At 66.5% G+C, this 57671-nt stretch carries 51 protein-coding genes (2 of these 51 only partly in view); 28 read left to right on the top strand and 23 right to left on the bottom strand.

The window, feature by feature from the left end:
- The 3 genes from J0J01_RS13210 to J0J01_RS13200 all read right to left on the bottom strand — a co-directional run.
- A protein-coding gene (locus tag J0J01_RS13210) for an alpha/beta hydrolase (protein WP_296381250.1) crosses the window boundary here: on the bottom strand, positions 1–636 show its 5' portion. 417 nt of this gene lie to the left of the window's left edge; the window shows 636 of its 1053 coding nt (coding positions 1–636); the start codon lies at positions 634–636; the stop codon falls past the left edge of the window.
- On the bottom strand, positions 633–3305 hold the full coding sequence (locus tag J0J01_RS13205) for a hypothetical protein (protein ID WP_296381249.1): 2673 nt from the start codon (positions 3303–3305) through the stop codon (positions 633–635). Before J0J01_RS13205 ends, J0J01_RS13210 begins: the two co-directional genes overlap by 4 nt.
- Positions 3306–3395: 90 nt before the next feature.
- The gene (locus J0J01_RS13200) at positions 3396–4265 is read right to left on the bottom strand and encodes a protein-L-isoaspartate O-methyltransferase (RefSeq protein ID WP_296381247.1); all 870 of its coding nucleotides are present in this window, start codon (positions 4263–4265) and stop codon (positions 3396–3398) included.
- A 145-nt stretch (positions 4266–4410) separates the two neighbouring features.
- On the opposite strand from J0J01_RS13200, the gene J0J01_RS13195 reads away from it, so the two are divergent.
- The 3 genes from J0J01_RS13195 to J0J01_RS13185 all read left to right on the top strand — a co-directional run bounded on the left by J0J01_RS13195 (position 4411) and on the right by J0J01_RS13185 (position 6673).
- Entirely contained in the window at positions 4411–5409 is a 999-nt protein-coding gene (locus J0J01_RS13195) for a tripartite tricarboxylate transporter substrate binding protein (RefSeq protein ID WP_296381246.1), read from the top strand.
- Between the two features lie 185 nt (positions 5410–5594).
- On the top strand, positions 5595–6161 hold the full coding sequence (locus J0J01_RS13190) for a hypothetical protein (protein ID WP_296381245.1): 567 nt from the start codon (positions 5595–5597) through the stop codon (positions 6159–6161).
- A 47-nt stretch (positions 6162–6208) separates the two neighbouring features.
- Positions 6209–6673, top strand: coding sequence for a hypothetical protein (locus J0J01_RS13185; RefSeq protein ID WP_296381243.1), 465 nt, complete (start codon positions 6209–6211; stop codon positions 6671–6673).
- On the opposite strand, the gene J0J01_RS13180 is transcribed toward J0J01_RS13185, so the two are convergent.
- Positions 6639–7064 (bottom strand): GNAT family N-acetyltransferase, encoded by a 426-nt coding sequence (locus J0J01_RS13180; RefSeq protein WP_296381241.1) that lies wholly within the window; start codon positions 7062–7064, stop codon positions 6639–6641. The two genes, J0J01_RS13185 and J0J01_RS13180, sit on opposite strands and share 35 nt — an antisense overlap.
- The gene (locus J0J01_RS13175) at positions 7061–8299 is read right to left on the bottom strand and encodes an AMP-binding protein (protein WP_296381240.1); all 1239 of its coding nucleotides are present in this window, start codon (positions 8297–8299) and stop codon (positions 7061–7063) included. The genes J0J01_RS13180 and J0J01_RS13175 overlap by 4 nt, the downstream gene beginning before the upstream one ends.
- 110 nt (positions 8300–8409) lie before the next feature.
- Between J0J01_RS13175 and J0J01_RS13170 the strand changes: the two genes are divergently transcribed.
- Positions 8410–8655, top strand: coding sequence for a hypothetical protein (locus tag J0J01_RS13170; RefSeq protein WP_296381237.1), 246 nt, complete (start codon positions 8410–8412; stop codon positions 8653–8655).
- 63 nt (positions 8656–8718) lie between these two features.
- Positions 8719–8877: a hypothetical protein gene (locus tag J0J01_RS32710; RefSeq protein ID WP_365736914.1), complete on the top strand. Its 159-nt coding sequence runs from the start codon at positions 8719–8721 to the stop codon at positions 8875–8877.
- Here the strand turns inward: J0J01_RS32710 and J0J01_RS13165 are convergent.
- From J0J01_RS13165 to J0J01_RS13125, 9 genes are all read right to left on the bottom strand, one after another.
- Complete coding sequence (locus J0J01_RS13165; protein ID WP_296381235.1) at positions 8806–9042, bottom strand: hypothetical protein; 237 nt, start codon at positions 9040–9042, stop codon at positions 8806–8808. The genes J0J01_RS32710 and J0J01_RS13165 overlap by 72 nt on opposite strands.
- 46 nt (positions 9043–9088) lie before the next feature.
- Entirely contained in the window at positions 9089–9916 is an 828-nt protein-coding gene (locus J0J01_RS13160; protein WP_296381233.1) for an ABC transporter ATP-binding protein, read from the bottom strand.
- Between the two features lie 130 nt (positions 9917–10046).
- Entirely contained in the window at positions 10047–11372 is a 1326-nt protein-coding gene (locus J0J01_RS13155; RefSeq protein ID WP_296381232.1) for an ABC transporter substrate-binding protein, read from the bottom strand.
- A 50-nt stretch (positions 11373–11422) separates the two neighbouring features.
- The gene (locus J0J01_RS13150; protein WP_296381230.1) at positions 11423–12499 is read right to left on the bottom strand and encodes a branched-chain amino acid ABC transporter permease; all 1077 of its coding nucleotides are present in this window, start codon (positions 12497–12499) and stop codon (positions 11423–11425) included.
- 10 nt (positions 12500–12509) lie between these two features.
- Positions 12510–13433, bottom strand: coding sequence for a branched-chain amino acid ABC transporter permease (locus tag J0J01_RS13145; protein ID WP_296381228.1), 924 nt, complete (start codon positions 13431–13433; stop codon positions 12510–12512).
- A 130-nt stretch (positions 13434–13563) separates the two neighbouring features.
- Complete coding sequence (locus J0J01_RS13140; protein WP_296381226.1) at positions 13564–14355, bottom strand: ABC transporter ATP-binding protein; 792 nt, start codon at positions 14353–14355, stop codon at positions 13564–13566.
- Between the two features lie 5 nt (positions 14356–14360).
- Positions 14361–16316: an AMP-binding protein gene (locus tag J0J01_RS13135; RefSeq protein ID WP_296381224.1), complete on the bottom strand. Its 1956-nt coding sequence runs from the start codon at positions 16314–16316 to the stop codon at positions 14361–14363.
- 85 nt (positions 16317–16401) lie between these two features.
- Positions 16402–17757: a HAMP domain-containing sensor histidine kinase gene (locus J0J01_RS13130; protein WP_296381222.1), complete on the bottom strand. Its 1356-nt coding sequence runs from the start codon at positions 17755–17757 to the stop codon at positions 16402–16404.
- Positions 17754–18434, bottom strand: a complete 681-nt coding sequence (locus J0J01_RS13125; RefSeq protein WP_296381220.1) for a response regulator transcription factor — start codon at positions 18432–18434, stop codon at positions 17754–17756. The genes J0J01_RS13130 and J0J01_RS13125 overlap by 4 nt, the downstream gene beginning before the upstream one ends.
- Before the next feature lie 147 nt (positions 18435–18581).
- Here J0J01_RS13125 and J0J01_RS13120 point away from each other — a divergent pair, with 147 nt between their 5' ends.
- The 4 genes from J0J01_RS13120 to J0J01_RS13105 all read left to right on the top strand — a co-directional run bounded on the left by J0J01_RS13120 (position 18582) and on the right by J0J01_RS13105 (position 25689).
- Positions 18582–19832, top strand: a complete 1251-nt coding sequence (locus J0J01_RS13120) for an efflux RND transporter periplasmic adaptor subunit (RefSeq protein WP_296381218.1) — start codon at positions 18582–18584, stop codon at positions 19830–19832.
- 43 nt (positions 19833–19875) lie between these two features.
- Complete coding sequence (locus J0J01_RS13115; RefSeq protein WP_296381216.1) at positions 19876–22992, top strand: CusA/CzcA family heavy metal efflux RND transporter; 3117 nt, start codon at positions 19876–19878, stop codon at positions 22990–22992.
- Positions 22989–24536 (top strand): efflux transporter outer membrane subunit, encoded by a 1548-nt coding sequence (locus J0J01_RS13110; RefSeq protein ID WP_296381214.1) that lies wholly within the window; start codon positions 22989–22991, stop codon positions 24534–24536. The genes J0J01_RS13115 and J0J01_RS13110 overlap by 4 nt, the downstream gene beginning before the upstream one ends.
- Positions 24537–24897: 361 nt before the next feature.
- Positions 24898–25689 carry an alpha/beta hydrolase gene (locus J0J01_RS13105; RefSeq protein WP_296381213.1) on the top strand — a complete coding sequence of 264 codons (792 nt, stop codon included), beginning with the start codon at positions 24898–24900 and terminating at the stop codon, positions 25687–25689.
- A gap of 41 nt (positions 25690–25730) precedes the next feature.
- Here the strand turns inward: J0J01_RS13105 and J0J01_RS13100 are convergent, their stop codons facing one another.
- Positions 25731–26807 (bottom strand): hypothetical protein, encoded by a 1077-nt coding sequence (locus J0J01_RS13100; protein ID WP_296381211.1) that lies wholly within the window; start codon positions 26805–26807, stop codon positions 25731–25733.
- Positions 26808–26970: 163 nt separating this feature from the next.
- Here J0J01_RS13100 and J0J01_RS13095 point away from each other — a divergent pair, with 163 nt between their 5' ends.
- From J0J01_RS13095 to J0J01_RS13085, 3 genes are all read left to right on the top strand, one after another.
- The gene (locus tag J0J01_RS13095) at positions 26971–27258 is read left to right on the top strand and encodes an RHS repeat domain-containing protein (RefSeq protein WP_296381208.1); all 288 of its coding nucleotides are present in this window, start codon (positions 26971–26973) and stop codon (positions 27256–27258) included.
- A 225-nt stretch (positions 27259–27483) separates the two neighbouring features.
- Positions 27484–33327, top strand: coding sequence for an RHS repeat-associated core domain-containing protein (locus tag J0J01_RS13090; RefSeq protein ID WP_296381206.1), 5844 nt, complete (start codon positions 27484–27486; stop codon positions 33325–33327).
- A gap of 24 nt (positions 33328–33351) precedes the next feature.
- Entirely contained in the window at positions 33352–33576 is a 225-nt protein-coding gene (locus tag J0J01_RS13085) for a hypothetical protein (protein WP_296381204.1), read from the top strand.
- A gap of 473 nt (positions 33577–34049) precedes the next feature.
- Here the strand turns inward: J0J01_RS13085 and J0J01_RS13080 are convergent, their stop codons facing one another.
- On the bottom strand, positions 34050–35072 hold the full coding sequence (locus J0J01_RS13080) for a hypothetical protein (RefSeq protein WP_296381202.1): 1023 nt from the start codon (positions 35070–35072) through the stop codon (positions 34050–34052).
- Between the two features lie 133 nt (positions 35073–35205).
- On the opposite strand from J0J01_RS13080, the gene acnA reads away from it, so the two are divergent.
- The 9 genes from acnA (at position 35206) to J0J01_RS13035 (ending at position 47546) form a co-directional block, all read left to right on the top strand.
- Complete coding sequence (gene acnA / locus J0J01_RS13075) at positions 35206–37893, top strand: aconitate hydratase AcnA (RefSeq protein ID WP_296381201.1); 2688 nt, start codon at positions 35206–35208, stop codon at positions 37891–37893.
- 58 nt (positions 37894–37951) lie between these two features.
- Positions 37952–38470: a DinB family protein gene (locus tag J0J01_RS13070; protein WP_365736903.1), complete on the top strand. Its 519-nt coding sequence runs from the start codon at positions 37952–37954 to the stop codon at positions 38468–38470.
- A gap of 166 nt (positions 38471–38636) precedes the next feature.
- Positions 38637–39758, top strand: coding sequence for an alpha/beta fold hydrolase (locus tag J0J01_RS13065; RefSeq protein WP_296381197.1), 1122 nt, complete (start codon positions 38637–38639; stop codon positions 39756–39758).
- Positions 39759–39764: 6 nt separating this feature from the next.
- The gene (locus J0J01_RS13060) at positions 39765–40436 is read left to right on the top strand and encodes a nitroreductase (protein ID WP_296381196.1); all 672 of its coding nucleotides are present in this window, start codon (positions 39765–39767) and stop codon (positions 40434–40436) included.
- On the top strand, positions 40433–41632 hold the full coding sequence (locus tag J0J01_RS13055; RefSeq protein WP_296381195.1) for a glycosyltransferase family 87 protein: 1200 nt from the start codon (positions 40433–40435) through the stop codon (positions 41630–41632). Before J0J01_RS13060 ends, J0J01_RS13055 begins: the two co-directional genes overlap by 4 nt.
- A gap of 26 nt (positions 41633–41658) precedes the next feature.
- Positions 41659–43596 carry an acetate--CoA ligase gene (gene acs, locus J0J01_RS13050; RefSeq protein ID WP_296381193.1) on the top strand — a complete coding sequence of 646 codons (1938 nt, stop codon included), beginning with the start codon at positions 41659–41661 and terminating at the stop codon, positions 43594–43596.
- Positions 43597–43604: 8 nt separating this feature from the next.
- Positions 43605–44957, top strand: a complete 1353-nt coding sequence (locus tag J0J01_RS13045) for an amidase (RefSeq protein WP_296381191.1) — start codon at positions 43605–43607, stop codon at positions 44955–44957.
- A 352-nt stretch (positions 44958–45309) separates the two neighbouring features.
- Positions 45310–46773, top strand: a complete 1464-nt coding sequence (locus J0J01_RS13040; protein ID WP_296381189.1) for an amidohydrolase family protein — start codon at positions 45310–45312, stop codon at positions 46771–46773.
- A gap of 128 nt (positions 46774–46901) precedes the next feature.
- Positions 46902–47546: a 2OG-Fe(II) oxygenase family protein gene (locus tag J0J01_RS13035; protein ID WP_296381187.1), complete on the top strand. Its 645-nt coding sequence runs from the start codon at positions 46902–46904 to the stop codon at positions 47544–47546.
- A 198-nt stretch (positions 47547–47744) separates the two neighbouring features.
- Here J0J01_RS13035 and J0J01_RS13030 read toward each other — a convergent pair whose 3' ends face one another.
- From J0J01_RS13030 to J0J01_RS13020, 3 genes are all read right to left on the bottom strand, one after another.
- Positions 47745–48308 carry a hypothetical protein gene (locus tag J0J01_RS13030; protein WP_296381185.1) on the bottom strand — a complete coding sequence of 188 codons (564 nt, stop codon included), beginning with the start codon at positions 48306–48308 and terminating at the stop codon, positions 47745–47747.
- A gap of 172 nt (positions 48309–48480) precedes the next feature.
- Positions 48481–49833 carry a porin gene (locus tag J0J01_RS13025; protein ID WP_296381183.1) on the bottom strand — a complete coding sequence of 451 codons (1353 nt, stop codon included), beginning with the start codon at positions 49831–49833 and terminating at the stop codon, positions 48481–48483.
- Between the two features lie 121 nt (positions 49834–49954).
- A complete protein-coding gene (locus tag J0J01_RS13020) occupies positions 49955–50296 on the bottom strand; it encodes a hypothetical protein (RefSeq protein WP_296381181.1) in 342 nt (113 codons plus the stop codon).
- 189 nt (positions 50297–50485) lie between these two features.
- On the opposite strand from J0J01_RS13020, the gene J0J01_RS13015 reads away from it, so the two are divergent.
- Both J0J01_RS13015 and J0J01_RS13010 read left to right on the top strand, forming a co-directional pair.
- Positions 50486–50740 carry a hypothetical protein gene (locus tag J0J01_RS13015; protein ID WP_296381179.1) on the top strand — a complete coding sequence of 85 codons (255 nt, stop codon included), beginning with the start codon at positions 50486–50488 and terminating at the stop codon, positions 50738–50740.
- Between the two features lie 207 nt (positions 50741–50947).
- On the top strand, positions 50948–51589 hold the full coding sequence (locus J0J01_RS13010) for a TIGR02466 family protein (protein ID WP_296381178.1): 642 nt from the start codon (positions 50948–50950) through the stop codon (positions 51587–51589).
- Here the strand turns inward: J0J01_RS13010 and J0J01_RS13005 are convergent, their stop codons facing one another.
- The gene (locus J0J01_RS13005) at positions 51590–52309 is read right to left on the bottom strand and encodes a SprT family zinc-dependent metalloprotease (RefSeq protein WP_296381176.1); all 720 of its coding nucleotides are present in this window, start codon (positions 52307–52309) and stop codon (positions 51590–51592) included.
- A gap of 189 nt (positions 52310–52498) precedes the next feature.
- Positions 52499–52924 (bottom strand): globin domain-containing protein, encoded by a 426-nt coding sequence (locus J0J01_RS13000; protein ID WP_296381174.1) that lies wholly within the window; start codon positions 52922–52924, stop codon positions 52499–52501.
- 116 nt (positions 52925–53040) lie between these two features.
- Between J0J01_RS13000 and J0J01_RS12995 the strand changes: the two genes are divergently transcribed.
- Together J0J01_RS12995 and J0J01_RS12990 are read left to right on the top strand one after the other, a co-directional pair.
- Complete coding sequence (locus J0J01_RS12995) at positions 53041–53352, top strand: hypothetical protein (protein ID WP_296381172.1); 312 nt, start codon at positions 53041–53043, stop codon at positions 53350–53352.
- Complete coding sequence (locus J0J01_RS12990; RefSeq protein ID WP_296381170.1) at positions 53349–53588, top strand: hypothetical protein; 240 nt, start codon at positions 53349–53351, stop codon at positions 53586–53588. The genes J0J01_RS12995 and J0J01_RS12990 overlap by 4 nt, the downstream gene beginning before the upstream one ends.
- 10 nt (positions 53589–53598) lie before the next feature.
- On the opposite strand, the gene msrA is transcribed toward J0J01_RS12990, so the two are convergent.
- Entirely contained in the window at positions 53599–54264 is a 666-nt protein-coding gene (gene msrA / locus J0J01_RS12985; RefSeq protein ID WP_296381168.1) for a peptide-methionine (S)-S-oxide reductase MsrA, read from the bottom strand.
- Between the two features lie 73 nt (positions 54265–54337).
- Between msrA and J0J01_RS12980 the strand changes: the two genes are divergently transcribed.
- From J0J01_RS12980 to J0J01_RS12970, 3 genes are read left to right on the top strand one after another with little or no spacing between them, the layout of a single operon-like run.
- Positions 54338–54718 carry an MAPEG family protein gene (locus J0J01_RS12980; protein WP_296381166.1) on the top strand — a complete coding sequence of 127 codons (381 nt, stop codon included), beginning with the start codon at positions 54338–54340 and terminating at the stop codon, positions 54716–54718.
- Positions 54719–54726: 8 nt separating this feature from the next.
- Complete coding sequence (locus tag J0J01_RS12975; protein ID WP_296381164.1) at positions 54727–56136, top strand: 1-acyl-sn-glycerol-3-phosphate acyltransferase; 1410 nt, start codon at positions 54727–54729, stop codon at positions 56134–56136.
- Complete coding sequence (locus tag J0J01_RS12970) at positions 56133–57002, top strand: YihY/virulence factor BrkB family protein (protein WP_296381162.1); 870 nt, start codon at positions 56133–56135, stop codon at positions 57000–57002. Before J0J01_RS12975 ends, J0J01_RS12970 begins: the two co-directional genes overlap by 4 nt.
- Before the next feature lie 118 nt (positions 57003–57120).
- Here J0J01_RS12970 and J0J01_RS12965 read toward each other — a convergent pair whose 3' ends face one another.
- Positions 57121–57671, bottom strand: the 3' portion of a protein-coding gene (locus tag J0J01_RS12965; RefSeq protein ID WP_296381161.1) for a D-glycerate dehydrogenase. 445 nt of this gene lie beyond the right edge of the window; only the last 551 of its 996 coding nucleotides appear in the window; the start codon falls outside the window, past its right edge; its stop codon occupies positions 57121–57123.

Here is a 57671-nt window from a genome sequence, read left to right as displayed (position 1 = left end):
CACGATCACCACGCCCGCGGCGTTGAAGTGCGGGCCGACGCGGCGGTCGCCGTAGAGCCGCATCAGCCGCTCGGCCGCCTCGTCGATGTAGGCGGCGAAGTGGCCGGGTTTCCAGAAATTGCCGGCGCTTGAATCGGGCGCGTCGAAGGCGAGCTGCGGCGCGACCAGCGCGACGTTCTGGCCCGACTCGGCGATCTGGCGCGGGATCGCCTGACGCGCTGCGACGTCGCGCTCGAGCGTGGCGCCCTGGCCGTGCAGATAGAGCACGATCAGGCTGGGCAGTTGCGGATTGTAGCCGGCCGGCAGATAGAGCAGCGAGCGACGGTCGCTGTAGGTCGTGTCTTCCCAGCAGACGTCGCCGCGCGAGGTCGTGTGGCCGCGCCGCGTGCCGTTGCGGACATCGAGGAACGGCTTCCGGGTGTCGGGCACCGTGCCGCGATAGGGAAAAGCCGAGGCGTTGAAGGCGATGAGCTGGGTCTTCGCCTCCTTCAGGGGCTGCGGACCGACCGGCGCCGCCGGAGCGGGCTTGGCCGCGGGCTTCGGCGCCGGCTTCTGCGCTTTCTGCTTCGGTTTCGTTCGCGCATGCGCCGTCATCGGAAGCAGCAGCGCCCCCAGCAACAGCGCGCGGCGGATCACGCCGCCGCGGGCCGCCCAGGGACCGATACGTCGCCGAGCGGCATCAGCACGGAGAAGAAGGCCGGCAGCGCAATGAGATAGGCAATCGCGCCGACCAGCACGACGGCGGGCAAGCCGAAGCTCGTCGCCACGATCGGCACCAGCGCGGCGCCGATCACCGAGAAGCAGCCGTTGATGCCCCAGGCCCACAGGAACATGTGGTCCTTGCCGAGGCGTCCGAGCGTGGTCATCGCCGTCGGCATCGGGAAGCCCATCAGGAAGGCGGGCGGCATCAGCAACAGCAGGCAGAGCAGGATGCGCAGCGCGTAGGGCAGCGTGCCGATCCAGTCGAGCGCGAAGTCGATGGTGAAGGCGTAGAGCGTCAGGATCGCGAAGATCGCCAGGAAGATCTTCGGCATCGTGCTGCGCGCGCGATCGAGGAAGCGCTCCGACACGAAGCTGCCGATGCCCGAGAAGACCAGCATGCCGGTGATCAGCACCGACGCCGACACCGTCGGGTTGGAGAGCGCCAGCACGAAGTGGGCGATCATGCCGACCTCGACGATGATGTAGCCCAGGCCCAGGCAGAGGAAATAGAGCATCGTCCCAGCCTTGCCGGGATAGCGGCTGAAGATGGTGCGCCAACCGAAGATCAGCGGGAACAGCACCAGGGTGAGCGCGAAGATCGTCGCGATGCCCAGCGTCGCCCACAGCAGCAGATAGCCCCATTCGTCCTGCACCAGCTCGAGCCGGTCGGTGAACTTCAAGAGGTCCTTCACCTTGATGTAGGCGGCGAAGTAAGGCTGGTGGTTGGTCAGGAGGCGGGTGTCGAAGACATAGTCGTCGGCCACCTGCTGCCAGCCGCCGTGCACCAGCTTCTGCCAGGCAATCCGGCCGAGCACCGTCGACGGCACCCTCGGCGCGGCGGGTGCATCGTCTTTGGCTTCCTCGGCGCTCGTCGCGGCCCCTGACATACCGGGCGGCGGCTTGTCGTTCGGCTCCGCGTCGGCCTTCTCCGACGGCGCGGTCGGATCGGGCGGCGGGCCCTCGTAGAAGAACTGGTCGCGATAGTCGGACAGGATCTGCTTGAGCTCGGAGGTGTCGACCTGGAGGCCCGGGGAATAGATCTCGTCGAACGACATCGCCTTGGTGTGGGCGTTGAGCTTGGCGATCTCCTCGGCGGTGAAGCCGTCGCGCTTGTAGAGCACCGTCGCGGTCGAGAGATAGGCCGAGGCGACGTAGAAGTTCTTCGCGATGTCGTTGCCGCCGACATCGCGCGCCGCGGCGGCCATGGTGGCGTAGAGCTTCAGCACCGACTTGGGCGGCTCTTCCTTGTTCCACAGCGTGACCGACAGGATGCCGTCGGGCTTGAGCGCGCTCATGTAGGCGGCCATCGCCTCGCGCGAATAGGCGTACTTCTCGACGATGGCGAACCCGCCGGGGCTCGACAGGCCGGCGGAATCGGCGAGCGACAGGTCGACCACGTCGTAGCGGTGCGGCGTGTGCCGCACATAGAGGCGGCCGTCATAGTCGATGACGGTGACCTTGGGGTTGTTGAGGATGTCGCCGGTGAAGTCGCGCAGCCCCTTGTCCTCGCGGAACGCCGTCAGGATCGCGGGATTGCCCTCGGCGACGGTGATGCGCCTGGAGCCTTCCTTCAGCGCCACCGCGGTCGAGATGCCGCCGCCGAACTGCACCACGAAGGTGTCCGGGTCCTTCTTGAGGACGTACGGGTAGTACATCGGCAGATAGCGGAAGTACGCCGTCTCGTCCTCGGGCAGATCCTTGATGATGCCCGACGGGCCTTCCGAATCGAGATAGAGGCCGAGATAGGCGTTGCTCGGCATCTTCTTGAGATTGAAGGCGGCGTTGTCGGAAAGGCCCGGCGCGAAATGCAGGTAGGAGGAAGAATAGACCTCCATGTAGCCGAACGGCGAGGCGCGCTCGTAGGTGCGCTTGTTGTCGGGGAACTTGCGGGCGTAGGACACGCCCTTGTAGTCCGACACCACCAGCTTGGGGATGCCGAGCACGCCCGGCGCCACGTAGTGCACGGCGGCCGAGAGGACCGCGACGGCGACGATCGCCAGCATGCTGCGCCGGTCGCTGAGGGCCGAGAACCACAGCAGGCCGCCGGCCAGCCACAGCCCCAGCGGCGCCATGACGATGTCGTCGGGCGTGAAGAAGTACATCGCCAGCAGCACCGACAGGCCGCACAGGCCGGAGCCCACGAGATCGGCGAAGTAGACCCGGTTGAAGGTCTTCTGCGCCTTCAGGAACACCACGCCGAGATAGAGCGCGCCCGCCAGGAACGGCAGGAAGTAGAGCACGAAGTTGGCGAACAGCCGCCACTTCTGCATCGGGTCGGAGATCAGGAAGATGGCGTTGAACGGCACCTGCTGGGCGGCGAGGTTGCACACCACCATCAGCGGCCCGAACGCCAGCAGCGCGCCCTTCACGGCACCCTGCCAGTGGCGCTCGAACCAGCTCTTGCCGACGCACATCACCGCCGAGGTCAGGCCGAAGCCGAACATGGCGAGGCTCACGACCAGCGAGCCGAAATGCGCCCAGCTGCCGACCGAGAACACGCGCATGATGCCGATCTGCAGCGCAATGATGCTGCCGGCCACCAGCCCGACGGACAGGTAGAAGGAGAGAGGCGGACGGTGGTCGAGGTCGACGGTAACGCTCATGGTTCCTGCTGGGAGCGCGCCACTCCAGTGGCGCTCATGACGCAAGAGTAGAGGAAGAGCGGCACTGGAGTGCCACGCTCCCAGCCATGATCAGCGGTTGTGATTGCCGACGATCTTGTCGCCCTCGAGCTTGGTGAACGGCACGAAGTTCACGATCTTGCCGCCGTAGATGTCCTCGCGGCTGGTCGTGATCGAGCCGTCGGCGCCCTGCATCTTGGCCACCTTGAGCACGCGCTGCGCGCCCGGGGGCCCGACCGGGATCACCATCAGGCCGCCGGCCTTGAGCTGCTGCAGCAGCGGCGGCGGCACGTGGTCGATGCCGCAGGTCACGATGATCTTGTCGAAAGGCGCGGCCTCTTCCCAGCCGTAGTAGCCGTCGGCCTGCTTGCTCTTGATGTGCTGGTACTCGGTGTAGCCCTTCTCGATCAGCTTGTCGTAGAGGCCGCGCGTGCGGTCGGCCAGCGGCTTGATGATCTCGATGGTGTAGGCGTTCTCGGTCAGGTTCGCGATGTAGGCCGACTGGCAGCCCGAGCCGGTGCCGATCTCCAGCACCTTCTCGCCGCGCTTGACGTCGATCACGTTGGTCATGCGGCCCTGCAGGTGCGGGCCCGACATGGTCACGCCGTAGCCAATATCGAGGAAGTTGTGCTCGTAGGCGCGCTTGTGGATCGCCGGGTTGACCGAGGCGAACTCCTCGCGCGGCGTCAGCAGGAAGGCGCGGATGGTCGACGGGCTCCAGATGTCCTTGTTCCTGAGCAGCGCCTGGAAGCGGTCCCAGCGCTGGCCGAGGAAGGTCGGATCCTCGCCGCGACCCTTGCCCCACGCGATGAAGTTCTCGCGCGTGTCGGTCGGCGGGCTGAGGTCCCAGCTATAGGGCTTGATGGTGGCGGCAGAGGCGGGGCGAACCAGGGCAGCGGTGGCGAGCGCAGCCGTACCCGAGACGAAAGTGCGTCTCTTCAATCTATCCTCCTTGGCGCGGGCCCATTCGCGGAAGGGGGGTAGTCCGGGGCGGCCGCGCAGCGAACTAGATACGGCAATTATGGCAGATTTGCCAGTGCACCACGGGTGCGTCACCGTTGCGCCAAAGCTTGGAGGAAACGAAACCGTGACCCGACGTCTCACCCGGCGCGCCACCCTGGCCAGCGCCGCCGCCCTGCCGGCCGCGGCCATCCTGCCCGGGCGGGCCCAGGCGGCGTGGAAGCCGGCCCAGGGCGTGCGCATTGTCGTGCCGGCAGCGCCGGGCGGCACCACCGACATCGTCGCCCGCTTGCTGGCGGCGCACCTGCAGCAGGCGTGGGGCCAGTCCTGCGTCGCCGACAACAAGTCCGGCGCCGGCGGCGTGATCGGCTCGACCGAGGTCGCGAAGGCGGCACTCGACGGCCACACCGCGCTGATGGGCAACATCGGGCCGCAATCGATCGCCTACTCGCTCTACCGCAACATGCCCTACAAGCCGGACAACCTGATCGGCGTGTCGTGCGTGATCACCGCGCCCAACGTGCTGGTGGTGCATCCGTCGGTGCCGGCCAAGACGGTGCCGGAGTTCGTCGCCTGGCTGAAGGCGCAGAACGGCAAGGCGTCCTACGCCTCGTCGGGCACCGGCCAGTCGCCGCATCTCTCCGGCGCCTGGTTCCTGCAGCTCACCGGCACCAAGGCCGAGCACGTGCCCTACCGCGGCGCCGCGCCGGCGCTGAACGACCTGGTGGCCGGCGTGACGCAGTTCTTCTTCGACAACCTCACCACCAGCATCGAGTTCATGCGGGCGGGCAAGCTCCGGGCGCTGGGCCTCACCTCGGCCCAGCCCAATCCGCTGACGCCCGACGTGCTGCCGATCGCCGGCACCCTGCCCGAGCTCAAGCCGTTCGACGTCTCGACCTGGTTCGGCGTGTTCCTGCCGGCCAGCACGCCGCCGCCGGTGGTCGACGCCTACAACGAGGCGATCAAGGACTGGCTGCGCGCCGAGGCGACGCGCGAGCGCTTCCGGACCATGGCCGGCTTCCCCGCCTACGGCACGCCCGAGCAGTTCAAAGGCTTCGTCGACGGCCAGATCGCGCTCTGGAAAGGCGTGATCGACAAGGAAGGGCTGAAGATGGACGTGAACTAGGCGGAAACTTCCCACCCGCGTGGGAAGCCTCCGACGCCGATGGTGCGGGGGAAATACCGGAATCCCGCCGACACACCCTCCCTCCCCCACGGTGTTAGGATACCGCGCCGGGCGCTTCGCCGTCTTTACCTGTGGAAAAACACCAGCAACAAACCGCTTACTGGGCAATGGAACGATAGAAAACCGTGAAGATTCAACGCGCGATTGCGGTTCCATTGCCCATATTGGGTTTTCAGAAACGCATGCGTTACGAACGCGGAACACAAAAGGAGTTCCGCATGGGCCTGTTCGCGCAAAGACCCAAGACCTACGCGCCGCCACAACCGCAGGACGCGCTGCCGCCGACGTTCCTCGGCCAGTCACCTGCGCCGGCGTCTGGTGGCCGGACTGCCGTCGCCGTGGATCTACCTGGTCGACCAGGATCCTATCTCGATAGCGAATTCGCGCCCAAGATCGATGCGTTCGTCAGATACGCGCGCGAAGCAGGCCACGACATCACCTTCACCAGCGCTGACCGCACGCAAGACGATCAGGACGATTTGAGAACGAGCGGCAAGGGTAGGATGCCGGCAAAGCAGAGCCTGCATTCTGCCGGGCTTGCAGTCGACATCGGCGATTTCGGCAAATTTTCTGATGCCAAGAAGCTTGCTGTCCATACAGCGGCGGAGCGAGCCGGACTATCGTGGGGTGGCGCCTTTGGCGACACCACTCGACCCGATTCCCGGTCAGGACCGAAGCAAGCTCATTGCTGACTTCGCGGACCAAGTACGTCGACTCAAATCCAAACCATAGAAGAGCCATGCGATCACTTCTTACCTGCGTGATTGGCTTCGCCGTTTTCGCGTTACCAATGTTGGCGGGAGCGGAGAAGCCGAAGGAATTCCTCGCCGTGTATTCGAACATGTGCATCAGCCCGAACTCGGGCGACCTCAAGGGCGAGAGAATGATCGTCTTCCGCAGCGGCCACCCCTTCGAAAAGGAGAAAATCTGGGTGTGGTACCAAACGGGGGAGGGGGTTCTGTCTGAACCGCTCTTCGAGGTTGCGGAAATCGACGGCGACACCTTTCGCATCGATATTCATTTTCCGTCCCCCGATAAATACTTCCGCAAGCTCGTCGGCCGAATCACAGCGGACGCGATCGAGGGGCGTTACACGGACCCGTACCGCTCAAGCAACGTCGTGCTGAAACGCGACTTCAGCCCGGAGAACAGATTCCCCATCTGCTCTTCTAATGCCGGCCCAGAAGGTGAGAGGTGGCCCTGAGGCGGTAGCCGATGCGCTCGTAGAAGGCGCGCGCCCGGTCGCGGGTGATGTTGGTGTAGAGCGAGGTCGCGGCGAGCCCGCGTTGCGCGGCCCAGGCTTCGGCTTCGCGCATCAGCGCCTCGCCGACACCGCGGCTGCGCATCGTGTCGTCGACCACCAGCGCCTGGATCACCGCCTCGCAGCCTTTGTCGAGCGCCGGCCGCTCGAAGACGTGCAGGACGCCCGCGACCGCGCCCTCCTCTTCCGCGACGATGATCCGATGGCCGGCCGTGGCCACCACGCTGTCGAAGCGATGACGGAACTCGGCCTCGTCCGGCGCATAGCCGAGCTGGCCGAGCAGGCGGCGGATGGCCGCGAAGTCGCTCGGCCGGGCGTCGCGCAGGACCATCATGTGTACTTGCGGATATCGTCGATCACCTTGCCGTCGTTGGGCAGGCTGCCCATGCTGGCGAACTCGACCTTGCCGCCGACCTTGCAGACGGTGCGGATGGTATCGGTCATCGCCTTTTCGAGATCGGGCGAGGCCTGCGGCGCCTCGACCTTCAAGGTCATGACGTCGGCCTGGTTGACCCAGTCGATCACCAGACGCAGGCGGCCCAGTCCCGGATGCTTCTTGGCGATCTCGGCGATCTGCTCGGGATCGACGAACATGCCGCGCACCTTGGTGCGCTGGTCGGCGCGGCCCATCCAGCCCTTGATGCGCATGTTGGTGCGGCCGCACGGGCTGGGGCCCGCCAGCACCGCCGACATGTCGCCGGTGCCGAAGCGGATCAGCGGGTAGGCGCGGTTGAAGGTGGTCACGACGACCTCGCCGACATCGCCCTCGGGCACCGGGTCGCCGGTGCCGGGCCGCACGATCTCGACGATCACGCCCTCGTCGACCGTCATGCCCTGGATGGCCTCTGACTCGTAGGCGATGGTGCCGAGGTCGGCCGTGCCGTAGCTCTGCAGGCAGGTCATGCCCTTGTCGATGAACATCTGGCGCAGCGACGGCGGCAAGGCCTCGGCGCCGACGAAGGCATGCTTGATCGACGAGATGTCCTTGCCGAGCTCGGCCGCCTTCTCGATCAGGATCTTCAGGAACGACGGCGTGCCGACATAGCCCTTGGGCCTGATCGCCGCGATCGCGTCGAGCTGCAGCTCGGTGTTGCCGACGCCGCCCGGCACGATCACGCAGCCCAGCGCCCGCAGCGCCGATTCCATCATGATGCCGGCCGGCGTCAGGTGATAGGAGAAGGTGTTGTAGACCACGTCGCCGGCGCGGAAGCCGCCGGCATGCATCGCCCGCGCGCCGCGGAAATAGTCGGGCTCGTCGGTGTCGATCTCGAAGATCGGCCCGGGCGACATGAAGATGTGCCGCGCCTTCGCCAGCGGCACCGCGATCAGCCCGCCCATCGGCGGATTCTTCTTCTGCACCTCGCCCAGCATCGACTTGCGCAGCACCGGCAGCTTGGCGAGCGCCGCGCGCGAGGTCACCGACGCGGAGTCGACGTCCTTCAGCCACTGCTTGAAGAACGGCGCATTGGCCTTGGCGTGCGCGATCTGCGCCGGCAGGGCCTGCATCAGCGCCTTCTCGCGCTCCTCGGGCGTGCGGGTCTCCAAGGAGTCGTAATGCTTGGACGTCATTGGCGCTTCCCCGTGATTTGGCCGCACGGTAGCCGTGCGCGCACGTCTTGAATAGCGGGCTTCGGGACCCGATGTTGGCTGCGCCCTCCCAGAAGGGCTATTTTGACATCATGACGGTGCAACTCTCTCCTGAGCAGCAACGCTGGCTGGAAGTACAAGTCGCGGCCGGCCATTTCGAATCGCTTGAGCAGGCCGTCGAGGTCGCCGTGGCGGACCTCATGGCCATGAGCGAAGACGAGTTGGACTGGGCGAAGCCGCTCATCGAGGCCGGACTGGCGCAGCTGGAGCGCGGTGAGGTCATTTCTGGCGACGAAGCGATGGCGAGTCTTAAAGCGAGTCTTCGTCGGCCGCGCTGACGCGCGCATCGGCTTGCCTTCACCGCCGCGGCCCTGGCCGACTCTCGCAATATCCTCGATACGTTGATCGAAGTCGCAAGGCAGCGGGTAGCCACGGCATATCTCGCGCGGTTCTCGTCTGCACTGAACCGGCTGAGACTGTTCCCTCAGTCAGGCGCGCCAAGGCCGAACCTCGGCACCGGCATCCGTATCGCGGTAGTTCATCCTTATCTGCTGTTCTAGAGCGATTTCCGGGCAGATGGAACCGCTCACGGTTCCATCTGCCCGGAAATGCGCGCACGGGCGCTGTTGTTGCAGCAGGCATATTCCGTTCGGCTGATTCCAGCCGAACGGAATATGCTCTATCGCGCAACGAGCGATGAAGTGCAGGTCGTCCGGGTACTTCACGGTCGTCAGAGAATCACGCGCCGAACGATGCGGTAATCGGTGGACCTCAGAGCCAGCGCTTGCGGCGGCGGTAGTGCTTGACGTCGCGAAACGAGCGGCGGCCCTCGCCGCCGATGCCGAGGTAGAATTCCTTCACGTCCTCGTTCTCGCGCAGGTCGGCGGCGTCGCCGTCGAGCACGACGCGGCCGTTCTCCAGGATGTAGCCGTAATGGGCGTAGCGCAGCGCGATGTTGGTGTTCTGCTCGGCCAGCAGGATCGACACCTTCTCCTGCTCGTTGAGGTTCCGCACGATACAGAAGATCTCCTCGACGAGCTGCGGCGCCAGGCCCATCGACGGCTCGTCGAGCAGGATGGTGCTGGGGCGGCTCATCAGGGCGCGGCCGATCGCCGTCATCTGCTGCTCGCCGCCGGAGGTGTAGCCGGCCTGGCTGGTGCGGCGTTCCTTGAGCCGCGGGAAGTAGTGATAGACCTTCTCGAGGTCCTCGGCGACGCGGCGCTGGCCGCCATGGATGAAGGCGCCGGTCAGCAGGTTCTCCTCGACCGTGAGATGGCCGAAGCAGTGGCGGCCCTCCATCACCTGGATGACGCCGCGGCGCACGAGATCGTTCGGCGTCAGCCCGTCGACCCGCTCGCCGCGATAATGGATGCGGCCCTTGGTGACCTGGCCGCGCTCGCTGAGCAGCAGGTTGGAGATCGCCTTGAGCGTGGTCGACTTGCCGGCGCCGTTGGCGCCGAGCAGGGCGACGATCGAGCCCTCCGGCACCGCCAGCGACACGCCCTTCAGCACGAGGATCACGTGATTGTAGATCACCTCGATGTTGGCGACGTCGAGGACGTTGGTGGGAGCGGGCTTGGTTTCGGCAGTGAGGCTCATTTCTTCTCCTCCTCCCCCGTCTAAGCGCCTTCTGAGGCGCATACGGGGGAGGATTGAGGAGGGGGAAAGCACCGGTCGTGTTGCCTGCCCCCTTCCTGCCTCCCCCGTATGACGGGGGAAGTGGTTGAGGTCAGCTCTCCTTCGAGCAGTCGCGCGGCGTGATCTTCTTCTCGGCCGCGTACTTGCCGGCGACCTCCTTGACCAGCGGCACCAGGATCGTGTCGTCGCCGGTGTAGTAGTCGGAGATCACCTTCCACTCCTTGCCGTCCCACTGGTGGACGCGGGAGAGGCGCGTGCCCTCATGGTCGGCGCAGGAGGGCTTGAGCGGCCCCATCATGCCGTCGAAGCCGAGCTGCTTGATGCGGTCGGCGCTGAGGTCGAGGTGCTCGAAGCCCCAGCGCACCTGCTCGCCGGTCATCGGCTTGTTGCCGAACTTGGCCATGGCGGTGCGGATCGCCTCGATGCCGACCATCGAGTTGATCAGGCCGCGGTTGTAGAGCACCTGGCCGACCTCGTCGGGCTTGGCCAGCGACTTGCCCTGGCTGGTCACGTACTTCTCGACGTCCTTGTGGACGGCGAACTTGCCGGCGGGATGCTGCAGCATCAGCGCCTTGTAGCCCTTGGCCTTGTCGCCGGCCGGCAGCACGTCGGGCTCCGCACCCGACCACCACACGCCCAGCATCTTGTCGCGCGGATAGTTGACGTTGCCAGCCTCGCTGACCGCGGCGGAGTTCATCACGCCCCAGCCCCACAGAAGGACATAGTCGGGCCGCGCCTGGCGGATCTGCAGCCATTGCGACTTCTGCTCGCTGCCCGGCGCCGGCACCGGGATCTGCATGAACTCGAAGCCGTACTTCTTGGACATGATCTCGAGCGCCGCGATCGGCTCCTTGCCGTAGGGCGAATCGTGATAGAGCAGCGCGATCTTCTTGCCCTTGAGCTTGTCGAAGCCGCCCCATTCCTTGGCGATGTGCTGGATGGCGACGTTGGCGGCCGTCCAGTAGGTGCCCATCAGCGGGAAGTTCCAGGTGAACACGGCGCCGTCACGGCTGTCGGCGCGGCCGTAGCCCATGGTCAGCAGCGGGATCTTGTCGCCCGGCGCCTTCTCGGTGAGCGCGAAGGTGATGCCGGTCGAGAGCGGGCTGAAGTAGGCCGCGCCGGTCGGGCCCTTGCCCTTGAGGCGCTCGTAGCACTCGACGCCGCGGTCGGTGGCGTAGCCGGTCTCGCATTCCTCGAAGGTGATCTTCACGCCGTTGATGCCGCCGTCGCGGGCGTTGAGCATGTTGATGTAGTCGGCGACGCCATCGGCGAACGGGATGCCGTTCGGCGCATAGGCGCCGGTGCGATAGACCAGGCCCGGGATGAACTGCTCGTTCTGCGCGTAAGCGGTGGTCGCGAGGGACACGGCGGCCGCCAAGGCCGCGGCCCCTAGAACCGCCCATTTCCTCAGTTGCATGGTTTCCTCCTTCTTCATGACGACTTTGACGAAAGGCTAGCGTTTCACACTCAGTGCGGGAAGGGCCAAAGGCGCAGCTTCTCCTTGGCGATCGACCACAATCGCGCGAGGCCGTGCGGCTCGACGACCAGGAAGAAGACGATCAGGGCGCCGAAGATCATTGCCTCGAAATGCGACACCGTGGCGGTGCTGATCTTCCAGCCGACCAGGGCGCCGAGCGGCGGCAGCGCCTGGTTGAGGAAGATCGGCAGCAGGACGATGAAGATCGCGCCCAGCACGCTGCCCAGGATCGAGCCCAACCCGCCGATGATCACCATGAACATCAGCTGGAAGCTGCGGTCGATCGAGAAGGCCGCGGGCTCCCACGAGCCGAGATAGAGGAAGGCCCACATGGCACCCGCGACGCCGATCAGGAACGAGGAGACGGCGAAGGCGGTGAGCTTGGCGTACATCGGCCGCACGCCGATGATCTCGGCGGCGATGTCCATGTCGCGGATCGCCATCCATTGCCGGCCGATATGGCCGCGCACCAGGTTCTTGGTGGCGAGGCCCAGCACGACGGTGAAGCCGAGCGCCACGACGTAGATCGCGGTCGGCGAATTGAGGTCGAGCCCGAAAAGCTGGATCGACGGGGCGTTGACCGAGCCCGAGGGCGTGTAGTTGGTGATCCACTTGATGCGCAGGAACGCCCAGTCGCCGAAGAACTGCGCGGCCAGCGTGGCGCAGGCGAGATAGAAACCCTTGATGCGCAGGCTCGGGATGCCGAACAGGATGCCGACCGCCGCCGCGACGAAGCCTGACAGCAGGATGCAGACCAGCGGGTTGAGGAACGGCAGGTGGACCGAGAGGTTGTAGGCGGCATAGGCGCCGACCCCCATGAAGGCGCCCGAGCCGAGCGAGACCTGGCCGCAATAGCCCATCAGCACGTTCAGGCCGATCGCGGCGAGGCCCAGGATCACCACCGGGATCAGCACGGCGCGATAGACGTACTCGGTGGCGACGAACGGCACGACGACGAAGGCGATGACCAGCAGCGCCAGCATGACGAAGCGGTCCTGGGCGATCGGGAAGATCGCCTGGTCGGCTTCGTAGGTGACCTTGTATTGGCCGGCTTCACGATAGAGCACGAAACCTCCCCTACACGCGCTCGATGATGCGCTCGCCGAACAGGCCCTGCGGCCGGAACAGCAGGAACAGGAGCGCCACCACGTAGGCGAACCAGATCTCGATGCCGCCGCCCATCGACGGCCCGAGGAAGACCTCGGCCAGCTTCTCGCCGGCGCCGATGATCAGGCCGCCGACGATCGCGCCCGGCACCGAGGTGAAGCCGCCCAGGATCAGCACCGGCAGCGCTTTCAGCGCCAGCAGCGACAGCGAGAACTGCACGCCGAGCTTGCTGCCCCACACCGCGCCGGCGGCCAGCGCCACCAGGCCGGCGACCAGCCAGACGATGAACCAGATCTGGTTGAGCGGGATGCCGACCGACTGCGCCGCGGCATGGTCGTCGGCGACGGCGCGCAGCGCGCGGCCGATCCGGGTGCGCTGGAAGAAGACCGCCAGCCCGGCGACGAGCAGACCGGCGATGACCGCCGCCCAGATGTCGAGCTCGTTGACCAGGATGCCGCCGTCGAACAGCGATTCGAGGACGAACAGCGGCTCCTTGGGCAGGCCGATATTGAGCGGATAGACGTCGGCGCCGAACAGGGTCTGGGCGAGGCCTTCGAGGAAGAAGGTAAGGCCGATGGTCGCCATGAACAGGATGATGCCTTCCTGGTTCACCAGCTTGCGCAGCACCAGCTTCTCGGCGAGCCAGGCGATCGCGGCCATGATCACCGCCGCGAACAGGAAGGCGGCGATCAGCGCCAGCCAGAACGGCCATTTCCACTGCTCGAACAATTCGAGCGCGCGAACCAGGGCCAGCGCGGCGGTCAGCACCATCGCGCCCTGGGCGAAGTTGAACACGCCCGAGGCCTTGAAGATCAGCACGAAGCCCAGCGCCACCAGCGAGTACAGCACCCCCGCCAGCAGCCCGCCGATCAGCACTTCGAGGAAGAAACCCATGGTTACTCCATGCCTCTCGGTCGCGATGACGCGAAAGCTGTCATCCCGAGCGCAGCGAGGGATCTATGCTGCGGCCCCATAGATCCCTCGCTGCGCTCGGGATGACACGGGGTGTGTGACTCGGTCCGCATCAGTGGCTCACTCCCAGGTAGGCGTCGATCACGGCCCGGTCGGACTTGACCGCCTCGGGCACGCCGTCGCCGATCTTCTTGCCGTAGTCGAGCACCACGACGCGGTCGGAGATGTCCATCACCACGCCCATGTCGTGCTCGATCAGGCAGATGGTGGTGCCGAACTCGTCGTTCACGTCGAGCACGAAGCGGCACATGTCCTGCTTCTCCTCGAGGTTCATGCCGGCCATCGGCTCGTCGAGCAGCAGCAGCTCGGGCTCGGCGGCGAGCGCGCGCCCGAGCTCGACCCGCTTCTGCAGGCCGTACGGGAGCTGCCCGACCGGCACCTTGCGGATGTGCTGGATCTCGAGGAAGTCGATGATCTTCTCGACCGCCTTACGGTGCTCGATCTCCTCGCGCGCGGCCGGGCCGGCGCGCAGCGCCTGCCAGAACAGGCCGGTCTTCATGCGCAGGTTGCGGCCGGTCATGATGTTGTCGAGCGTGCTCATGCCGCGGAACAGCGCGATGTTCTGGAAGGTGCGGGCGATGCCCTGCTCGGCCGCCGCGTGCGGCTTCATGCGGCTGCGCTTGACGCCCTTGTAGGTGATGGCGCCCTGCTGCGGATGATAGAAGCCGTTGATGCAGTTCAGCATCGACGACTTGCCGGCGCCGTTGGGGCCGATGATGGCGCGGATCTCGCCCTTCATGATGTCGAAGCTGATGTCGCTGAGCGCCTTCACGCCGCCGAACGACAGGCTGATGTTCTCGACCGCGAGCAGGACCTCGTTGAACAGACGCGAACGCTGAGCCATTGCGGTCAGCTCGCCTTCTTCAGCCGCACGACGTGCTGCGGCGCCAGATCGCGGATCTCGACGTTGCCCTCGATGGTGCCCTTGCGGCCGTCCTCGAAGGTGACGTCGACCTTGATGTGCACGTCCTTGGCGCCGCTGTAGAGCGCATCGACCAAGGTCTTGTAGCGCTCGGCGATGAAGCCGCGCCGCACCTTGTTGGTGCGGGTGAGCTCGCCGTCGTCGGCCTCGAGCGCCTTGTGCAGGATCAGGAAGCGGCGGATCTGGGCGCCGGCCATGCGCGGGTCCTGCGCGAGGTCGTGGTTGACCCGCTCGATGCAGCCCTGGACCAGGTCGTGGACGGCGGGATGCGCCGCCAGCTCCTGGTAGCTGGCATAGGCGATGTTGCGCCGCTCCGCCCAGTCGCCGACCGCGATCATGTCGATGTTGACGAACACCGTCACGAAGTCGCGGCCGTGGCCGAACGCCACCGCCTCGTTGATGTGCGGGAAGAACTTGAGCTTGTTCTCGATGAACTTGGGCGCGAACAGCGTGCCGTCGTTCAGCTTCCCGACATCGCGGGCGCGGTCGATGATGCGCAGGTGGCCGCGATCGTCGAGATAGCCCGCGTCGCCGGTATGGACCCAGCCGTCGGCGGTCTTGGTGTCGCTGGTCGCCTGCGGGTTCTTGAAATACTCCTTGAACACGCCAGGGCTGCGATAGAGCACCTCGCCCGACTCGGCGATCTTGAGCTCGACCTTCGACACCGGCTTGCCGACGGTGTCGGAATAGACCTCGCCGTTGGGATGGATGGTGACGAAGACGCTCGCTTCGGTCTGGCCGTAGAGCTGCTTCATGTTGACGCCGAGGGCGCGGAAGAAGTTGAAGATCTCGGGCCCGACCGCCTCGCCCGCGGTGTAGGCGACGCGCACGCGGCTCATGCCCAGCGTGTTCTTGAGCGGGCCGTAGACCAGCAGGTCGCCCAGCCGATAGAGCAGGCGGTCGGGCAGGCCGACCGGGCGGCCGTCGATCAGCGCCGGGCCGACCTGGCGCGCCAGCGCCATGAAATACTGGAAGAGCTTGCGCTTGACGACGCTCGCATCCTCCATGCGGATCATCACCTGGGTGATCAGGTTCTCGAGCACCCGCGGCGGCGCGAAGTAATAGGTCGGGCCGATCTCGCGCAGGTCGGTCATTACCGTCGCGGCCGATTCGGGGCAGTTCACCACCAGGCCGCAGACATAGCCCTGCGCGTAGGAAAAGAGGTGATCGCCGACCCAGGCCATCGGCAGGTAGGACAGGAGCTCGTCGCCCGCCTTGAGCCCGTCGAACGCCGCCCCCGCCTCGGCCGCCCAGATCAGGTTGTCGTGGCTCAGGACGGCGCCCTTGGGCCGGCCGGTGGTGCCCGAGGTGTAGAGCATGATGGCGTCGTCGCCGCCGCTTCCCTTGGCGACCTCGTCGGCCACCAGGGTCGGCTGCTCCTGCAGGGACTGGGCGCCGCGCTCCAGCAGCTCGTCGTAGGACAGGAGACCTTCGTAGTACCGGAGTCCCCGCGCATCGTCGTAGATCAGGGTCTGGAGCGACGGCACCGTCTTCCTGATCTCGAGCAGCTTGTCGATCTGCTCCTGGTTCTCGGCGATCGCGACGCGGGCGCCGGCATGCTCGACGACGTAGGCCAGCTCCTCGGTCACCGAGTCCTGGTAGACCGGCACCGGCACGCCGCCCAGCGACTGCACCGCCGCCATCGCCCAGTAGAGCCGCGGGCGGTTGTCGCCGACCACGATCAGCCGCTCGCCGCGCCGGAACCCCAGGCCGGCCAGGCCGGCGGCCAGGCGGTTCACCTGCCGGGCGACATGGGCCCAGTCATAGGTCTGCCAGATGCCGTATTCCTTCTCCCGGTAGGCCGGCGCGGTCGGACGCGTCTCGGCCAGCCCCGCCAGGAGCTTGGGAAAAGTATCCGCCTTTGAGGCTGACGCTGCCGTCATCCCGATCGATCCCCCTGCACACCGGCCGCTGGTGCGGCTCATCGTTCTTCGCCCTCCCCATATGAATGGGGAGGAGGGGGTAAGGTCAACCGGCTGGTCGCAGCCTCAGGGTGAAGATCGAGCCGCCGCCCGGCCGCTCCTCGACCGAGACGCTGCCCTCGTGCGCCTCGGCGACGCGGGCGACGATGGCGAGGCCGAGGCCGCGGCTGTCGCCCTTGCTGCGGTCGCGCCGCCAGAAGCGGCGGAAGATCGATTCCCGGTCGGCCTCGGGCACGCCCGGCCCGTCGTCGAGCACGCGCACCACGCCGCCCTCCGTCACCTCGACCTCGATCGACACCCCGGCCGGGGTGTGGCGGATGGCATTCTCGACCAGATTGCGGACGGCGCGGAACAGCGCCTCGGTGTGGCCGCGCACCCAGACCGGGCCCGGGTCGCCGGTCAGCGCGACGGTCTGGCCGCGCTCGACCGCCAAGGGCGCCATGAAGGCGACGGCGTCGGCGCACACCTCATGGAGGTCGGCGCGGGCATCGCCGCCGACCAGGAAATTCTCCAGCTCGGCGATGTCGAGCACCTGGTTCACCGTGCGCGTCATATTGACCAGGTCGGCGCGCAACTGGTCGCGCAACGGCCCCGGGTCGAACGAATCGACCCGCGCCCGCGCGACGGCGAGCGGCGTCCGCAGCTCGTGCGCCATGTCGGCGGTGAAATCGCGCTGGGCGCGGAAGCCTGCCTCGAGGCGGTCGAGCGCCTGGTTGACCGCATGCACCAGTGGCGCGATCTCGCTCGGCAGCGCCTCCTCCGGCAGGCGCACGTCGGTACGCTGCGGGCTGACCGAGGCGGCCGCCGCCGAGGCCTCGGTCACCGAGGCTAATGCGCGTCGGAAGATGAAGATGTCGATCAGCAGCAGCAGCAGCAGGAACGGGAAGATGATCCAGGCGACGCGCGGGAAGAACTGCGAGACGACGTCGTCGATGATGACGTCGCGATGGGCGAGGTCCTGGCCGACCTGCACGAAGTACATGTGGTCGCCGACCGGCCGGGCGACGCTGACGCCGAACAGGATGGCGCCGGTGGTGCGCCGCCGCACATACCAGTCGCGCCCCGCCTGCTCGTCGTGCTCGAACAGCGCGCGGCCGTCGGTCCGCGAGGAGAACAGCACCTTGCCGCTGGTGTCGAGCACGGCATAGGCATAGAGGCCGTAGGCGCCGGTATAGAGCGGCCGCACCTCGGCCGGGATGTCGAGGGTGAGGCTGCCCTCGGGCTGCGGCCGCAGGAAGCTCGCGATGGTGAAGGCCTGGCTGCGCAGCGCGTCGCGGTGCAGGCTGTTGGCCGCCTGGTTCAGCAGATAATAGAGCGCCAGCGGCATCAGCACCGAGGTCACGCCGATCGCCACGACGTGGAAGGCCACGATGCGGCTGATGATCGAGCGGAAACGGATCACTCCGCCTTGTCCTGCGCCATCAGGTAGCCGACGCCCCGCACGGTGTGGATCCTGACGCTGGCGCGAGCGTCACTCAGCATCTTGCGCAGCCGGTGTACGTACACTTCGACCGCATTCGATCCGACATCGCCCGACAGGCCGAACAGCTGGTCCTCGAACAGGCGCTTGGGCGCGACGTTGCCGCCGCGCCGCAGCAAAATCTCCAGCACCGCCGTCTCGCGCGCCGGAAAGGCCCGCGCCGTGCCGCCGACGAAGACCTGGCGGCCCTCGGTGTCGAGCGAGACGTTGCCGAAGGTGAGCAGGCGGCCGAGCAGTTGGCCGGGGCGGCGCAGCAAGGCGTGCAGGCGCGCCACCAGCTCCTCCATGGCGAACGGCTTGGCGAGGTAGTCGTCGGCGCCCTCGCGCAGGCCGGCGACGCGGTTGCTGACGCCGTCGCGCGCGGTCAGCACCAGGACCGGCGTGGTGTCGTGCTTGCGGCGCATGTCGCGCAGCAGCACGAGGCCGTCCTCGTCGGGCAGGCCGAGGTCCAGAACGATCGCTGCATATTTCATCGTCGCGAGAACGTGAAGGGCGTCGCCGACCGTCCCCACCGAATCCGCCGAAAAGCCGCTCTGGGCCAGGCCCTTCTTGAGCAGGGACACAAGCTCTGCGTTGTCTTCGACCAGAAGCACTCGCATTTGTGTTCAGCCTCCAGTACCCCATGGCCCCGTGTGGTCCACCATACCACGCCCGCCGCACCGCAGCGTCAGGTTCATGTAAGAGGAAGGGGCTAGTTTCCGCCGGTTCTTCCATCCGTCAAACCGGCTTGGGACTCAAGCGTACTTATGACCATCCAGGCCCCTGCTGCCCAGCAACGGCTTCGCCGCAACCGCCTGTGGCTGGCGGGTGGCGGCGCGCTGGCGGTCGTCTGCGTCATCGCCGGCGTCTGGGCGATGAACAGCGGCCAGGGCAACGCCGTGGCGCGGACGGACAAGACGACCCGCGACGCCGACGGCGCGTTCCGCCCGAGCGAGACGCAGTGGGCGAGCCTGCGGCTGGCGCCGGTGCGCCAGGTCTCGTTCCGCGACGAGCGTACGACCGACGGCAAGATCGCGATCAACGACGACACCACCACGCCGGTCTTCTCGCCCTACTCCGGCCGGGTCAGCCGCCTGATCGCCAGGCCCGGCGACCATGTCGAGCGCGGCCAACCCTTGTTCGCCATCGAGGCGAGTGAGTTCGTGCAGGGGCAGAACGACCTGGTCACCGCGGTTGCCGGCGTCGACAAGGCGAAGTCGCGGCTGGCGCTCGCGCAGCAGATCGAGAAGCGGCAGAAGGAATTGCTGGCGATCCGCGGCGGCGCGCTCAAGGACCTCGAGCAGGCGCAGTCCGACCTGGTGAACGCGCAGGGCGACATGCGCGCCGCCGAGATCGCGCTCGCCGCCGCGCGCAACCGGCTGCGCATCCTCGGCCGCTCCGACGAGGAGATCGAGAAGCTCGAGAAGACCGACCGCATCGGCGCCGAGACCGTGGTGGCCGCGCCGATCGGCGGCACGGTGATCCAGCGCCGGGTCGGCCTCGGTCAGTACATCAACACCGGCGGCAACGATCCGGTGTTCACGGTCGGCAACCTGTCGACGGTGTGGCTGGTCGCCAACGTGCGCGAATCGGACGCGCCCAAGATGAGGCTCGGCGCGCCGGTCGAGGTCTCGGTGCTGGCCTATCCCGGCCGCACCTTCAACGCCAAGCTCTCCTACGTGGCGCCCGCGCTCGATCCCAACACCCGCCGCCTGCCGGTGCGCGCCGAGATCGAGAACCCGGGCCGCGAGCTCCTGCCCGAGATGTTCGCCTCCTTCCGCATCGTGTCGGGCGACAGCCGGCTGATGCCGGCGGTGCCGCAGGAGGCCGTGGTCTACGAAGGCGCGCAGGCGCGCGTCTGGGTGGCGCGGCCCGAGCAGAAGGCGGTGGTCACGCGGCCGATCGAGGTCGGCGCCACCACCAACGGCCTCGTCGAGATTCGCAAGGGCCTGAGCGTCGGCGAGACCGTGGTGGCGAGCGGCACGCTGTTCATCGACCGCGCCGCCACGCGGAACTGACGCTCCCGATAACGCCATAGGGCCATCGGCCGGACCTTCCGTCATGCATGCTCTCGTCGCCACGGCTCTCAAGCAACGCATCCTCGTCGTCATCCTGGCGGTGACGCTGATGGTCGGCGGCCTGTTCGCCTACAACACGCTGAACATCGAGGCCTATCCCGACCCGGTGCCGCCGCTGGTCGACATCATCACCCAGAATCCCGGCCAGTCGTCGGAGGAGATCGAGCGCTACATCACGGTGCCGATCGAGGTCCAGATGGCCGGCATCCCGCACGTCCAGGCGATCCGCACCATCTCGCTGTTCGGCCTCTCCGACGTGAAGGTGCAGTTCACCTACGACGTCACCTACGAGAAGGCGGCGCAGTACGTCATCAACCGGCTGTCGCAGCTGCCGCCGATGCCCAACGGCGCCCAGCCGACGCTGTCGCCGACCAGCCCGATCGGCGAGATCTTCCGCTACCGCGTCAGCGGGCCGCCCGGCTACACCGTCACCGACCTCAAGACCATCCAGGACTGGATCCTCGAGCGCCGCTTCAAGGCGGTGCCGGGCGTGATCGACGTCACCGGCTGGGGCGGCAAGACCAAGACCTACGACATCACCGTCGATCTCGACCGGCTGCTCGCCTACGGGCTGACGCTGAAGCAGGTGCTGGACGGGCTGAACAACGCCAACATCAATGTCGGCGCCAACACGGTGAACATCGGCTCGCAGTCGGCGATCGTGCGCTCGGTCGGCCAGATCCGCTCGATGGACGACATCCGCAACACCATGCTGACGGTGCGCGACGGCGCGCCGATCCTGGTGTCCGACGTCGCCACCGTCACGGTCGGCAACCAGCCGCGGCTCGGCATCGCCGGCCAGAACGAGGACAACGACATCGTCCAGGGCATCGTGCTGATGCGGCGCGGCGCCGAGACCATGCCGACCCTGCAGGGCGTGCTGGCCGAGGTCGACCGCATCAACACCGCCGACGTGCTGCCGCCCGGCGTGCGCATCGTGCGCATCTACGACCGCAGCACCCTGGTCGGGGTCACCACCCACACCGTGCTGCACAACATGGTGCTGGGCGTGCTGCTGATCTTCTTCCTCCAGTGGCTGTTCCTCGGCGACCTGCGCAGCGCGCTGATCGTCTCGGCCACCATCCCGTTCGCGCTGCTGTTCGCCGTGGTCATCCTGGTGCTGTCGGGCGAATCGGCGAACCTCCTGTCGATGGGCGCGATCGATTTCGGCATCATCGTCGACGCGACCGTGATCATGGTCGAGAACATCTTCCGCCACCTCTCCCACCGCGATCCGCGGACCGACAAGATCCAGACGATCTACAACGCCTCGACCGAGGTGACGAAGGCGATCTTCTTCTCCGCCACCATCATCATCGCGGGCTTCCTGCCGCTGTTCACCCTGTCGGGCGTCGAGGGCCACATCTTCGGCCCGATGGCCCGCACCTACGCCTACGCCCTGTCGGGCGGCCTGCTCGCGACCTTCACCGTGTCGCCGGCGCTGTCGGCGCTGCTGCTGCCCGAGCGCGTGGCGCACACCGAGACCCGCATCGTCCGCGCGCTCGCGGCGTTCTACGCCCGGGTGCGCGCCGTCGTGCTGCCGCGGCGCGCCGTGACGGCGCTGGCCGGGCTCGGCGTCGGGCTGGTCGCGATCGGCGCCGGCAGCACCATCGGGCTCGAGTTCCTGCCCAAGCTCGAGGAAGGCAACATGTGGATCCGCGCCGTCATGCCGGCGTCGATCTCGCTCGAGGCCGGCAACGAGTACGCCAACCGCATGCGCACGCTGATCAAGGGCTTCCCCGAGGCCGAGACGGTGATCTCCCAGCACGGCCGGCCCGACGACGGCACCGATTCGACCGGCTTCTTCAACGCCGAGTTCTTCGTGCCGCTGAAGCCGATGAACGAATGGCGCAAGGGCCTCGACAAGGATACCCTGATCGCCGACATGAACGACGCGCTGCAGAAGGCCTTCCCCGGCGTCGAGTTCACCTTCTCCCAGTACATCCAGGACAACGTCCAGGAGGCGGCCTCGGGCGTGAAGGGCGAGAACTCGGTCAAGGTCTTCGGCAACGACCTCGAGACGCTGGCCAAGGTCGCCGACAGCATCAAGAGCGCCATCGCCACGGTGCCGGGCATCACCGATCTCGCGGTCTCGGCCTCGCTCGGCCAGCCGACCATCCGCATCGACATCGACCGCAACCGCGCCGCCCGCTACGGCCTCGCCCCCGGCGACATCAACGCCACCGTGCAGGCGGCGATCGGCGGCCAGGCGACGGGCGACGTCTATGAGGACGGCAGCGACCGCCACTTCCCGATGGTGGTGCGGCTGGCGCCGCGCTACCGCGAGAATCTCGAGGCGATCAAGCGCATCCCGGTCGGCGTGCAGACCGACAAGGGCGTCGCCCAGATGCCGCTCAGCGAGCTCGCCAGCGTCAACATCGTCTCCGGCGCCTTCTACATCTACCGCGAGCAGCAGGAGCGCTACGTGCCGGTGAAGTTCTCGGTGCGCGGCCGCGACCTCGGCAGCGCCGTGCTGGAGGCCCAGCAGCGCGTCGCCGAGCAGGTCAAGATCCCCGGCGGCTATCGCGTCGAATGGGTCGGCGAGTTCGGCAACCTCAAGAGCGCCCTGCAGCGGCTGGCCGTCGCCGTGCCGATCGCGATCGCGCTGATCCTGCTTCTGCTCTATGTCAGCTTCGGCAGCCTGCGCGACACCCTGCTGGCGGGCAGCGCCATCCCGATGGCCTTGACTGGCGGCGTGCTGTCGCTGTTCATCTTCGGCATGCCCTTCAGCATCTCGGCCGCGATCGGCTTCGTCGCCCTGTTCGGCATCGCCGCCATGAACGGCATCATGGTGCTGTCCTGCTACAACCGCCTGGTCGAGGGCGGCATGGCGCGCGAGCGCGCGCTCGACCAGACCTGCGCCCTGCAGATGCGGCCGGTGCTGATGACCTGCGTCGCGGCCTGCGTCGGCCTGCTGCCGGCCGCCTTCTCGACCGCGATCGGCAGCCAGGTGCAGCGGCCGCTCGCCATCGTGATCGTCGGCGGCACGCTGCTCGCGCCGTTCCTGTTCCTCACCGTGCTGCCGGCTCTGATCGGGCTGTTCTCGCGCCGCCGCGCCGTCCAGGCGCTGCCGGCCAATGCCGTTCCGGAGGCGTCATGAGACGCGGCCCCAGCCGTCTCGCCTCGCTGCTCGCCGCGCTTCTCGCTGCATCGGCGTTCCTCGCCGGCTGCACGATGGGCCCCGACTTCAAGGCGCCGGACGGCCCGAAGGCCGACGCCTACCTGCCGGACGGGCCGATGTCGTTCGTGTCGGGCGGCATCGACGGCAGCGAGGCGCAGCGCATCGTCCAGGACCTCGACATCCCCGGCCAGTGGTGGGGCGTGTTCCGGTCGCCCGAGCTCAACGGCCTGATCGAGCAGGCACTGCGCGCCAATCCCGACATCCGGGCGGCCGCCGCGGCCCTGAAGATCGCGCGGGAGAACGCCCGCGCCCAGCGCGCCACGCTGTTCCCGACCGTGGCCGCCAACGCCGGCGCCACCTCGACCCAGGTGCCGAACTTCCTGTCGGCGCCGACCGCCGATCCCGACAACTTCAACTTCTCGCTGTTCACACTCGGGCTCACGCTCACCTACAGCCTCGATCTGTGGGGCGCCAACCGCCGCAACATCGAATCGCTCGATGCGCTGGCCGAGGCACAGTGCTTCCAGCTCGAGGGCGCCTACCTGTCGCTGGCCGCCAACGTCGTGGCGGCGGCGATCCTCGAAGCCTCGCTGCGCGCCCAGATCGAGGCGACCCAGCGCATCATCGCCACCCAGCGCGACACGCTCGACATCCTCAATCGCCAGGCCGGCCTCGGCGCGGTCACCGGCGCCGACATTGCCGCCCAGCAGGCCGCCCTCGCCCAGGTCGAGGCCACCCTGCCGCCGCTGCAGAAGGCGCTGGCACAGCAGCGCAACCTCCTCGCCGCGCTGACCGGCCGCCTCACCAACGAGCAGCTCGGCGAGCGCTTCCGCCTCGCCGACCTCAGGCTGCCGCAGGAGCTGCCGCTCAGCCTGCCGTCCAGGATGGTCGAGCAGCGCCCCGACGTGCGCGCCGCGGAGTCCAATCTCCATTCGGCCTCCGCGCTGGTCGGCGTCGCGACCGCCAACCAGTTCCCCAACGTCACGCTCAATGGCGGCATCGCCACCCAGGCGCTGACCGTCGGCACGCTGTTCGGCCCGGCGCTGCCGGCCTCGGTCGTCGGGGTCAACGTGGCGCAGACCCTGCTCGACGGCGGCGCGCTGGCGGCCAGGAAGCGCGCGGCGCAGGCCGGCCTCGAGCAGGCCGATGCGCAATACCGCTCGACCGTGATCGGCGCCTTCCGCAACGTCGCCGACACCCTGCGCGCCCTGGAGTACGACGCGCTCTCGCTCAGGGCCGCGGTCGCCGCCGAGCAGGCCACGGCGACCAGCCTGCAGATCGCCCGCCGCCGCCTCGAGCTCGGCGACACGACCTACATCTTCGTGCTGACGGCGGAGCTCGCCTATCAGCAGGCGTCGCTGGCGCGCGTGCAGGCGCAGGCCGCGCGCTTCACCGACACGGCGGCGCTGTTCCAGGCGCTGGGCGGCGGCTGGTGGAATCGCGACGCCGCGGAGAGCAGGGCCGATCGCCTGCGCTGCCGTCCCCCGAAGGCGACGCCGAAAGTCGCCGTATCGCAGGGATGATGCAGACGCCGTCGTAGCGGCTGGTTTGCTGCCGGCGGCGATCGGCGTCTTTTCCCGCCGCATCCCGGTCACGGCAGAGGCGTGAGGCTGCGGCGACGCCCTGCCCTCGGCTGCCAATCGAGAGGGCAGCGGCCCGGTCCAGCAGGGCCAGCGTTTTTCGCACGTCCTGCCATTCTGCCCGCAGGGACCGCCGCCCCCCGCGAAAACGCGCCCACCCGGCATGCGCGCCCGCGCGGCAAGCGCCCGGAACGAGGGACCTAGCAGGGGAAGGAACGCGATCATGCGCGCCACACTGCACGATGTCGCGTCGGCCTTATCCACAGGCTTTCGGAGCGCCCCTCCGGCTGTCTAAAAGGGCGGCATGGATGACCGGCTGATCGATCTCGGCGACAGACGCTTGCGGGTGCGCCGCCTCGAGCCGCAGAAGACCGACGGGCTCGAGCGCACGACGCTGGTGTTCCTGCACGAGGGCCTGGGCTGCATCGAGATGTGGCGCGACTTCCCGCAGACGCTTTGCGATGCCCTGCAATGCCGGGGCGTGGTCTACGACCGCACGTCCTACGGCCAGTCGAGCCCGTGGCCGTACGACCCCGGCCTTCGCTACATGGAGATCGAGGCCGACGCGGTGCTGCCCAGGCTCCTCGCGGCGCTCGCCATCGACGACTGCGTGCTGGTCGGCCACAGCGACGGCGGCACCATCGCGCTGAACTACGCGGCCCACTCCCCCGAGCCGCTGCGCGCCGTCGTGACGCTCGCGGCGCACGCCATCAACGAGCCGGTCTGCACCGCCGCCATCCAGCGCGCGCGCGAGGCCTATGCCAGCACCGACCTGCGCCAGAAGCTGGCCCGCCATCACGGCGACAACACGGACCGCGCCTTCCGGCTGTGGTCCGACGCCTGGGTGGCGCCGGGCTTCGAGCCGATGGACGCATCAGGCCGGCTGCCCAGGATCGAGGTGCCGGTGCAGGCGATCCAAGGAGAGGACGACGACTACGGCAGCGAGCTGCAGCTCGGCATCATCGCCGGCAAGGTCGGAGGCTACTGCGAGACGCGGCTGATCCCCGACTGCGGCCACAGCCCGCATCTGCAGCAGCCCACCTACACGCTGGCCGAGATCGCGCGATTCGTGGCGCCGCTGGCGCTGGTGGGGTGAGCTCGTGGTCGCGGCGATGGCTGGCATTTGGCCGACGACGCTCAGAATCTCCCAGTGTAGGTAAGGCCGCTCTGCGCGCTCCCGCCACTGCCATAGAAGGTATGGCTCCCAGCGGCGTCGCTCTGTTCGCACGCTTGCACGTAGTGGAAACCGAGCGCCTGCACGCGATGGCTGCCATACACTTGGGTGGCACCGGAGCCGGATGAATTATGGCCTATCTGTCCCGTGAAGGCCGTCGTGCTGTCGTACCCGATACCGACCATCGCACCGCCGCCACTTTGCGATGCGAGCGCGTTGTACGTCACGTCAAAGACGTCCTCTATCAGGCCCTGGACGAAGGAAGCGCGCATCGTCGAAGAATTGTTCGCCGGCCGAATGGTCGTGCTCGAATAGGTCCAGTTGACCGTGGTGTCGCCGATGAAACCGGCGAAGGACACGCGATTATAGAGATTCCAGACGCCCAGCACGGCCGCCGTGCCGTTGGCCGCCACGCCGCCGAGCTGCCAGTTGATCTGGCTCGACCCGTCGGACCGCACGGTGCCGACATAGGTCCCAAGATTGGCGGCCGGTCCGTTGGCGATCGCCGATCCGTTCGTCCAGATCCCGTTGATCCGCTGCAAGGCAAGGTTGCGGGTCGTGTCGGTCGTCCAGGCCGGACCGCGGGTCAGCGTGGGCGTGCCGCTGTTGGACCAGACGAACAGGTCGTAGTTGCCGTTGGCCGCGACGGCGGCGGGGCCGGCATTGCCGGTGCTGCTGTTGGTCGTGATGTTGCTGAGCTCGGTGAAGGCCGTCGGAACGAAGCTGGCTCCGTTGGAGATGGCGATCTGGTTGCCCGCGTAGGGCGTGTAATAGACGGTCGTCGCGGCGCTGACGCTGGCGCTCATGACCGGCGTCCCGGTGGTCAGGGTCAGGCGTCCCTGCGCGGGCACGAGGCTCCCGTTCGACGAGGGCAGCGCGTTGATGCAATTCAACAGCGCCGTGAAGTTCGCCATCACCTGCGTCGCATCGGCGTTGGTGCCGTTGGCCAGGGTGTTGGGCAGCGCGCCGCACGTCTGGGCCGTCGCCGCCCCCGCCCCGAGCGCGACGCCGAGCAAAACGGCAGCGATGTGTCTGATCATGGAGAGGCCTCCGCCGAGCCGAGCGGAGCGCCGCGCGAAGATCGGGCGGCGCGTGCCCGACCATTCTAGGGAACAATTTTTCCGAGTATAGTCTTTTTTTATTCAACCTTTCTTGCTAGTGTCGTGACACACGCTCGTCGATTGACGCGAGCGGGAGGTGGTCATGGCCCGGTTTGCAGGCTCGAGAATGCGGCGGCTGACCTTCGCGGCCTCAGCCCTGCTGCTGGCCTCGTGGAGCGGGGGAGCGGCGCGCGCGGCGAACGGGTCGGTCGCCTATACCTACGATGCGCTCGGCCGCTTGATCACGGCGAGCTACGACACCGGCGTGTGCATCGCGTACAGCTACGACCCCAACGGCAACCGGTTGAGCGAGAAGATCCTGGTCGTCTCCCCAAGCAGCACGGGCGTCTGGGGATGTTTCAACTGGAACGGCGCGAAGTGGGGGCCGTGATGGCGACCAAGGCTGGCGGTATCAGCGCGGCACTGATGATTCTGACCATGGCTTGGAGCACACCGTCGTCTGCTCAAGCGCCCCCTCCGCCACCTCCCGCGATACCTCCACCGACGACCGCGGCTGATTCGGCCTCCTTCTTTTCGCAAGCGGCCAAGGAAGCTCAGGAGCGCGACAAATTGCGGCCGCAGGCGGTCAAACCTCGAACGCGGGAGGATGCAGCGCGTGATCAATCCCCAGCCAGCCCCGATCGCCGCTAGAGTCATTGTATCGCTGCGGCGTTGGCTGCTGGCGCTCTTGAGTGCTACTGCCGCTTTTGCGGGCCTTTGGGGCGTGCCGTCTGCACGGGCGCAAACCGCACCGCCGGAAATCGTCGAACTCGCACGAGCGCTCAAGGGCGATCCCGACCTGATCTTCGAATACGTCTACAACAACATCCAAACCCTGCCGATGCACGGCAGCCTCAAGGGCGCCCTCGGAGCACTGATCGATGGCCAAGGTACAGCATGGGATCAAGCGGAGCTGATGGTCTTGCTGCTTCGGCAATCGAATATCGACGCCCGCTTCGTCCACGGCACCATTCGGCTTGCAGGAGACGAAGTCGCGAACTGGCTCGGAACGGACACCGGACGCGCAACAATCCATAGGGTGTTGGCTTTTGGCGGCTTCACTCACAAGTTCGCATCTCCGAGCGACCCCATCGACTACGTTGATCTCAACTGGGCGTGGGTGCAGGCGACCATTCCGGGAAGCAGCTGCGGCGGCCAATGCGTATTCGATCCCGCCACCAAGTTCGGCATCGTCAGCGGCCTGGGCTACAATCGCGTGATCGGAATGACGCCCGCAGCGTTGCTGTCGGCCATGGGCTACGACCGGTCCACATTCGTCGGCGACGCCAGCGCTGTCACGACCACCAGCCCATGGGCTTTGACATCGCTTAATCGCTCGGCTGTACGCAACCACCTTGCGGAGTATGCGACCAAACTGGTCCAGTACACTCGGACGAATAGTCCGGCAGGGGCAACAGCCGACGTCATCGGCGGCCTGAAGGGTATAGTCGCGCTGCCGCTCCAGACGCAGTATCGATCAACCAGCACGCCCCGGCAGTGGGATTCTTCGCCCACCGTCACCATCGACATTCCGAGCAGCGTGCGGGTGACGCTAACCCAACAGTTCGGCTGGAACTATTCGAACGGGGCATTCACTTCCCTGTCGTCGCCAATCACTTTCAACACGGCTGATATCTACGGCCATCGCATGACCGTCCAATTTTCGGCGGCGTCTGTACCGAGCCTCCTATTAGACGGTGTCACGCAGATCACAGCCAGCGGCGCAGTCCCATCCGGCTATCAGCTCACGGTCCGGGTGAGCATTTCGTATCCCTGGCTCACAACCGGCGGCTATCCAGGCGTCACCGACAAGGACGACGCACGCATCAGCCCGGCCGTAAACGCCATATTCGCGGTCACATCGAGCTGGGGACCGACCAGCCGTGCGATGGTCGAGCGACATCGGCGATTGATGCAGGAGAACACTGCCGCGCATCCCAGCAACCCCGACGACGAATCGATCGTGGGGGAAGCCTTCTCGATTATCGCCTACACACAGGCGGCCGAATTCTCCCAGCATTCGCGCCTGATCGGACAGCTCAGTGGGACTGTGCCGTATAACTACTACTTCTACGGCACGTTCGGCATGACCCACTTGGGCGGTGTGACAGGTCCCTCTATGAGCATGTGGCTGCGCGCGCAGAATTACGCTCAAGCGGCTGCACGATCGTTTTCCCCCGATGCCGTGAACGCACTGGAGAGCAACGCATTCGTGGCAGAGGGCCTAGCGCACAGCGTGACGGAGTCTGCCACGCTCTCGCAGACACAGATGGGTGTCGCAGGCATTTCCACCGTCAATATGACGGATATCGCCGTCCAGCGAGGCATTCGCATATTCGACATCAACAACAACGCGATCTCTGGCGATAGCGCCGCATACTATGGCAGCACCATTCGGCCGCAGATGGCGTCGAGCTACTACAGCGGTGACCTTTCTTCGATCGACGCGAAAGTCAACAGCGGCAGCACCAGCGAGCGGATCATCGCACCGCAAAGCGGGGCGATTGGCGTCGACCAATATACCGGGGCGGGATGGATTCGCGTCACACAGGCATACGGCTTCGATGCTCTCGGAGGCGGGATTTCAGGCAATCTCCAAGGCGGTTCAGTCGGCCAACCGCTCAGTTCGAGCCAGGTCACGAACCAGGCGGCGCTCTCCAACTCTCCGCCAAGCACGTCCTCGGCAAACTTGGTGATACCTGGCACCGGCCAAGGCAATGCTGGAGGCGCCACCGGCGAAACCCCAAGTAGCGCCGAACCTATCAACCTGGTCACCGGCGACTACTACCTGACGACGACGGACATCGCGACCGGAAGCAGTGGCATGCCTATCGGTCTGGCATTCCAACGCTATTACGATTCCGGGACGCGGCGGACCAGCGGCCCTATGGGCTTCGGCTGGACGCACAACTTCGCTATCACCGCACTGGCCGACAGCGATCCCTACGAGGGACTCGCCTCCAATTCGCCGATCAACGGCGCCGCAGCGATCGCCGGCACGCTGGTCGCGCTCGACATCGCTGGAATGGATGGCCTTACGGTGGGGCGGCCGATCGAGCGCTTCGTCACGGGAGCGATCATCTACCGCTGGATTGCCGACAATCTCATCACCAACATCGTGGCCATCAAGCAGCCTGGCTACATCGAGCATTTCGTGAAGCTCGCCAACGGCACCTTCAATCCACCCCCGGGCTCGGCCGCAACGCTCTCCTTCGATGGAGCGACATATACGTACATAGCCAAGGATCGAACCACGCTCGCTTTCAACTCGGCTGGCAATCTAGCGGCTTGGACCAGCCCCGCCGGCCCGTCGATGGCGCTGGCCTACGACACCAGCACGCCCCCGCGCCTGACATCGATTACCAACAGCGCCGGCCGCTCGTTGACCCTTTCGTACGGCAGCGGATTGCTGACCCAGGTGACCGACGATACCGGTCGAAACATTTCCTTCGACTACGACGCCAGTAGCAATCTCCGATCCTTTGTCGACACGCTCGGGCAAGCCACCACTTACGTTTATGACCAGCCCGGCCGACTGATCAATGTTTTCTACCCGGATGCACCCGGCCGGCCGTTCGTCGTCAATACCTACGATTCGCTCAGCCGCGTGCAAACCCAATCCGGAGTGCTGGGCGCGACTTGGAATTATTTCTTCGCCGGCAGCCGCAGCGAGGAGATCGATCCTTACGGCACTCGCCACGTTCTCTACAGCACGCCCCACGGCAAGACCGCCATAGAGATCCAGGACCTCGGTGGCTCGAGCCAGACCCTCTCGACCAACACCTGGGATGCGCTCGACCGTTTGGCGCTCGCCACCGCGCCCGCAGGCAACACGGTCGGCTACACCTATGACCTCAACAGTAACCCCCTCACGGTCACGCGCACGCCCAAGCCCGGCTCGCCGCTGTCGACGCTGACCACGACCACCACCTACGATCCGCGCTTCAACAAGCCCGCAACCGTCACCGATCCGCGCGGCCTGGTCACCGCCATGACCTACGAGGCGGGGACCGGCAATCTGCTGTCGGTCACCGCCGACAGCACGGGCCTGCAGGCGGTGACGCGCTTCACCTACAACAGCCTTGGCCAAGTGCTGACCACCACCGATCCCAACGGCGTGGTAGCCCGGAACAGCTACGATTCGTCCGGCAATCTCGTCTCGGCCGTGCGTGACGCCACGCCGGGCGGTCTCGGTCTCACGACGAGCTGGACCTGGAATGCCCGCGGCGATCCACTCACCGCCACCGATCCCCGCGGTAACGTCACGACCAACACTTATGACATCGGTCGCCGGCCGACCACGACGACGACGCCCGCCACCGCGGCGGCGCCCACCGGCATCGTCACGGCCTATACCTACGATCCCGCCGGCCGGGTCACGCAGGCCCAGCAATCGAGCCTCGGGACGGTGTTACGAGCCACCAGCGCGACCTACACCCTCTCCGGCAAGACCGCCACCACGACCAACGCCAACGGCAACGTCACCCGCTTCGCCTACGATCTGCTCGACCGCCAGAACTCGATCACCGACCCGATGGGCCGGGTCACCCGCCTCACCTATACGGCGCTGGGCCAACCCTTCCGCGCCTACAACACTGTCATCCAGGCCGGGCCGCTGCTCGAGCAGGCCTGGACCGCCGACGGCCTACGCGCTTCGCTCAAGGATGCCAACGGCAATACGACAACCTTCGCCTATGACGGTTTCGACCGGCTCGCGACCACCACCTATCCCGGCGGCACGACCGAGACCCTGGCCTACGACGCCGACAGCAACGTCACCCGCCGCTGCACCCGCGCCGGCCAGCCGATCGCCTTCACCTACGATACGCTCAACCGGCTCATCGCCAAGACGCTGCCTGGCAGCGCCGCCACCTGCGGCGACACGCCCTCGGGCACGGTCGTCACCTATGCCTGGGACCGCGCCGGACGGCAGACCGGCATCAGCGACAACTCCGCGAGCCTCCCCACAGTCGCCGCCACAAGCGCCGTCTTCACCACGACCACCGCTTGGGATGCCCTGAACCGGCCGACCGGCGTCGGCTTCAGCCCGGTCGCAACGCCCACCCTGCCGAGCAACGGCAGTTCGGTGCTGTTCACCCACGGCTACAACGCCGCCAACCAGCGCACGAGCCTGTCGGTCGATGCCGCTACGCCCGCCGACTGGATCGCCTATCCGCCGGGCACACCGAGTACCACCGCTTACACCGCCAACAGCCTCAACCAGTATACCGCCGTCGGCGCGGCGAGCCCGGCCTACGACTCCAACGGCAACCTCACCGACGACGGCAGCACCTACAAGTTCGAATACGACCCCGAGAACCGCTTGGTCACCGCCAAGACCAGCGGCGACGCCACCATCGCCACCTACGCCTTCGATGCCAGCGGCCGGCGCAAGAGCAAGACCGTCGGCGGCACGACGACCGTGTTTGTCACCGATCCCGACAATCGGGAAGTCCTTGAATATGACGGCGGCAGTGGCGCAATCCAGCGATGGTACCCGTACGCGCTCGGGCCAAATGCGGTGCTCGGGCAAGTTAATGTTGCTGGCAGCACTCGCTCGACACCCGTGCCGGACCTGCTCGGCTCGATCATCGCCTCAATGGATGCTGGCAGCGGGGCGCTAACGCCGTTCGCATACCAGCCCTATGGCTCAGCAACAGCGGTGCCAAGTCAGTTCGCATATACTTCGCAACGCTTCGATCCAGAGGTAAGCGCATATTACTACCGTGCGAGAACTTATCTTCCGTCCCTTGGACGATTTCTTCAGGCTGATCCGAGTGGCTATAGTGGTGGTGCGAATCTATATGGGTATGTTGGAAATGATCCGCTGAACTGGGCCGATCCTTTGGGGCTCGCGCGCGAAGCTTCAGGCGGCTCGGTGGCAGACTTACCGACATTCGGTACAGCGCGGGATCTTCAGCCCTATCCGACATATACTGGGCCTAGTGGGACCCAAGGCTGCCGGCGGGATAGCTGTTTTGCTCCGGCCATTCCTCTTGGAGCAGCAATTTTGGACGCGGTATTGTACTTGCTAAGCGCAATCATCACCGGCATTGGCCTTGGCGAGGCTATCAGTTCTCAAACTCAGACCGATCAGATAGTGGTTCGAGGAGGCGTGTCAGAGCCCCTCACCCTGCAACGTGGCGTAGATGAACTCTCCCCAATTGGACTTCCGGGAAAATACGGACTACCGGCCTCATCGAAGCCGGGGTTGTCTGCTGTCGAAATTGCGCAGGCAGCTGGTGGATATCCGCAGTACCGAAAGATTAGCTCCACCGATCTCCCCAGCATTCAGAGCCTCGGATATACAGTCGTCCCTACGCCCACGCGTAGTAACCCTGTTCATGTTTCGATACTATTACCCGCGGGCCAAACAACGCTATCAGGCGACCAAGCAGGTGCGCTTAGTGCGCTCTTTGCAAGAAACATAGAAACGAATCCTGGATATAGACCACGATAGCATCAGTCTTTGGAGCACGCCCATATGCTGAGGATTCTCATAGACGGAAACCGAAATGAAGGTCCTTGGACTGTCGTCATTCCTCATAAATGGCTCAATCCGAATGAACTGATCGAAGGAAGGCGAGTAGTTGTTTACGAAGGCGATCAGGAATGGATAGCCGTCCTGCGTCGGGGTGAAGTCTGGCCTTGGGTCGCCGATATCGAGGCCGAAATCCGCAAGCCCGCTCCTGAGTCTCCAACTAGCTGATCTAGCTGATCGGACAAGCGCAGCAATCCAGCAAGGACGCCCCACTGAAGTTGCGCCAGGCCCTTCACAATCTACTTTATCCCGCATGCCCTGTGGATTAGCGCGCAGCGCAAGTTTCATTATGGGCAATGGAACGCTTCTCGAGGCCCGTAAATGGCCGAGAAATTCATGTTCCATTGCCCATAATAGGTTCTGCGCACCGACCGTGCTTATGTGGCCGCCGAAGTCATCGATGGAAACTCATGCGGCCGCGTCACCCCTTCATCGTCCTGCTCCCGTTGCAGCGATCTGCACCCCACTCCTATGCGCGACGACGCTCGTCGCCTCGAGGACGTTCGCCCATAAACGGTGGGTCGTCCAAAAACGGCAAAAACGGTGAAAACGGCCGGAAGACGCCGAAGCTCTGGCGACGGAAGCTATTTCATATTGGCGGTGCCCGGCGCGCCGTCCCATCTTCGGTCCCGAAGATGCCGCTACAGCCGCTTCAGCTCGTTCGACGCCGCCCAGTTGTACTCCGACACCGTCGGGCAGCGTGCCTGGGCGAGCTGGAGCTGCTCGCGCGCCCGCTGCCTGTCGCCGCGGCGCACCGCGTCCATGCCGATGAAGTAGGCGGCCATGCACTTGCCGTTGGTCTTCTTGGCGGCGTCGTCGGATTCGGCGGCGACCTCGAGCTCGCCGGCCGGCAGGCGGCCGAGCAGGAACCTGGCGATCGGGCCCGGCCATTGGTAGAGGTTCTCGCTGCCGAGGTCCCTGGCCAGCGCGCCGCGCGCGTCGTGGCGGCCGCGCACCTGGGCGGCGTAGCGCCACAGCGCGCCCCAGATCCGGCCCTCGAGCGTGGTCTGGCCGGCGATCGAGGCCTCGAAGTCGCTGGCCGACTGGTCGAAGTGGCCGGTCGCGAGGTTGGCATGGCCGCGGAAGTAGCTGGCGTTGCGCCGCTCGCCGGCGGTGCCGGCGCTCGCCAGCGCGCTGTCGAGCGTGCCGAGGGCGCGGCCGAAGTCGGCGATCTGCATCTGGACCTGGGCCTGGCCGATCAGCAGCCAGGCGTCGTTGGGCTTCTTCTGCAGGCCGTAGCCCAGCGCCCGCAGCGCCGCGCCGCGGTCGCCGCCGCCGGCCAGCCCCGGCATGATGAACGACAGGATGACCGGCCAGCCCTGCGGGTTGACCCTGGCCATCTCGGCCACGTCCTTCTGGCTTTCCGCCTCGCGGCCCAGCCGGCTGTAGGCGAAGGCGCGGATGCTGAGATAGAAGGAGCGGTCGAGCGGCGAGAGCTGCGACGCCGACAGGATCTTGCTCAGGTTCTCGATGGTGGCGTTGCGCGCCGCCGCCGGGACGCTCGGCCCGGCCGCCCCGGAGGCGCCGGCGCCGGCGCTCTGGCCGCCGCGATACTCCCGCGCCGTCGAATCCCAGTCCGCCCCGCCGCCCTGGAGCTGGGCCCGGGCCGTCCCCCCGGCGACCGGCAGGGCGGCCGCCAGCAGGGCTGCGCATGCAGCGATCAATCCGCGAATTTCACGGTGCATGGCCGCACTCTGGCACAGGGTCGGTCGAGGTGCATCCGCCGATTGCCTGACCCTCGCCCGCCTCTTATTTTGCCCTCGTTTTTCGCCAGCCCGCCGCTCAGGAGTTAGCCCCATGGCCGCCGCCCATCCCAACAGTTTCAAGGCCCGCAAGTCGCTGAAGGTCGGCGCCAGGAGCTACACCTACTGGAGCCTCAAGGCGGTCGAGAAGGAGGTCGGCGATCTCTCGCGCCTGCCGTTCTCGCTGCGCATCCTGCTGGAGAACCTGGTCCGCCACGAGGACGGCACGACGGTCAAGAAGGCCGACATCGCCGCCTTCGCGGGCTGGGTGAAGAACGGCGGCAAGTCGACCAAGGAGATCAACTTCCGCTGCGCGCGCGTGCTGATGCAGGACTTCACCGGCGTGCCGGCCGTGGTCGATCTCGCGGCGATGCGCGACGCCATGGAGAAGCTCGGCGGCGATCCCAAGAAGATCAACCCGCTGGTGCCGGTCGACCTCGTGATCGACCATTCGGTGATCGTCGACAATTTCGGCAACAACAGCGCGTTCAAGGCCAACGTCGCGCTCGAGTACGAGCGCAACCTCGAGCGCTACCAGTTCCTGCGCTGGGGCCAGATGGCGTTCGACAATTTCCGCGTCGTGCCGCCGGGCACCGGCATCTGCCACCAGGTCAACCTCGAGTTCCTGAGCCAGGTCGTCTTCCAGCAGAAGAACGGCCGCGAGACCGTGCTCTATCCCGACACGCTGGTCGGCACCGACAGCCACACCACGATGGTCAACGGCCTCGCCGTGCTGGGCTGGGGCGTCGGCGGCATCGAGGCCGAGGCGTCGATGCTCGGCCAGCCGCAGCCGATGGTGATCCCCGAGGTCGTGGGCTTCAAGCTGACCGGCAAGCTCAAGGAAGGCGCGACCGCGACCGACCTGGTGCTGACCGTCACCCAGATGCTGCGCAAGAAGGGCGTGGTCAACAAGTTCGTCGAGTTCTACGGCGAGGGCCTCGCCGACCTGCCGCTCGCCAACCGCGCGACCATCGCCAACATGGCGCCGGAATATGGCGCGACCTGCGGCTTCTTCCCGGTCGACGAGATCACGCTCGGCTACCTCAGGACCACCAACCGCGGCAACGCCGCCAAGATCGTCGAGGCCTACGCCAAGAAGCAGGGCCTGTGGCGCAGCAAGAAGTCGCCCGAGCCGGTGTTCACCGACACGCTGAGCCTCGACCTCGGCGACGTCGTGCCGAGCCTCGCCGGACCGAAGCGGCCGCAGGACCGCGTGCCGCTCGACCAGGCCGCCAGCCAGTTCGTCGCCAACATGACGAAGGAGTTCGAGCGCAAGGACGACGGCAAGCGCATCAAGGGCGCGGGCGTCGACTACGATCTCGGCCACGGCGACGTGGTGATCGCGGCGATCACCTCCTGCACCAACACCTCCAACCCTTACGTCATGCTGGGCGCCGGCCTGATCGCGCGCAACGCCAACAAGCTCGGGCTGAAGGTGAAGCCCTGGGTCAAGACCTCGCTGGCGCCGGGCTCGCAGGTCGTCACCGAGTACCTCGCGTCGTCGGGCCTGCAGAAGGAGCTCGACAAGATCGGTTACAACCTCGTGGGCTACGGCTGCACCTCGTGCATCGGCAACTCGGGCCCGCTGCCCGATCCGGTGACCAAGGCGATCGGCGACGGCGACCTCGTGGTCTGCTCGGTGCTGTCGGGCAACCGCAACTTCGAGGGCCGCGTCAATCCGCTGACCCGCGCCAACTACCTCGCCTCGCCGATGCTGGTCGTGGTCTATGCGCTGGCCGGCTCGATGAAGATCGACATCACCAAGGATCCGATCGGCACCGGCAAGGGCGGCAAGCCGGTCTACCTCAAGGACCTCTGGCCCTCGAACGCCGAGCTGCAGAAGATGGTCGACAAGCACGTCACCGCCAAGGCGTTCAAGAAGCGCTACAGCGACGTCTTCAACGGCGACAGGTTCTGGCGCTCGATCAAGACCAAGCCGACGCTGACCTATGCCTGGGACGACAAGTCGACCTACGTGCGCAACCCGCCCTACTTCGAAGGCATGGGCAAGGTGCCGGGCGGCCTGTCGAACATCGCGGGCGCGCGGCCGCTCGGCCAGTTCGGCGATTCGATCACCACTGACCACATCTCGCCCGCCGGCTCGATTAAGAAGGACGGCCCCGCCGGCGACTACTTGATGGCGCACGGCGTGCAGCCCAAGGACTTCAACCAGTACGGCACGCGGCGCGGCAACCACGAGGTGATGATGCGCGGCACCTTCGCCAACATCCGCCTCAAGAACGAGATGGTGCCGGGCATCGAGGGCGGCTTCACCCACGACTACCGCTCCGACGAGCCGGTGGCGATCTTCGACCAGGCGATGCGCTACAAGAAGGAGCACACGCCGCAGATCCTGATCGCCGGCAAGGAGTACGGCACTGGCTCATCGCGCGACTGGGCGGCCAAGGGCGTCAACCTGCTCGGCGTCAAGGCCGTGGTGTGCGAGACCTTCGAGCGCATCCATCGCTCGAACCTGGTCGGCATGGGCGTGCTGCCGCTGCAGTTCAAGGACGGCATGACCCGCAAGACCCTGAACCTCACCGGCCACGAGAGCTTCGACGTCGAGGGCATCGAGAGCGGGCTGAGGCCCGGCATGGACATCGCCATGACCATCCATCGCCGCGACGGCACGGCCGAGAAGGTCATGCTGACCTGCCGCATCGATACCGCCGAGGAGATCGAGTACTTCAAGAACGGCGGCGTGCTGCACTACGTGCTGCGCAACCTCGCGCAGGCGGCATAGGGAAGACGGGTAGGGGACGAGGGGCATGGCGACGGGGTTGGTTGGACACTTCGTCGCCATGGCCCACAACAATGCCTGGGCCAACCACCGGCTGCTCAGCGCCTGCGCGGCGCTGACCCCGGAAGAGTTCGCCGCGCCTCGGCAGAGCTTCTTTCCCTCGCTGCGCGCGACCTTCAATCACATCCTCTGGGTCGACCGGTATTACATCGACGCCGTCGCGCGTGCCGATGCGCTCAGGCGCTACGACGAGCCGGCGCCTGACTTCGCCGATGCCCAGTCGATGCGGCTCGCCCAGACCGCGAGCGACAAGCGGCTGATCGCCGTTTGTGAGGCTCAAACCGAGGCAAGCCTCGCCGCCGCCTGCATCCTGCCGCGGCCCAACCGCAAGCCGCCGCCCTCGACCACGGCAAACGTCCTCGAGCATCTGTTCCAGCATCAGATCCATCACCGCGGCCAGGCGCACGCCATGCTGTCGAGCACGCAGATCAAGCCGCCGCAGCTCGACGAGTTCTTCCTCGCCGGCGAAGAGGAGTTGCGGCGCGACGAATTGCGGGCGCTCGGCCTGCCGCTGCGCTGATGACGATGCCGCAGATCGTTCCCAGCCACACCTCCCCATTCATATGGGGAAGTGGCGCGGTAATCCGCAACGGAGGGGTCAGGGGTCGCGATTTGCCGCCCATGACCCCTCCGTCGGCGTATGACGCCGACACCTCCCCATATGATGAATGGGGAGGGGTTCCGACATGAAGTCGCGCGCCTCCTTCGCCGGTGCCGCCGTCGAGGTGAGCGACCTCGGCCGCTCCATCGCCTTCTATCGCCTATGGCTGCCGACGCTGGGTTTCCATCGCGTGTGGGCAAGCCCCGGCCGGGTGATGTGGTCGCGCGGCTACGACCACTTCGTGATGCGCCAGGCGGCCGACGGCATCTCCTACGGCCCGGGCGCGCTGTGGCTCGCCGTGTCGGCCGAGAGCCGCGCCCAGGTCGACGAGGTCCATGCGGTGATGAAGGAGGCCGGCGCCGAGATCCTGCAGCCGCCCAAGGAGCTCGACTACTTCGCGCCGGGCTATTACTCGGTCGCGTTCCGCGATCCCGACGGCGTGCCGATCGAGGTGGCGCATCGCTGGGAGGACCTGCCCGACCTGAACGATGCCGAGTCGGTCGAGGTGCCGGGCCACGGCGTCACGCTGGGCGGCTACTTCTTCAAGCCGCGGGCCGGCAAGCCGCCCTATCCGGCAGTGATCCTGCTGCACGGCTTCGCGCAGAACGCCTCGCATCTCGCGGCGCTGGCGCGGCTGACTGCGGCCAACGGCTACGTCGTGCTGGCGCTGTCGCTGCGCGGCTGGCTGGGCTCGGAGGGCGAGAGCGACCAGGGGCTGCGCCAGCCGCTCGACGTGCTGGCGGCGATCGACTGGCTGGCCAAGCGGCCGCTGGTCGACCGCGAGCGGATCGCGCTGGTCGGCAACTCGATGGGCGGCCAGGTGGCGCTGCTGACCGCCGCGCACCGGCCGCCGATCAGCGCCGTCGCCGCCTTCCAGCCGCCGATCGATCTCGCCGCCTGGCGCGAATCCAACCCCTTCGTGCGCGATTATCTCGACGACCTGTGCGGACCGGAAGGCCTGCCGGTGCGCTCGCCGATCTTCCGCGTGGCCCAGATCGACGTGCCGGTGCTGCTGATCCACGGCGACAAGGACGAGAACGTTTCCGTGCAGCAAACCGAGGCCATGGAGGCATCCTTGAAAAACCATGGCAAGGAAGTCGAAACTTTGATCGTGCCCGGCGCCACCCACTACTTCACCGAGCAGCAGAACGCCGACGCCAGGCGAAAGCTGTTCGAATTCTTGCGCCGCCATCTCTATCGGAGCTAGTCGTCCATGAAGGTGTCGGAAGCGATCAACAGCCGCCGCTCGATGCGGGTCTTCAAGGCAGACCCCGTCGCCAAGGCGGACGTCGAATGGATCATCGGCACCGCCAACCGCGCGGCGTCGAACGGCAACCTGCAGCCGTGGAAGCTCTATGTGACCATGGGGACCGCGCGCGCGCGGCTGTCGGCCGCGATCCTCAAGGCGATGGACGACAACGATCACGGTCCGGGCGCCGAATACAGCGTCTATCCGAAGGAATTCACGCCGGTCTACGACGCCCGCCGCAAGCTGGTCGGCAAGCAGCTCTACACCCTGCTCAACGTGCCGCGCGGCGACGCCGCGGGCATGACGAAGCAGTTCCGCAAGAACTACGACTTCTTCGACGCGCCGGTCGGCATGATCCTGTGCGTCGAGCGGCGCATGGAAAAGGGCCAGTGGATCGACTGCGGCATCTTCCTCGACCAGCTCATGCTGCTGGCCCGTGAGAAAGGCCTGCACACCTGCCCGCAGGCCGCCTTCAGCCGCTACCAGCACGTCGTGCGTCGCGAGCTCAAGATTCCCGACGAGCAGGTCGTGATCTGCGGCCTGGCACTGGGCCATGCCGATCCCGACGCGGTGCCCAACAACCTGATCACCGAGCGCGCGCCGATCGCCGACTTCACCACCTGGTTCACGGAGTGACAGGAGCGCGTCGAGACCTCGTCGTCGCGGCGGTCTTCTGCGCTGCCGTCGGGCTCTACGACGCCTTCTATGTCTGGCGGCTGGTGTCGGGCGGCCCGCTGATCGGACCCGGCATCGACGCCTTCTTCCCGGACTTCCTGGTCTTCCATGCCGCCGGCCGCGCCTGGATCGAGGGCCAGGCCGCGCTGGTCTACAACAGCGATGCCCTGACCGCGTTCCAGAACGCGCTCTACGCCGACCGCCTGCCGGGCGAGGTGCGGTTCCGGCCGTTCTTCTATCCGCCGACCTGGCTCCTGACGCTGCTGCCGTTCGCGGCGCTGGCCGTCGGCAAGGCCTACGCGCTGTTCCTGACCGGCACGGCCGCGCTCGCGACGCTGCTCGAAGGCCGGCACGACTGGCCAGGCTGGCTGGCGATCCTGGTGTCGCCGGCCGCGGTATGGGTGGCGCTGACCGGCCAGAATACCTTTCTCAGCCTGGCGCTGTTCTATGGCGGCTTTCGACTGCTCGACACGGCGCCAGCGGCTGCCGGCATCCTGCTCGGCCTGCTCGCCTACAAGCCGCAGCTTTGGCTGCTGGTGCCGATAGCCCTGATCGCAGCACGGCAATGGCGCGTTCTCGCCTGGACGCTCGGCACGGTGATCGCGATGGCGCTGGCGAGCCTCGTCGTGTTCGGGCCCGAGCTGTGGCGCGCCTTCTTCGATGCCGCCCGCGAGGCGTCCTCGGCACGCATCGTCGACGAGATGCTGACGCGCGTGTCGACCCAGATCGTGAGCCCGTTCGCCGCCGGCTACATCCTCGGCCTGCCGCGCGGCATCGCGAGCGTGCTGCAGATGGCCGGTGCGGTCCTGGCGGCGGCCGCGGTCTGGATCGCCTTCCGGCGCCATCCATCGAGCCCCGCACGCACCGCGCTGCTGGCGACGGCGACGTTCCTGGTGTCGCCCTACACCCTGAACTACGACCTGCTGCTGCTGATGCCGGCGGTGGTCGCCCTGTTCCGGCAGGGCGCCGACGAAGGCTTCTATCCGGCCGAGCGGCTGGTCCATCTGCTGCTGTGGCTGATGCCGCTCGGCGGCATGATCCTCGCCCGCTTCGGGCTGCCGCTGGTGCCGCCGGCGATCCTGCTGTTCGGCGCGGTGGCCTGGATGCGGCTGATTGCGCCTAAAGGCGAATTGCGGCCGGTCGCGGCCGCGCGCTAAAAATCCACGGTATTGGGAGGAAGTCCATGAGCGATGAACTGATCGCCGTCAGCCCCGATTGGGCCCAGCGCGCCTATGTCGACGAGGCCAAGTACAAAAAGATGTACGAGGAGTCGGTGAACGACCCCGTCACGTTCTGGGGCGAGCACGGCAAGCGGATCGACTGGATCAAGCCCTATTCCGCCAACGCCGTGCGCGACGTCGACTACACCGGCGACGTGCGCATCCGCTGGTTCCACGACGGCGTGCTGAACGTCTCGGCCAACTGCGTCGACCGCCATCTCGCCAAGCGCGCCGACCAGGTCGCGATCGTCTGGGAAGGCGACGACCCGGCCGTCGCGAAGAACATCACCTATCGCGAGCTGCACGGCGAAGTGAGCCGCATGGCCAACGCGCTCAGGGAGCTCGGCGCCAAGAAGGGCGACCGCGTCACCATCTACCTGCCCATGATCCCCGAAGCGGCCTACGCGATGCTGGCCTGCACCCGCATCGGCGCCATCCATTCGGTGGTGTTCGGCGGCTTCTCGCCCGATTCGCTCGCCAACCGCATCATCGACTGCGACAGCAACATCGTCATCACCGCCGACGAGGGCCTGCGCGGCGGCAAGCCGGTGCCGCTCAAGGCCAACACCGACGAGGCGCTGAAGAAGTGCCCTATGGTCAAGAAGGTGCTGGTCGTCCAGCACACCAAGGGCAATGTCGGCTGGGACAAGAACCGCGACGTCTGGTGGCACGAGATCAAGGCCAAGGTGTCCGGCGACTGCCCGCCCGAGCCGATGAACGCCGAGGATCCGATGTTCATCCTCTACACCTCGGGCTCCACGGGAAAGCCCAAGGGCGTGCTGCATACGACCGGCGGCTACCTGGTGTTCGCGTCGATGACGCACCAGTACGTGTTCGACTATCACGACAGCGACGTCTACTGGTGCACCGCCGACGTGGGCTGGGTGACCGGCCACAGCTACATCGTCTACGGCCCGCTCGCCAACGGCGCGACCACGCTGATGTTCGAGGGCGTGCCCAACTATCCCGACACCAGCCGCTTCTGGCAGGTCGTCGACAAGCACTCTGTCAACATCTTCTACACCGCGCCGACGGCGATCCGCGCCCTGATGCGCGACGGCGAGGCGCCGGTGAAGAAGGCCTCGCGCAAGAGCCTGCGTCTGCTGGGCTCGGTCGGCGAGCCGATCAATCCCGAGGCGTGGCTGTGGTACTACCGCACGGTCGGCGACAGCCGCTGCCCGATCGTCGATACGTGGTGGCAGACCGAGACCGGCGGCATCCTGATCACGCCGCTGCCCGGCGCCATCGCGCTCAAGCCCGGCTCGGCGACGCGGCCGTTCTTCGGCGTCTCGCCGGTGATGGTCGATGCCGAGGGCAAGGAGCTGCAGGGCGAAGCCACCGGCAATCTCTGCCTGATCGACTCCTGGCCCGGCCAGATGCGCACGGTGTACGGCGACCACCCGCGCTTCATCGAGACCTACTTCAAGACCTATCCCGGCAAGTATTTCACGGGCGACGGCGCGCGCCGCGACAAGGACGGCTACTACTGGATCACCGGCCGCGTCGACGACGTGATCAACGTCTCGGGCCATCGCATCGGCACCGCCGAGGTCGAGAGCGCGCTGGTCGGCAACACCAAGGTCGCCGAGGCCGCGGTGGTCGGCTATCCGCACGACATCAAGGGCCAGGGCATCTACGCCTATGTCACGCTCAAGGTCGGCCAGCAGCCGAGCGAGGAGCTGCGCAAGGAGCTGAACGCCTGGGTGCGCAAGGAAATCGGCCCGATCGCCACGCCCGACGTGATCCAATGGGCGCCCGGCCTACCCAAGACGCGCTCGGGCAAGATCATGCGCCGCATCCTGCGCAAGATCGCCGAGAACGACTTCTCCAACCTCGGCGACACCTCGACGCTCGCCGATCCGATGGTCGTCGACGACCTGGTGAAGAACCGAGCCAAGTAAGGAGTCCGATGGCCAACCCGACAATCCTGCAGCTCGCCGCCGACCTGGCGGCGGGACGGACCACCTCGCGCAAGCTCACCGAAGAGGCGCTGGCGCGCGTCGAGGATCCCAAGGGCGAAGGCAGCCGCGCCTTCATCAAGGTCTACAAGCAGCAGGTGCTGGCCGCCGCCGATGCGAGCGACGCGCTGCGCAAGGCCGGCGTGGTGCCCGGCCCGCTCGCCGGCCTCCCGGTATCGATCAAGAACCTGTGCGACGTCGCGGGCGAGACCACTCTCTCCGGCTCGAGGGCGCTCGACGATGCGCCGCCAGCCAAGGCGGACGCGCCGGTCGTGGCGCGGCTGCGCGCGGCGGGCGCGGTGATCGTCGGCAGCACCAACATGAGCGAGTTCGCCTTCTCGGGCGTCGGCTTCAACCCGCATTACGGCACGCCGGGCAATCCGGCCGACCGCAAGCGCGTGCCCGGCGGCTCGTCGTCGGGCGCGGCGGTCTCGGTCGCCGACCGCATGGCCGTTGCGGCGCTCGGCACCGACACCGGCGGCTCGGTGCGCATCCCCGCGGCCGTCTGCGGCCTCACCGGCTTCAAGCCGACCGCGCGGCGCGTGCCGATCGACGGCGTGGTGCCGCTCTCGACCTCGCTCGATTCGATCGGGCCGCTCGCCAACTCGGTCGAATGCTGCGCCATCGTCGATGCGGTGTTCGCCGGAGAATTTCTGGCGGGGCCGATCGCGATCCCCGACGCCGCACCGCTCATGGGCCTGCGCTTCGGCATCCCCCGGCAGTTCGTGATGGACGAGCTCGATCCGACCGTCGCCGCCGCCTTCGACCGCGCCTGCAAGGCGCTGTCGGCCAAGGGCGTGAAGATCGAGTCCTTCGACCTGCCGCAGCTCCTCGAGCTGCCGGCGATCAACGCCAAGGGCGGGTTCGCCGCCTCCGAAGCCTATGCCTGGCACCAGAAGCTGATCGCGCGCCGCGGCAAGGACTACGACCAGATCATCTATCCGCGCATCCTGCGCGGCAAGGAGATGACCGCGGCCGACTACATCGATCTGCTGGCCGCCCGCGCCGACCTGCAGAAGCGCGTCTCGGCGATCACCCGGAACTACGACGCCGTCATCATGCCGACCTGCGCCATCGTCGCGCCGACCCTCGACGAGGTCTCGACACCCGAGGGCTTCACCAAAAAGAACCTTCTGCTGCTGCGCAACACCACGGTCGGCAACTTCCTCGACCGCTGCGGCATCAGCCTGCCCTGCCACCAGGCGGGTGAGCTGCCGGTCGGCTTCATGCTGATGGGCGAGGCGATGGCCGACAAACGCGTACTCGCGATGGCCCGCAGCGTGGCGCCGGTCGTCGGCGGCTGATCACGGCACCGGCTCGTCGGTGATCTGCACAGCGCGGGGCACGTAGTCCGTCGGATCGAAGCGGATCACCATCTTGACGAGGCCGCCTCGAGCACGATCGTGTTCGTGTCGCGAAGCGAGTCGGCAGCGGGTCGGCCCATGCCCGCCCAACGAGAAGAGCGCAGCAGCAAAGCACGGTAACGAACGACCGCAGCAGCATGGCCGCAGCAGCATGGCCGCAGCGTCGCACAGGACATGAATGCCGGACATAAACCGTCGCGGGCATTTCGCCGGGCAGGCTGAGCTTCGTTGCACGCCGCCGCCCGGAGGACTACCGTTCTCGCCTTGGTTATCCGTGACCTTGGAGGCGGGCATGAGTTCTCATCGCGGTCCTTCAGAAGTACGTGCGTCCCTCAAGCATCCGATCATCGACGGCGACGGCCATTGGGTGGAGTACAACCCCGTGTTCGCCGAGCGCATGCGCAAGCTCGCCGGCGACAAGGCCGCCGACGGCTTCCTCGCCTCGCAGCGCCGCATCCCCGATGCGCTGAAGCTCTCGATCGCCGAGCGCAAGCAGCGCGGCATCGCCATGGAGGGCTACTGGACGCGGCAGTCGACCAACACCCGAGACCGCGCCACCGCGATGATGCCGCGCATGCTGTACGACCGGCTCGACGAGCTCGGCATCGACTTCGGCATCATCTATCCGACCGCGGGGTTGAGCGTGCCGCGCATCCAGGACGACGCAACGCGGCGCGCCGTCTGCCGGGGCTTCAACCTCGTCACCGCCGAATACTTCGGCAAGCTCGGCGATCGCCTCACGCCCGCCGCGGTGATCCCGATGTTCACGCCCGAGGAGGCGATCGAGGAGCTCGAGTTCTGCGTCACGCAGCTCGGCGCCAAGGTCGCCATGTTCGGCAACGCCGCCCGCCGCATGGCCAAGGCCAAGGACGTCGATCCCGACCTGACCCGCCACACCGTGACCTTCGAGCGGTTCGGCATCGACAGCGACCACGACTACGACCCGGTCTGGCAGAAGTGCCGCGAGCTCGGCGTCGCACCGACGTTCCATGCCGGTGGGCGCGGCTTCGGCCTGCGCAACTCGCCCAGCAACTTCACCTACAACCACATCGGCCACTTCGCCGCCGCCGGCCATGCCATCGCCAAGGGCCTGTTCCTGGGCGGCGTGACCCGGCGCTTCCCCGACATCAACTTCGCCTTCCTCGAGGGCGGCGTGGGCTGGGGCTGCCAGCTCTTCGCCGACCTGATCGAGCATTGGGAGCGGCGCGGCGCCGCCGGCATCTCCTACATGGATCCCAAGAAGCTGAACCGCACGCTGCTGCGCTCCTATGTCGACAAGTACGGCTACAAGGACATCGCCGCCGAGCTCGACAAGCGCGACGGCTGGCCGGCGCGCGAGGAGGACGAGCCGACCGGCGGCGTGCCCGAGCTCGACGACTTCGCCGCCTGCAAGATCGCGCGCAAGGAGGACTGGGTCGATCTCTACGCCCGGCCCTACTACTTCGGCTGCGAGGCGGACGACCGCATGAACGTCACCGCCTTCGGCCGCGCCAACCCGTTCGGCGCGCGCATCAACGCGATCTTCAGCTCCGACATCGGCCACTTCGACGTGCCCGACATGCTCTCGCCGGTCCCTGAGGCCTACGAGCTGGTCGAGGACGAGCTGATCACCGAAGCCGACTTCCGCGACTTCACTTTCGCCAACGCCGTGCGCCTGTGGGGCCAGCAGAATCCGCGCTTCTTCGACGGCACGCGGGTGGCGAAAGAAGCCGCCGCAGTGCTCAGGGAATCGCCTGTAAGAGTCGCCGCGGAATAAGCTCGCGCGTTCGGGCCGGCCTCCGCCTGGAGGCCGGGGTGACGGTCGCGTGATTATTCACAGACCGAACACACGCGCGTGTGATAAATGCTGGGCCGATTTGCACTGCAACTGCTAGACTATGCCGCGTGAAGGTCAAACAGGAAGTGCGGGAGCTGTTCCCGACACCCCTCTGGGTGCTCGACATCGCGGCGGCGGATGCGGCGGCGTTGAATGCCAAATTGAAGGCCGAGATCGAGCGACTCATCGCGCCGCGGCCCAACGTTCCGCCGGGCAGCAACTGGCAGACGCCGCACGATCTCCATACACGACCTGAATTCGCAGAGTTCACGCAGCTCGTCGAGGTCGCCGGGCGCAGCGTCGCGCAGTTCCTGCAGCTCGAGCAGTACCCGATGATGATCACCGGCTGCTGGGCCAACATCAATCCGCCGGGCAGCTATCACCCGACGCACAATCATCCGAACAACTACCTGAGCGGCGTCTACTACGTCGACGTCTCCGACGGCGCGCCGGAGCTGGTCTTCCAGGATCCGCGGCCGATCTCGATCATGCCGTGGAGCGGCAAGCTCAACCGCGTGACCGCCAACGCCGCGGCCGAGCAGGCGATACCCGGCCGCATGATGATCTTTCCGTCGTGGCTGCGGCATCACGTGCCGTCGAACCACGGCGTCAACGAGCGCATCAGCATCTCGTTCAATCTCATGTTCAAGAACTTCGCCGAGACCGCGGCGGCGCCGCGCTGGAAGGCGACGGCCGGCAGCAGCAGCGGCTAAAGCTGGGCGCGCGTCATGTCTTCCGGACCGCTCATGAGCCAGGCCTGCGGCGGCTCCATCGGGCCCTCGCACAGCGCGCGCCTGCGCCCAAGCGATTAGGACCGGGCGTAAGATGTCGATCGCGATGAAGGGCAGGACGCCCTTGAAGTCGACGAAGACGGACGTCCTGCACGTGGCGAGATCGGGCCAAAGGCGGTTTCAGCGCAGCCCGGCGCCCGACCGGGGTCGCAACCCCGCTGCATCGCTGAACAAAACTGCGAACAGCTCGCGGAAGAGTTGTTCGACGCGTGGATCATCGGGACCCGCGGCATTGGTCCACGCAGTGGTCTGGGACAGCGCCAGGTCGTTGCGGCAATAAACTGCGAAGACATTGAAGAGGCCGGGCTTGCCGTTCCCAAGGCGTGGCTGCGTCCCGGCGCATACCGCCATAGCCCCAAAGTCCTTTGACGCGTCAAACAGGAGCACGAGCCGGTAGTCGGGCCGAGGCCGTTCGAAAGAGTCGTCGTAGGTAAATGCCAAGTGAGGCTGCGGTCGAGCAGCCTGCATCTGGGCAAGCAATGAAATCGCCACTGCCCGCTGGTTCACACCTGGAAAGGGGTTTCCGGCCAACACGACGCGGAATTTCTTGCCGTCGGTAGCGGCGAAGAATTCGCTATAGTCGTATTGCGTGGCGTAGTCGGTCCCACCGATAGTCGCTGTATGTGCGATCGCTGGCAGCAAGGTCACAAGGAGGAGAGGCGCGACTCTCTTCAGGTAGACCATGGCATGACCTCCATGTCACAGGCGTCGCCACTGTCGGGATTTAAGGCTGGCGCGCGCCGGGAATCGATGATCGGCGCACGCCAGTAAGGGGAGCCGAGGGACCCCAAGGAGGGAGCGGTCCCTCGGCTCGCGGCTGCGCCGAGGCCCGGCGGCGCGGCCGCTTTGCGCCGGACTAGTACCGGAAGTCCATTCCAAGCATGACTCCCCAGGCCTGGCCGGTGACGGCATTGGACGGCCCGGCAAAGTTCCAGACGATGCCGCCGCCGGTGAGATGGACGCCGGGGCCGAGCTGATAATTCGCGCCGAACTCAAACTTCTGCGCCGATTCCGTGCCGAACAGCAGGCCGCCGGCAGCGAGATTGTTGCTGAAGGCGGCACCAGGGGTAGCCGGGGTGTTCAGCGTGATCGCATTGGTGCCGGGGGCGATGGCGAGGATGGAGCGCGAGCCGTTGCCGCTGTCGTTGTACGAGCCGGCCCAGCCGAACGAGAGCTGCCAGGGACCGGTCTCGTACATGATGCTCGCGTTGTAGAAGCGCGTGTCGTTGTCGGCGCCGGTGTAGTAGTTGCCGCCTACGCCGTGGTTATCCCAGCCGACGTTGCCGCCGATCGTAAACCCGTTCCACGCCAGCTGCAGGCCCGTGACCCATTGCTTCAGGCTGGTCTGGTTGTAGCCGGTGACCGTGTTGGCAACCGCGGCCAAGTTTGTGAAACCCGGAACGAAGGAGGCGTAGAGGAAGGCGCCGTAAGCCGCCACCGTCATATCGCCGAACTTGTTGATGTAGTTCGCGCCGATATCGATCATGTCCTGGTACGAAAAATCGTTCGTCGGACAGTTGGAAGCCGTCGTCGGATCCGAGAAGCCGCAGGTCTGGTTGAAGTTGGGGGTGGGACCGGACGTGAGACCCGGGAAGCTGAAGAACGGATTCCACTTGGGCGCATAGCCGAAGCCGATCTGCAGGCCAGCGAAGCGTGGCGTGAAGTAGTTGATGCGATTGGCATCGCCCACCTGAGAGCCGATTGCTGCCGCCGTGACATGAAGATTGGCCTTGTTGTTGACGAGAGCCGATCCATTGGCCCAGGCGAAGGCGGTGTTGTGCTGGAGGAAGCCGAACTCGATCAGCGCGGACGGTGCGCCGTACCACATGCGGTAGCCCGCGGGATCGCGCGCGCCGAACTCGATGCGGCCCCAGTCGCCAAAGGCGAAAATATAGGCCTCGTCAATCTGACGATTGCCGTTGGCAATCGAAGGGTTCCAGCCTTCGAGCTGGACCTGGAGGCCGACCGTCGTGCCGTTGTCGAGCTTGGTCTGGCCAGTGAAGTGAATCTCGCCTTCCTGGATGAAATTGATGCCCTTGTACTGGGTCGAGCTGCCGTTCAGCGCGTACGATCCCTCAATCGCTCCGGCCTGGGCATAGAAGATATAATAACCGCCAACGTCGATCTTGATCGGCTCGGCAGCCATTGCGTAGGTGTCAAAGAGCGCGACGGCCATCAAGCTTGTCGAGCTGATCAAAAACTTCTTCATCGTCTCCCCTCTCGCTTCTCGCCGCGACTGCAGCGGCGACTTTCTTCGGAGACGGGTACTGCGCTGTTCTGAACTTTATTCCGACTCTATCGAATGATTATTTCTGTCGAAGCGCTCCACCTCACGGCAGAAGGGTGAGAAGAAAATCTATCGCTTTCACTGTGCGCGCCGATAAGGCGTATTTGCGGCGCAGGATGCTGAGTTCATTGGGCAGCGAATTGCAGCGCAGAACTTCCAGCGCGCGCTCGACGCGAGCGTCGTCGACTTCACTTGTCACTTCAGTATTGGACCAGCTGCTGCATTCGACGACACGTGTTGCCACTGCGGTGACTTCCACCGGTAGGTCTTGCAACAGCTCGTGCGGAATGACCTCGGTCGAGGCAGGCGAGGAAACCGCAAGCAGATGAGCCATGCCGGCGACGAATCCAAGAAAACGCACGCCCTCATCTTTCCGGTTCTTCACGTCGGCTTTACGCCGTTCTCCTGCTCGTTATTCCCGAACTGCCGTTAAGTTTCGTCGGGCAAAGGAACACCGATCAAACGCGGAAAAGGCGCCGCGCGGAATATTTCGGGACGCCGACCGGTATATTCAAACGCTCCCACTGGCGAGCATGGAAAGGTTGCATGAACGACCTTCCGAAAGGAGTCTACGATGACCACAAGTGCCAAACTCGCAATTGCCTGCGCGGTTGCAGTGTTGCCGCTGACAGCGGGAGCCGTGTCGAGTGACACCGCTTATTGCTCGACGCTCAGCAAAATCTATCAAAAGACGGCACCTAAGCATGCGACCCCCAGCGCTACGGTGCCAGTCGCGATGGCGCAGTGCCAATCTGGCAGTGCCGACCATGGCATTGCGGCACTCGAACAGGCACTGAAGAACAACGGGATGGTCCTGCCACCGCGCTGACCTGGCCGGCCACATCGGGTAGTGACCCCGTGCCTCGGCGAACAGGCAACGGTTCGCCGGCTTAACGACATGAAGCCCGCCCTGGAAAGATGGTGGGCTTCACACATCGGAAGTATTGTGAGAACGCGAAAATCAAATTTTCCGCAGTCGATGTCCCATTGCAGACGAACCAGCGACAAGCCCGACACCACGGCTCCTGCCCCGGCCATGCGCGTCAAACAGGAAGTGCGGGAGCTGTTCCCGACACCCCTCTGGGTGCTCGACGTCGCGGCGGCGGATGCAGCGACGTTGAATGCCAAATTGAAGGCCGAGATCGAGCGACTCATCGCGCCGCGGCCCAACGTTCCGCCCGGCAGCAATTGGCAGACGCCGCACGATCTTCATACACGGCCTGAATTCGCAGAGTTCACGCAGCTCGTCGAGATCGCCGGGCGCAGCGTCGCGCAGTTCCTGCAGCTCGAGCAGTACCCGATGATGATCACCGGCTGCTGGGCCAACATCAATCCACCGGGCAGCTATCACCCGACGCACAATCATCCGAACAACTACCTGAGCGGCGTCTACTACGTCGACGTCTCCGACGGCGCGCCGGAGCTGGTCTTCCAGGACCCGCGGCCGATCTCGATCATGCCGTGGAGCGGCAAGCTCAACCGCGTCACCGCCAACGCCGCGGCCGAGCAGGCGATACCCGGCCGCATGTTGATCTTTCCGTCGTGGCTGCGACATCACGTGCCGTCGAACCACGGCGTCAACGAGCGCATCAGCATCTCGTTCAATCTCATGTTCAAGAACTTCGCCGAGACCGCGGCAGCGCCGCGCTGGAAGGCGACGGCCGGCAGCAGCAGCTAGCTACGCCCCGTACTGCAGCAGCGCCTCGCCGTTGGCCTTGAGCCAGGCCTGCGGCGGCTCCATCGGGCCCTCGCACAGCGCGCGCGCCTGCGCCCAGAAGCGCGGGCCGTGGTTCATGTGCACCAGGTGCGCCACCTCGTGCGCCACCAGATAGTCGAGCACCTCGGGCGGCGCGAACACCAGGCGCCAGGAGAACGACAGGCCGCCGTCGGGCCCGCAGCTACCCCAGCGCGAGCGGCCGTCGCGCAGGCCGACCCGCGCGACCCGCCGTTGCACCCGTTCAGCCTTGGCCTGGACCAGCGGCACCAGCCGGCGGCGCAGCTCCGCCGTCAGCCAGTCGCGCAGCCGGCGCGGCAGGTGCTCGGGCCGGCCGGCGACGTGGATCTCGCCCGGCTCCAGCCACACCGTGCCGCGCGCGTCGGGCCGATGGCGGATGCGATGCGGCACGCCGAAGACCGGCACCTCGGCGCCGTCATGGAACGGCCGTGCCGGCGGCAGGCGCTTCAGCCGCGCCGCGATCCAGCCGCCCTGGACATGGGCGAAGCGCAGCGCCAGGTCGCGCGACATGCGCAAGGGAACGGTGAGCAGGATGCGGCGATGCTTGGTGTCGACGCGCAGCGACACGCGGCGCGCCCGCACGCTGCGCACGAAGGTGACGGGCAGCGCGGCATCGGCATGAAGGATCGAGATCTGCTCGGGCTCGGGGGGACTCGGCGGCACGCGCGAATCATACGGCATTCGTCCGACGACGCTATCGACGATGTATTCAACAGCCGTCGCGAAGCGCCCAGAGCAGCGCCTCGGCGAAGCTCGCCTGAACGAGCGCGATTTGCCGTGGGGTCATGAGGGCGGCAGGCAAGGCCCGTGCGTGCCTGCGGATTTCCTCGCCGGTGCGAATGGTTGCGTCCGTTACGCCGCCATCGATACCTTGCGCATCATCGCGTCGATCATCGCCTCCGCCAGCTCGCCGTAGACGGTTTCCCACGCGTCGGCGACCGCGTGCGTGAACTCCTCGTTCAGCGCCCGCTGGAGCGCCCACATCAGGGCCTCGCCGACCAGGGTGAAATGCTCGACCTTGGTGCCGTAGTCCGCGTGGCGTTCGCCCAGGACGGCGAGCTCGGGACCGAGCTTGTACGGGCACGACAGGCTCGCAACCGCATAACCGAGCGTGTCCATCAGCTTTTTCTTCTGCCCCGAAAGATCGGCCGCGAACATCGGGCGCACGTCCGGCGCCAGCTCGAACAGCCGCCGGTAGAACAGATCGGCCGCCGTCGCTGACATTGGCACGAGCTTGGCGAAGCTCGCCTGCACGAGCGCAATTTGCTGCGGTGTCATGAGCCAGCGGACGTATAGGCCGTGCGTTGCCGGTAGATTTCCCCGCCGGCGCGAATGGTTGCGTCTGTTACGCTATGCTCCGCTCCAATCGGAAGCACCTGACGCGAGGTGGTACGGTGATCGTCCACATCAACAGCTATCCCGGGGTGGGTAAGCTCACGATCGGTCGTGCGCTTGCCGAGCTGATCGGCGCCAGGCTTCTCGACAATCACAGCGTCTTCAACGTCGCCTTCGCCCTGACCGAGTTCCGCAGCCCCGCCTTCTACGACACCGTTCGCGCCGTTCGGGAGATCGCCTACCAGCGCATCCTGGAGCTTCCGGCCGGGGTTCCGGTCGTCCTGACCAACTGGTTTTGCAAGGGTCCGCGTGGGGCGAGGAGAATTGGGACCAGGCCATCGCCCTGGCCAAGGCGCGCGGCTGCGCCTTGAACGTGGTGCTGCTCGCCTGCTCGCCGGAAGAGAATGCGCGCCGCATCGTGACGCCGGAACGGGCCGCGAAACGCAAGCCGCAGGATGTGGAGATGGTCGGCGACAATCGCCGTGGCCGCCCATTGCTCGACCGCGGCGGCGATCGCCTGCTCCGGCTCGATGTGACGAACCTTCCCGCCCCCGCAGCCGCCCAGGAAATCGCCGGATGGCTGTCGGAGGATCGGCATTTCCCGTAACGGGGGACTTCTATTCGGCCGCGACGCCGAGCCCGATCGGGCAGCTCACGCCGGTGCCGCCGAGGCCGCAATAGCCGTTCGGGTTCTTGGCGAGGTACTGCTGGTGATAGTCCTCGGCGTAGTAGAACGCCGGCGCGTCGAGAATCTCGGTGGTGATCGCATCGCGCATGCCGTGCCGCTCGAGCTCCTTCTGGAACACCGCGCGCGACGCCTCGGCCGCCTTCTTCTGGCCGGCTGAGAAGGCGTAGATGCCCGAGCGGTACTGGGTGCCGACGTCGTTGCCCTGGCGCATGCCCTGGGTCGGGTCGTGCGCCTCCCAGAAGATCTTGAGCAGCGCCTCGTAGCTGGTCTTCTTCGGGTCGAACCACACCATCACCACCTCGTTGTGGCCGGTGTAGCCCGAGCAGACTTCCTCGTAGGTCGGGTTGGGCGTCAAGCCCGCGGCGTAGCCGACGGCGGTCGCGTAGATGCCCGGCGCTTCCCAGAACTTGCGCTCGGCGCCCCAGAAGCAGCCCAGCCCGAACATCGCCTGCTCGAGGCCGGCCGGGAGTGGCGGCTGGATACGGTTGCCGTTGACGAAGTGCGTGGCCGGCACGGCGAAGCCCGGCTTGTCCCGCCCCGGCAGCGCGCGGTCGGCGGTCGGCATCTCGGCCTTCTTGCGAAGGATCTGCCACATGGTCCGCTCCTCAATTTGCTCGGGTCCAATATGGCCCTAGAATGCCCTTGAATCGAGGGGGAGACGGCGGGCCATGGCGGTGTTTTTCATTTGCGCCGGGCTGTTGGGCCTGCTGGCCGTCGCGCTGACGATGTATGTCGGCCGCATGCGCACCCGGAAGAAGATCTTCCTGGGCGACGGCGGCGATCCCGAGCTGATCGCCGCGATCCGCGCCCACGGCAACCTGCTCGAGCTGACGCCGCTGATCCTGGTCCTGCTCTGGATGATGCACGGGCCGACCGGCCATCGCATGGCCGACATCCTGGCCATCATCCTGGTGGTCGCGCGCTTCCTCCATGCCGGCGGCATGCTGGGCATCCTGCCGTACGGGCGGCCGGCGGGCGCCATCGCCACCACCGTGGTGCTGGCCTGGGCGGCGGTGACCCTGATCGTCGCCGGCATCCGGGGATTCTGATCCAGGCCATGGGCGAGCCGGTCACGGTCCCGCTCTGGCTGCTCCTGGCGATCGCCGCTTTCGCCGCCTGGTCGCTGGTCGACCGGCTGCTGATCCCGAGCGTGCGCTGGCTGCTGCGCCGCCGCCTCAACCGGCTGATCGACACTGTCAACCGCCGGCTCGACGTCGAGATCAAGCCGTTCCAGCTCACCAAGCGGCAGGTGCTGATCGACCGGCTGGTCTACGACCCGCCGGTGATCGAGGCGGCCAACGAGCACGCCCGCGCCAACAACCTGCCGCGCGACGTGGCGATGGCCGAGGTCCGCCGCTACGCCCGCGAGATCGTGCCGAGCTTCAACGCCTATCTCTATTTCCGGATCGGCTATGCGCTGGGCCGCGCGCTCGCCAACCTGCTCTATCGCGTGCGGCTGGGCTTCGCCGACGCCGAGACCGCGGCCGGGGTGCCGCCCGGCACCACGGTGGTGTTCGTCATGAACCACCGCAGCAACATGGATTACGTGCTGGTCGCCTTCCTCGCCGCCGAGCGCACCGCGCTCAGCTACGCGGTCGGCGAGTGGGCGCGGATCTGGCCCCTGCAGCAGCTGATCCGCGCGATGGGCGCCTACTTCGTGCGGCGCAACTCCAACAACCCGGTCTATCGCCGCGTGCTCGAGCGTTACGTCCACATGGCGACCGAAGCCGGCGTGGCGCAGGCCATGTATCCCGAGGGCGGGCTGTCGCGCGACGGCCGCCTGCGCGAGCCCAAGCTCGGCCTCTACGACTACATGCTGAAGTCGTTCGATCCCGCCGGCGCGCACGACATCGTGTTCGTGCCGGTGGCGCTGAACTACGACCGCGTGCTGGAGGATCGCACGCTGCTGCGATCGCTCGACCGCGAGGCGCCGCGGCGCAGCGCCTTGTATGCAGCGCACACGGCGGCGCGCTTCTGGCTGGGTCAGCTCTGGCTGATGCTGACAGGCCGCTGGTTCCGTTTCGGTTACGCTTGCGTGAATTTCGGTCGGCTGGTGTCGGCACGGGAATGGCTCGCCAAGAATGGCGGCGATTTGCGTGGCCTCGACAAGGAACGCCGCTTCGAGGTCATCGGCCGGCTGGCGCACGACGTCATGGCCGAGGTGGCGGGCCTGGTGCCGGTCCTGCCGGTGTCGCTGATCGCCACCGTGCTGCTCGACGCCGGCGAGCCGATCGACGAGTTCGACCTCAAGCTGCGCGCCGGCAGGCTGATGGCCGAGTTCGAGGGACGCGGCGCCAAGCTCTACGTGCCGCGCGGCGACCGCGACTACGCCATCCATGTCGGCTTGCGCATGCTGACGCTGCGCCGGCTGGTCGAGGAGCGCGCCGGGCTGTTCGCTGCCGTACCCGACGAGCGGCCGCTGCTCGCCTACTACGCCCATTCGGTGGCACACTTGCGCGGCCGATGATCGAGAAGCTCTGGCAAATCTTCCTGAAGTCGTTCTTCGGGTTCTTCGAGAACCGGCTGTCGACGTCGGCCGCGGCGATGGCGTTCTACACCATGTTCGCGCTCGGCCCGATCATGATCTTCTCGATCGCCATCGCCGAGCCGTTCGTCGGCAAGCTGATGGCGCAGCAGGCGATCCTCGACGCGCTCGGCACCATCGTGGCGCCCGAGCAGCTGAAGGGCATCCAGCGCTTCGCCCAGGAGGACCTGTTCAAGGGCGGCGGCATCGCCGCGATCATCGGCGCCAGCGTGCTGATCTACACCGGCAGCCGCGTGTTCGTGGAGCTCGACGACAGCTTCGACGTGATCTGGCGCGGCGCCAGCCCGCGCCGCATGCATCCGGTGCTGGCGACCCTGCAGTCGCGCGGCCTGGCGCTGCTGATGATGGTGATCCTGGGCGTGCTGCTGATCGCCGTCATCCTGACCAGCGTGCTGATCTCGGCCTATGCCGGCGCGCTGGAGAAGTTCCCGGTGCTGGGCGTGTGGATCGGCCCGGCGATCTCGGGCTTCACCCACTACGGCATCCTCACCACCTTCTTCGTGCTGATCTACAAGTGGCTGCCGACCGGCGGCGTGCCGTGGCGCTTCGCGCTGGTCAGCGGCGGCGTCAACTCGATCCTGTTCGGCCTCGGCAACCGCGCCCTGGTCTACTACTTCGAGGTGACGCAGATCACCTCGGCGTTCGGCGCCACCGCGGGCTTCGCCGCGATCATGGTCTGGATGTACTGGACGGCGCTCACCATCCTGATCGGCGCCCAGGTCGGCCGCGCCACGCGCGACGTCTTGCTGGCGGAAACGACGATCGAGGTCCCGAAGGACAAGATTTAATTTTCTGCCGTCCTGAGCGCAGCGAAGGACCTCATGGCATATCGGCGGGCACGCCGCTCGCAATCGCAATGAGATCCTTCGCTTCGCTCAGGATGACAGACGGGGTACGCGCCCCAGCCTAAAACATCGTCGCCAGCACCCGGTCCGGCGGCTTGTGGCCGTCAGCGAAGGTCTTGATGTTGATCAGCACCTTCTCGCCCATCTCGATGCGGCCCTCGAGGGTGGCCGAGCCCATGTGCGGCAGCAGCACCACGCTGTCGAGCTCGAGCAGCTTGGGGTTGACCTGCGGCTCGTGCTCGTAGACGTCGAGGCCGGCGCCGGCGAGCTCGCCGGCGCGCAGCATGCGCACCATGGCGTTCTCGTCGATCACCTCGCCGCGCGCGGTGTTGACGATGATCGCCGTCGGCTTCATCAGCTTCAGCCGCCGCGCCGACAACAGATGGAACGTCGCCGGCGTGTGCGGGCAGTTGACCGACACGATGTCCATGCGTGCCAGCATCTGGTCGAGGCTCTCCCAGTAGGTCGCCTCGAGCTCGCTCTCGATGTCGGGATGGACGCGCTTGCGGTTGTGATAGTGGATCGACAGCCCGAAGCCGCGCGCCCGCCTGGCCAGCGCCTGGCCGATGCGGCCCATGCCGACGATGCCCATGCGCTTGCCGAGCAGCCGGC

It is taken from the genome of Reyranella sp., from assembly GCF_017305915.1.
In the GTDB taxonomy this organism is placed as follows: Bacteria; Pseudomonadota; Alphaproteobacteria; order Reyranellales; family Reyranellaceae; genus Reyranella.
Note: the sequence above shows the minus strand (reverse complement) of the source record. Positions and strands in the feature narration are given on the sequence as shown.

Excerpts from the sequence above, each read along its gene's own strand:
- J0J01_RS13205 (WP_296381249.1), bottom strand. The coding sequence starts at position 3,305 with ATGAGCGTTACCGTCGACCTCGACCACCGTCCGCCTCTCTCCTTCTAC.
- J0J01_RS13185 (WP_296381243.1), top strand. The coding sequence starts at position 6,209 with ATGCGATCACTTCTTACCTGCGTGATTGGCTTCGCCGTTTTCGCGTTA.
- J0J01_RS13180 (WP_296381241.1), bottom strand. The coding sequence starts at position 7,064 with ATGATGGTCCTGCGCGACGCCCGGCCGAGCGACTTCGCGGCCATCCGC.
- J0J01_RS13175 (WP_296381240.1), bottom strand. The coding sequence starts at position 8,299 with ATGACGTCCAAGCATTACGACTCCTTGGAGACCCGCACGCCCGAGGAG.
- J0J01_RS13170 (WP_296381237.1), top strand. The coding sequence starts at position 8,410 with ATGACGGTGCAACTCTCTCCTGAGCAGCAACGCTGGCTGGAAGTACAA.
- J0J01_RS13160 (WP_296381233.1), bottom strand. The coding sequence starts at position 9,916 with ATGAGCCTCACTGCCGAAACCAAGCCCGCTCCCACCAACGTCCTCGAC.
- J0J01_RS13155 (WP_296381232.1), bottom strand. The coding sequence starts at position 11,372 with ATGCAACTGAGGAAATGGGCGGTTCTAGGGGCCGCGGCCTTGGCGGCC.
- J0J01_RS13145 (WP_296381228.1), bottom strand. The coding sequence starts at position 13,433 with ATGGGTTTCTTCCTCGAAGTGCTGATCGGCGGGCTGCTGGCGGGGGTG.
- J0J01_RS13140 (WP_296381226.1), bottom strand. The coding sequence starts at position 14,355 with ATGGCTCAGCGTTCGCGTCTGTTCAACGAGGTCCTGCTCGCGGTCGAG.
- J0J01_RS13135 (WP_296381224.1), bottom strand. The coding sequence starts at position 16,316 with ATGACGGCAGCGTCAGCCTCAAAGGCGGATACTTTTCCCAAGCTCCTG.
- J0J01_RS13125 (WP_296381220.1), bottom strand. The coding sequence starts at position 18,434 with ATGCGAGTGCTTCTGGTCGAAGACAACGCAGAGCTTGTGTCCCTGCTC.
- J0J01_RS13120 (WP_296381218.1), top strand. The coding sequence starts at position 18,582 with ATGACCATCCAGGCCCCTGCTGCCCAGCAACGGCTTCGCCGCAACCGC.
- J0J01_RS13115 (WP_296381216.1), top strand. The coding sequence starts at position 19,876 with ATGCATGCTCTCGTCGCCACGGCTCTCAAGCAACGCATCCTCGTCGTC.
- J0J01_RS13110 (WP_296381214.1), top strand. The coding sequence starts at position 22,989 with ATGAGACGCGGCCCCAGCCGTCTCGCCTCGCTGCTCGCCGCGCTTCTC.
- J0J01_RS13105 (WP_296381213.1), top strand. The coding sequence starts at position 24,898 with ATGGATGACCGGCTGATCGATCTCGGCGACAGACGCTTGCGGGTGCGC.
- J0J01_RS13100 (WP_296381211.1), bottom strand. The coding sequence starts at position 26,807 with ATGATCAGACACATCGCTGCCGTTTTGCTCGGCGTCGCGCTCGGGGCG.
- J0J01_RS13095 (WP_296381208.1), top strand. The coding sequence starts at position 26,971 with ATGGCCCGGTTTGCAGGCTCGAGAATGCGGCGGCTGACCTTCGCGGCC.
- J0J01_RS13085 (WP_296381204.1), top strand. The coding sequence starts at position 33,352 with ATGCTGAGGATTCTCATAGACGGAAACCGAAATGAAGGTCCTTGGACT.
- acnA (WP_296381201.1), top strand. The coding sequence starts at position 35,206 with ATGGCCGCCGCCCATCCCAACAGTTTCAAGGCCCGCAAGTCGCTGAAG.
- J0J01_RS13070 (WP_365736903.1), top strand. The coding sequence starts at position 37,952 with ATGGCCCACAACAATGCCTGGGCCAACCACCGGCTGCTCAGCGCCTGC.
- J0J01_RS13065 (WP_296381197.1), top strand. The coding sequence starts at position 38,637 with ATGAAGTCGCGCGCCTCCTTCGCCGGTGCCGCCGTCGAGGTGAGCGAC.
- J0J01_RS13060 (WP_296381196.1), top strand. The coding sequence starts at position 39,765 with ATGAAGGTGTCGGAAGCGATCAACAGCCGCCGCTCGATGCGGGTCTTC.
- acs (WP_296381193.1), top strand. The coding sequence starts at position 41,659 with ATGAGCGATGAACTGATCGCCGTCAGCCCCGATTGGGCCCAGCGCGCC.
- J0J01_RS13045 (WP_296381191.1), top strand. The coding sequence starts at position 43,605 with ATGGCCAACCCGACAATCCTGCAGCTCGCCGCCGACCTGGCGGCGGGA.
- J0J01_RS13040 (WP_296381189.1), top strand. The coding sequence starts at position 45,310 with ATGAGTTCTCATCGCGGTCCTTCAGAAGTACGTGCGTCCCTCAAGCAT.
- J0J01_RS13030 (WP_296381185.1), bottom strand. The coding sequence starts at position 48,308 with ATGGTCTACCTGAAGAGAGTCGCGCCTCTCCTCCTTGTGACCTTGCTG.
- J0J01_RS13025 (WP_296381183.1), bottom strand. The coding sequence starts at position 49,833 with ATGAAGAAGTTTTTGATCAGCTCGACAAGCTTGATGGCCGTCGCGCTC.
- J0J01_RS13015 (WP_296381179.1), top strand. The coding sequence starts at position 50,486 with ATGACCACAAGTGCCAAACTCGCAATTGCCTGCGCGGTTGCAGTGTTG.
- J0J01_RS13010 (WP_296381178.1), top strand. The coding sequence starts at position 50,948 with ATGCGCGTCAAACAGGAAGTGCGGGAGCTGTTCCCGACACCCCTCTGG.
- J0J01_RS13000 (WP_296381174.1), bottom strand. The coding sequence starts at position 52,924 with ATGACACCGCAGCAAATTGCGCTCGTGCAGGCGAGCTTCGCCAAGCTC.
- msrA (WP_296381168.1), bottom strand. The coding sequence starts at position 54,264 with ATGTGGCAGATCCTTCGCAAGAAGGCCGAGATGCCGACCGCCGACCGC.
- J0J01_RS12980 (WP_296381166.1), top strand. The coding sequence starts at position 54,338 with ATGGCGGTGTTTTTCATTTGCGCCGGGCTGTTGGGCCTGCTGGCCGTC.
- J0J01_RS12975 (WP_296381164.1), top strand. The coding sequence starts at position 54,727 with ATGGGCGAGCCGGTCACGGTCCCGCTCTGGCTGCTCCTGGCGATCGCC.
- J0J01_RS12970 (WP_296381162.1), top strand. The coding sequence starts at position 56,133 with ATGATCGAGAAGCTCTGGCAAATCTTCCTGAAGTCGTTCTTCGGGTTC.